Below are 54353 nucleotides of genomic sequence, written 5' to 3' on the forward strand. Positions count from 1 at the left end.
TGGTCAGTCTTGCTGATGGCTTTCCAGTACAGCTGGCCGGTCACTTCATCGAGGAACAGGCCTCGGTCGATGATGTAGTCGGGTCGGAAGCCTTGGGCGCGTTTCAACTCGTGCGGCTGCAGCATGCGCAGGGTAATGTCGATCAGCACGTAGTCGCCGACCATGACGATATCGGCGTGCTCGGTGAAGTGCTGCGGCAGGTATTTGCGGAGGAACTCCGCACACTTGCGGGCACCGGCCAGTTGCTCATCTGTCAGCGTGTGGCTGTGCAACTGGACGACTTCGACCACAGCCATGCGATCCTTCGACGGGATCGTGTGGACCGGCTCACGAAGTGAGATCCCGTCCTTCTCGGCGCCGTAGTACTTCACCATGTAGGCAGTGACCAGGCGCTGGTTTGAGCCTTTGCCCAGGACGGTCGAAAACGGATCGTCAGCTGCGCGGCCGTCGCCCTTATAGAAGCCACCATTGGCCTGCTCCAGGTGGGCGGACGCAATAGCGTGGTGACCGCTGTTCTGCGTTATGCAACTGAGAGGGCCGCTTGCGGCACTACCCACGCAGCCCTTGCGTAACGTCACTAGGGAGGCAGAAACCAGCGCCTGCTCGCCGCGATTCGCGCCTGTCACCGTCATGGCCGGGTCCGTGGCAGGGTAGCCTGATCGATTTCCATGGTGCGTCAGGTGCGTCAGATGTGCGCCGACCAGCGCAAAGTGCCCTCCCTTGACTTGAGCGACTTGGGTTCGTAGTGGCTCAAGAGTGTCAAAGGTGCGCTGGTTCGACCCATTCGCATGCTCAGTAAGGCATCCAGCCATCGCCATCGTCGGCTGTACTAGGGCGTGATGGGTACCGCCACCGCTGATGGTCGAGGCCGGCTCAGCGACGCTGTGGGTGCTGGTGTGCGACTTCGAGGTTCCGCGTAGCGGGACTATGAACGGATCGTTGCAGGCCAGGGTGTGGCGCCACAGGCCTTTGGCGATCCGGTTCATGGTGTTCTCCACCAGAGCATCGTCGCGGAAGATCGTGCGGCCCTGCAGCTCCCAGTCAATGCACTCGGCGGCGGATCGCCAGGCCTGCTGACCCTTGCCGGGGGTCCTGTGATGCGTCGGCGCGGGCCAGACGATTGGCTTGCCGTCGCGCCGGGCGATGCCGTACAAGCGCTTGCGAATCGTAGGCGCGCCTTGGTCGGCTGCGACGCGCACCTGGTGCTCGAAGTTGTAGCGAAGGCCTCGCACCAGTGCTTCCTTGGGTACGTGGTCGCCGATCTCGGCCAAGATCTCAGGCAGGTCTGGGTGATCCTCTGGAATCCCCTTGCCCAGGACGTTCACGAACGCTTGGAATGTCCGGCCCTTTTCGGCTTTGACCGGCTTACCCTCATCGTCGAGCGGCCCCCAGTCGGCAAACTCCTCCACGTTTTCGAGGAAGATCAGTCGCGGGCGCGTCTGGTATGCCCAACGGATGATTACCCATGCCAGGCCGCGAATTTTACGGTCGCGTGGCTTCCCGCCTTTGGCCTTGCTGTGGTGCCGGCAGTCCGGCGATGCCCACAAGATGCCGACCGGCTGACCTTTGGTAGCTAGGACCGGGTCGACTTCGAAAACGTCTGCAACGTAGTGCTCGGTCTGCTGGTGGTTGGCGCGGTGCACAGCCAGGGCGATTGGGTTGTGGTTCACCGCCACATCCGGTTCGCGGTACGCCTCGGCAATGCCGCTGCTGGCGCCGCCGCCGCCGGCGAAGAGATCGACAACCAGCTCCTTTTCGAAGGGCAGGGCGAGGGAGGTCATACAGGTCATGTTGTGGTCCTTGCGTGCAGGCGCCGCCCTCGCCGGGGAGGCGTTTATTAGTGGCAATTTGATGTCGTTTGGTCTATTAGTGTGATTCCAGACCAGCGAGTTGAATCCCCGATGGACCGCGAGCCAACAAACCAGGAAGTCGCAGCAGTTCTCGGAATTGATGAGGATCAGGTTGATAAGTACCGTCGGGAGGCTGTGCTATTGGGCGACGGTTCCTGGCTGATCCACTTCTCATACGACATGCCGCGAGAGCTGCGGCACAGCTTCACTGGTAGCTTCACGGCGATCGTCGAATGCGTGGCATCTTGTGTTGACGCTCGCTCAGTCGACTGAGCCTCGCGGGTAGCGCCGGAGGGTCAGGCAGCTTTCGCTTCGGCCTGCTGAGCGATGATCGCCTTCGCGGCGTGGTTGATCAGGTACAGCCGATTGATCAGGCTGTCACGAGGCTTATCGATGGTGATCTCCCAGTAGTCACAGCCCAGGCCCAGCTCCTCGTGGTGCTCGCTCATGAACATGCTGGCTTGCTCGACGTAGCTGATATCGTCGGCCTCGCTCAGGCGGTCATTCAGCGAGTCCCAGAAGTCGCGGCCATCCCCGCCATATTCAATGGCTGCGAGATGCTCTTTAACCAACTTCCGGAGCTCGTCCCAGCGACCAGCCTCGTGGCATCCGCCGTCGTTGCGCATCCACTCGGGCAGGGCGGCGTACAGCTCGTCGTCATGGGTGTTTTCACAGATCTGGCTGCAGACGCCGGTTACCAGTGCTGCGCGGAAAGCTTCCTCATCGAACTCGCGCTCACGGCAATGCTCTTCGAGCTTCGAATGGATGTAGTAGCCGATGTCGTCCCCGGCCAGGAACTCGATTCCGTATGAGAGACCTACGTTGAAGGTCAGGCCGTCGATGTCGCCGACAGTGGCGATGCCGAAGCGGGTGATCAGGATGTCGAAGGCGTAGCAGGTGGTGCGCGGGGCTTTGCAGCGCCATGCCTTCAGCTGATCGGTGTCAGCCAGGACGGTGTATTCGTGGTCCTTCAAGCACTCGGCGGCACGCTCGCGGCGCTTGGCCTCTTCGGCTTTACGCTGGGCGATCCATTCTTGGTGGCGTTGTTCGTCGTTCATGGCTTTCTCCATGCATGCGCCGCCCTCCGTGGCCGGATGCGGTGCGAGTTGAATAAGAAATGGTGGCCGCGTAATATCGCCGCTAATTACGACATCGCTTTGCAGTGATGCTCAAAGAGCACGGACTAACAGCTCGCATGAAACACAAGCTCTTCAGCGGTTTGTCTGTCGCATCGGGCCTAGTGACATTGGTGGGAACTCCATTACTTGGTGGTGAACCCCTTATCAACCATATTGACCTAGGAGCGGCGTTGATGGTTATGACAGCAGGATTTGGGTGGGGCGGGGCGGCGCTGGGAGCGATCGATATCCAAATTGCGAAGGGTGAGGAGAGTAGTGCAGCTGCCGGACAGTTCCGCAGGGGGTTAAACTCCTCCCGCTCCCACCAATTTCAATCTGGGGCGACAACCTCGTCCCCCGGATCTTGCTGAATCATCAGCATGCTCTTCCGGTTGAACCCAGCGCCACAGGTGTTACTTGCAGGCGGTGGCGCTGGCTCTTGTCACTTAGCGTCGAAGGTACCCAGGGACAGCTTCGCGGCGTTACCGACCTTGGCGTCGAGCACGGCCTTGAAATCTTGGGCGATGGCTTCGCGCTGGGCCTCTTCGCCGATCCAGCGCAGTTTGAGCACTGGTTGCGCGCCGCCGGTGATGACCGAAACGCGCAGGCGGATCACTTGCTCGGCCAAGCCTTCAAACGGAATTACCTTGAAGTCCAGCCAAGCCGGCAGGGTCTCTTTGCTGCTGGCCTCAATCTGGTCCATGGTGCTGCGGCTGGCGCGGGTCTCGCCGACTGCGTGATCGCTTTCCGACGAGGCCTTCACGGTGATAGTGCGAACTGCGGCGATCGCTTTGGCGATGGTCATGGTCTGGCCATTCTCATCGGTCGCCGACAGGTGCTGGTTCCAGTCTTCGATCCAGTCGCTCATGGCCTTCTGCACCAGGCTCTGGCCGCACACCGCCTGAACGGCGGCGAACGCAGCAGAAGCCTTCAGGCGGAGCACGGCGCGGTCATCGGCATGGCCCGGCTCTTCGGCGGTGCCGATGTTGAACAGCACGATGCAGCTCATGTTGTCCTGGTCGATGAAGCCGCGGGCTGCTGGGGCGGAGCGCTCAACAACGTAGGCGCTGTAGTCAGCCAGCGAGTGGGTGGAGTAGGTGCCACGGAAGCGGTTGCGGCCTTCCTGATAACGCTCGAGATCAACCACGTTGAAGTTTTGCGGCACGACGACCACCGGGCCCAAGGCCGGCAGATCGCGGCCTACTGCGGCAATGGTGTTTTCCTGGATCAGTTCGAGAGCTTCTTTGCTGAGGGACATGCGCTATTCCTTGTAGGTGCTGTGAGTTAGGAGCGTGGGTGTACTGGTGCTTCGTCCCGGTTGAAGAGCTGGTCATGCTTTTCGGGGAAAAGGGAGATGTTCCCGCCGGTGCCGACGTACATCGGCGTGTCGAGGCTGGTGTTCTCGCTACGCGTCCCGCGCTTGGTTGGCACTTTGTAGTCGAGCTTGTGCTTGATCTTTACCTGGTGGGAGTCGCCGATCTGGCTGAAGTCCAGGGTGATGGTGAGCTTGCCGGCCTTGCCGTGGTCGACAACCCCCGCGGCTACTTCCGAGAGGGCGTGACCGATTTGGCTGGCGAAGGCGCCGCCGTTGAGTTCCTGCAGAAACTCTGTGGTATCAGTGGGCTTGGACATTGCTGCGTCTCCTGGTGAACGATGCCGCTGGGCGGCAGATTGATGTGCTGCTGGCGCCGGCCGTGGCGGACGCGCGCGGTGATGCGTTTCAAGCGGAAAGCTCCATGTCTCGGTCATGCCAGCCGGCAAGCCACCAGCCGCAGTTCACTGTCATCCAGCCGTATGGCTGGGCATCGCGTGACTGGCTGTTGTCGCGGCAGGCGTGGCCGAGGTAGTACGCGGGTGGATGAACACGCTGCCGGCGCTTCATCTCTACGCACCGGCGAGGTAGTGGAGCGGGGCGAACGGGATGTCGTCGTCAAAGCTGTCGTGATCCGGCGGCGCGGCCTGCTGGTTTTGCTGCTGAGGCGGTGGCCGGCGCTGCTGCGGCTGCCGATCTGGCACTTGCCCGGGCTGCTGACCCTGCGGCCGGCTGCCGAGCAGCTGCATCGTTCCGCGCATGTCGACGTGCACCTCAGTGGTGTAGCGCTTGATGCCGTCCTTCTCCCACTCGCGAGTTTGCAGCTTGCCTTCGATGTAGCACTGCGAGCCCTTGCGCAGGTATTCGCCGGCGATCTCCGCGACCTTGCCGAACAGCACCACGCGGTGCCATTCGGTGCGCTCGACCTTCTGCCCCGACTGCTTGTCAGTCCATTGCTCGCTGGTGGCCAGGCTCAGGTTGGTAACGGCGTTGCCGTTCGGCAGGTAGCGCACTTCCGGGTCCTGGCCACAGGTGCCGACCAGGAACACCTTGTTTACCCCGCGGCTCATGACGAAAACGCTCCGGCCATGACGATCAGCACCAGCGCCCACAAGGCCGCCCAGCGGGTGCGGGCGTCATCAGGCGGGCTGACCTTCAGCACCGGTACCGACTTTGCGTTTACCGCGCGCTCGAGGCTTTCGGCGTATGTCACCGCATCAACGTGCCGACGGCGCAGGCCATACAAGCGGTTGTCGTCGGCGCCCACGATGGCCCAACTGTTGTTCTCGCCCTGCTGGACGAAGAACCGGGAGTTGCTGCGGAACTCGGCGGCTGCGGCTTCGGCCTGCTGCTGCACCTGGGCGTATTGCACACGGCTATTGCGGATGGCTGCGTTCATGGGTTGGTCCTTGTTGGTCAGGCATGGAGTTCCAAGGCTTCGGCCTTGCGAACGATTCGAACTTGGGCGGTGCGGCGCTCCGGCGCGCGTCGGTCGCGGCGCATCGGGTCTCCGTCGTTTATGGCTGCGTGCATGGTCATGAGGCCAACCAGCAAGATGCAGAGGGGGCTGATGATGTTGGCCCTCCATGCTTTGTTCACCGCCTCGATCCGGCGACCGGCTTCGAGCTTGAACAGCACAATCTTGATGCGGTTCGCTGCGGTTCCAGGGCTGACCGCCATCTTTCGGGCGACCTCCTTCGTCGTGAGTCCTTCGGCAACCCACAGCAGGGCTTCCAGCTCACGGGGAGCCAGTGCCTTGCCGAGCTGGCCAATCCATGAGCCGCAAGTGATCGTTTCCATGACTGGTCCTCGGTGGGCTGCATTGGTCGTGACGCTCGCTGCCGCTTACCTCCCGGACCAGAGGAGGGCGAACGTCACGACCAATGCAGTCGTTTTAAGGTTGATGGTGGTGAGTGTTAGGGGCTGTAAAGCGCACGATGGTGAGCCTTAATGGGTGCATGGGTGTGTGATCTGGCCGGTGCTGCTTTCTTCCGGCTTGCCGCATCAAAGGGCAGTGGTAGATGAGTAGCCCTGCGGACTGTCGATGCACGAGCAGCGTGTTAGGCAGGTCGTGCAAAGCCCGTTGGGTCTTTCCTTGCGCATCAGCCTGCGCACTCAGATCACACACCGATGCAACCTGGTGATGGGGACCAGGTAGATCGGGCCGGTTACGTGTCCGGCGTCGTTGCCAACGACCGTCGCTGTGCAGCACTCACGGCTGGCTATCGGGGCTGGTGGCAACCAGCGCGCTCCGGGCGACTATTCTCTCGGCCTGCCAGCGACCGGCTCTGTAGCGTCCGGTTAGGCTGCCATTTCCCATGGCTGGGTTAGGCGTTTCGCTTACTACTTCATGATGGCGTTCCTCCTATGGTTGTTTGGTCCGCGCCATGCTCGTCGCCGGGTTTCCCCACCTCTGCCTGCTGCAGCAACTGGCTACGCATCAGGTGGCTCGCATGGTTTGGCGTCCTCCCATGGGGGAGTCCGGCAGCTATCCAGAGGCTGCGTGGTCGACGACTTAGCTTGTCCCGACCCAGGTGATGGCCTGGGTGCGTCGAGGTGGTCACGTCTGGTTGTGTAAAGAGCGGCGGCCGGTGAGGACCTCTGCAGTCCTTGGTGAGTGACTGCGCGTTGATGCAAATATCACGCAGCGTGTTTTTTATGTCAACACAATATGTGATTTATTTTTCCTGATGGTGTGTTGAGGATTTTTCCTATGAGGCGGGTTCACGTTTCACGAGGTGTGATGTATGCTCATCGAAATAACTGGATGGATATACAGTAAAGGGGATGGCTTATGTCCAAGCAGAAGAAGACGGCACAACAAGGACGCCAAGAGATGACCGGGGTAGAGCGGCTCGGGCTGCGGGTCTCGTCGATGATCAATCACCCGATTGCGCAGTCGCAGCGTTGGGTGACGATTCATCGCCTGGACACGGATGGAGACATGGAGTGGGAGGAGGTGATGGGGCTGCTGGCTGAAACGCCTGAGCTGGACCTGACGTTCAATGACGACGAGAGCGTGACGGTGCGGTGGGAGGCGCAGAGCGCTGAAGATCGGGACGACTTGGTCGTGGAGCGTGATTGGGAGGATGAGAAGGCGGAGGAAGAGGCGCCGTTCTAACTGCGCAGGGCAAGGCGAGCGGGAGGATCCACAAATGATAATGATTTGTATTATCTTGTGTTGTAGAATCCCTCCTTCCACGGAGGAGCAGCTCAATGAATAGCACCCAAACCCGCTCTGCAGCATTTATCACATGGCTGTCCCGGCACATGCGTAGGCCCGTTCTCGATGAAGCTGCGTACGATCGGGCGCCGCTTGAGGCTGCGAACCTGGAGCATCGCCGTCAGGTATCGCACGGCGAGTGGCTCGAGATGGTTCGTACGGCCAACAGGGCTTTGATCCAGTGGTCTGTATAATCCGGCGCGAGCATCAAGCAAAGAGAAGCCCGCACTGCTATGCGGGCTAAACGTAGGGAAGCGGATGAGCCGTCACAATGCAGGGTCGGGCGTGAAAAAAGCGTGAAAGGCCGAACCTCAGCGCTGAGGGTTAGTCGGTGCTGATCTGTGCTCTTGCATACATGAAGATTGAACCGTGATCGGGAATCTTGCAGGTGATCACTCCAGGGGCGCCTGGCACCTTTTCATCATCGAGTGTGATGACGTTCGCAAGATGGAAATACTCTTCGTCTTGAAGATTTTTGGCTGAGGCGGCCGAGAAAACCAGCCGGCCGAGCACGGCGGTAAAAGCCTCGTAGCACTGATCTTCTTCGCTCAGGTTCATCTCGGCCAGCTTGCGCTCATGCATCGCAGCCATTTCCACAACCACAGGCTCGGCCGGCGTTGATATGGGTGACGCTTCGACCTTATCCATCGCATAGCTGATTTTCATCTTGCGCGGCCTAATGTGATAGCGCTGAAACTTGGGGTCTTTCAACGCATAGGCCAAGCCTTTCTCGGGATCCAGGTACAGGGTCACGTCATAGTTGTTCTGGACGCGTTTACCTATTAGGTCCGATCCGGCCTGCGCAACTTGAGGTCCGGCGGCACAAGCGACGGCGACGGCAGCAAGAAGAAACGTATGGATGTTGCGAAGCATGGCGACCTCCCTGTGACTTGAGCTGCCATCCTACCACTCTGGCCATCAGCCATCACGCATGCAAAGAAAAGCCCGCTGGGGAGGGCGGGCTAAGGGAGTCTCACAAGGAGCGCCGTAACTGTGCAGGGTAGGGCGTGAAAAAAGCGTGAAGGCATGAAAAAGCCCGCCAAGACGGTCAGGGCAGAAACAACAATCCTGATGCTGGGTTAAGCACAAGAATCAGTGGGCACCAGCTTGCAGATTGGTGAGCAACTCAACCTTGGACTCCTCTAACACATCGCGCTGACTCTGGAGTGTGTTGAGTAAATAATGATTCGACAAACGAAACTCTTCGACGATGGACTGCCACGTCTTCACATACTTTTTGATTAAACCAGCTCCAACCAGTCCGGGGTCGTTTCTGTCTGCTAGCTGCTCAAGTCTTTCTCCAATGTCGTAATCAACTGCCGAGATTTTACGGCCGAGCAGGATTATTTCGTATCTGGTTTGAATCCCCTGGTAGCTCGGATGCTTAGCCAATATTCCGGCGTAATCATCAATTTGTCGCAGGTGGTTTTTATTGAGCGCAATGCTGGGGCGCTTGATTTCAATGATCACACATTTGAAATAAGGCTGATTGTTTATTGAGTCATGCTGCATGCTGCGCCTAACCAGAAAAAGATCTGTTTGTCGATTTGCTCCGGCTACAGTTGCACCATCTTCAACATCATCTTCGGAGACGTGGTCGATTCCTTTTACTTTATCTCGTAAATTCTGAGCAATTTTAGTAAAGGTAGTCTCTTCTGCGCCAATGGTTTCGTATTGGCTTCCAAAGAGCCACGTGTTCGCCTCAATTACACCCTGTAGGTCAGGGGTTTCAAGAACGTCCTTGTAGTGGTGTAGCATGATTTCAGAAATTCTAGATATAGCGTCTTCACGGCGCTGAAGTTTTTCGATGGTGCTAACGATGTTGTTCAGTTTCGCTGTTCTAATTTGATCAGAGAAAACGCGCATAGAGGAGTCATCCAAATCGAGTACGCTTTCGAGAACCTCGAATATGGCATCATTCTCATTGGAGATGGCGAGCCTGTCCAATAATCTTATTACAAGTTTTCTCTGTTTTTTATTACTGTCTTTAAATACTTTTGGGTCGGATATTAGAATGACTCGAAGTATATTTTTGAGGTGGCCTAATCGCCATTCTGCATATCCTTTGCTTGCACCTTCAAAGCTGGGCAGCTCGCCATCTATCTCGAGTTGTTCTAGCTGCTCGTCGGCTTTGCTAACAAGAAATTTCTTATAGTGTTCTTGACCGAAGTCACTAATTTGCTTTTGCAGGGATTTCCATATCTTGGTCTGTGTCAATGTGTCAAACGACAGGTTTAGGCTATCATTATCGACTTCGGATGCGTCAAACCAAGCTGAGCGTGCTGCGAGAGTTGTGTGATAACCCGGTTTTTGGTTGAGGCTACTGAGGGCGTAGTCTACGACTTTGTCTTTGGAGGAGGTGTAGTAAATGTATGACTTTCCCGAAGTAGGCTTGTCTGCCCAATGAATCAGCTTTACCTCAAAAAGCTGACCATCAATGTTTAGTGAGATTGTTGCTGATCTATGATCTGGAGGTAGGATCTTTTCTCCATTCAAAGTTATGGTTTTGCTAGGGTTAATTGCTAAGTACCAGCCAAATTCAAGAGACAGGCATTTGACAATATTTTCGTGACTAAGGTATGGCTCAGAGAATCTAGTCAGCTCTACGCAAGTTCCCGAGACTAAATTTGAAAGTAATGCATGTTGGCTGCCTGACGGAATTGTGGAGGCTTCAACCTTGTCCAGTGCGGCGCTATGAACAGTAAGTTTTGCATCTATCCCGGAAGATTTTGTGTACCAATCAGCGCGGTTGCATATTTTATGAAAATATAGGCGCCCGATACCTTTTTCACCATGAACGTCATGTGATCTCTTTTTTTTAGAGTCACGGAAGTTAAAGAAGCTAGAGTCGCTACCGTCGACATCAATTCCGTGACCATCATCTAGAACAGTGATGGACTCAACACCGCCAAGATTGTTTGTATCAATGTTGACGGTCACATGTTTAGCTTTCGCATCGAACCCGTTCCAAATTAGCTCAGCCAGGGGCCTCCAAGGGGATACTGACTTGCTAAAGTGATTTCGTATGCCTCTGTCAGTGATTTTGGTTGTACCAGAAAACTCCCTTGGAACAAACCCTGTGGATCCATCCATTGTTATGCGCTCAGTAAAAACTTAATTATTTATTGATTTATGATGTATTCATTGAGGGCGGCATGCCAGTGCCGCCACAATATACACCATGCCCTATCCGCAGCCCCCATAGCTTGCGGGGTCACTTTTCATACACGAAATCCGCCCCACCTTCACCTCTTCCCCATACCCCGCCAAGCGATCCTCGCCAGCCTGCATCACTTGGCAGATTCTGATCACTGCCTGCGCGTCATGCTCGTTTCCGGCCTGGCTCAGTCGTTCGGCAATCCGCATCAGTTCGACCGCTGACCATTTGAGGTCTGAGGCTAGGCCCTGAAGATCGCGCCGTAGGTCTTGATTGGATTTGGTTAGGGTCATGGCTACACCAGATGGGCATTCCAAACCAGCAACACCCGGGCCTGGATATAGGTCTCATCAACCCGAATGTCTTCAGGTGGATGATTCGTGTTGTCAGAGATCATCTTGAAATAGTCGCGCCCTTTCTTCTGCAGGCGCTTGATGTACTGATGACCTTGGTGTGAGAAGTAATAGATCCCGTCGCCCACGAATTCACGGATGCTGATGTCAACGACCAGCGGGTCGCGGCTTTTGATGGTCGGCGCCATGGACTGACCGACACCTGTTATGAGCTTCAGATGGAAATGCTCCTTGAACTCGACCCCCATCTCTCGCAGGTGAGTAGGGCTGACGCGGATGTCCTGCAGCATTTCAGGGAAGTCGTGAGCTACTTCACCATCGCCCATCGCTCCGCGCACGTCGTAGTGAGCAATCCACACCTCATCGCCCACGAGGCCAGGGCGAACAAAGTCAGCCGCGACGACACGGCTGGCGCTCGGCTCTTCAGCCGCAGCAAGGAGGCGCTGACGGGCCTCTTCCGGAATGCCTTTGCCGCTCTTTGCGAGCATCTGCCTGACAAGATCAGTCGTGCTCCGGGCGGGCGCCGATACCTCGGTCACTGCCGCAGAGTTCAGGAGCAGCTCGGATTGGTCGACTCCAAGGGCGGCTGCCATAGCGGCAATATCCGCCAGCGTTGGCTCTCGCGTACCGGCTTCATAGTTTCCGACGCGTGACTGCGATTTCCAGCCGCAAGCATCTGCCAGCTGGGCCTGGGACATTCCCGTCGCTTTTCTCAAGCGCTTAATGCGCTGGCTCAGTGATTCATTCATGCGCGGGATTTCATCACGAAATGAAATACTCGGCTTTCACTTATTGTGATTGATATTAACACGATGCGTGTTTATCCTGAGTGCTAGTCATTGAGGAACCCCGAATGAACAACGTTCGCAAGATCCGGGTAGCGGCGGGGATAAGCCAAGCCCGTCTTTGCCGGGAGCTCAGCTGGAACCAGTCGCGCCTGGCCAATTACGAGGCGGGTCGACGGTGCGTCGGCTTGGATGCGGCTCGAAAGATTGTCGCTGCGCTGAACGGCTTAGGCGCCAAGTGCAGCCTTGACGATGCCTTTCCGCCAGCGGCTCGAAATCCCGAAGCCGCCTGATAGCTGAATCATCCCCTATCTGGCATTGGGCCAGTAGATATCTGAAGTAACTGTGAATCCGTCCAGTACAGGAATCGCAGACGAAAAAAAACCGCCTGGCAGGGCGGCTTTCTCTACAGCATTTCAACGGGTTTAAGCATGACAAACATCGTCCCACTTGACAAGTCCAGGGGGTTCACCCGTATGGACAACCAGCTCATGGATGGCCTGCTGGCTATCGATCTCCCTGCTCGGGAGATGAAGATTGTGCTGTACGTGGCCAAGGCCACCATCAACTTCGGCGCGGGCGCTCAACGCATCCCGGCTACCGACATCGCGAAAGCTATCCACGCTCACCCAGACACCGTGTCCAAGGCGGTTTCCAGCCTGCTGCGTCGTCGCGTCCTATTCCGTGAGGGTGGAGCCCGGGGTGACATCGGCGTGAATGATCCAAAAGACTGGATCTACGTTGATCCGAAACAGACCAAAACAGCCGACTCGGCTGAAGTGGTCCGAATCGGCTCGGAGTCGAAACAGACCAAAACCTCCGACTCCCTTCTTTATTCTAAGAAAGAAACCCCCTATGAAAATCTTCCTTCGGAAGATGTTTCATGCCCCCCCATAGGGGCTGTCGGGGGCGATCTCGATCCTGAGCCAAAACCTGACCGCAAGACGCCATTCGGCCTGACCCAACTGATGGCCGACAACCCGCATCAGATCCCGAGGCAGCTCCTGGTCGACTGGCTTGCTCTGCGCAAAGCCAAGCGCGCCGCTGTCAGCGAAACAGTATGGGCGACCGTGAACGACGAGTTGGGCAAGTGCGCTGAGGCTGGGATCACGGCGGTTACCGCTATCACCGAGGCCCTATCCGCCGGCTGGCAGGGATTCAAGGCCGACTGGGTGATCAACCGTGTGAACGACAACCGCCGCAAGGCTCCCCCTGCCAAATCTAACCACCACGGCTTCGCTGGCCGCGATTACACCGACGGCTTGATCCCTCGTGAGGATGGTTCCTATGCGTTCTGAGAAGGTTGTTCATTTGTCCAGCATGGCTACGCCGCAATCCACTTCGATGGCTATGTGCGAGGATCACGGCGAGTATCTGGCGACCGTTACCCATGTCCTTAGCCGCACATTTCGGTCGCCATGCCCAGAGTGCAAGCGGCTGCAAACGGAGAAGGAAACTGCGCTGGCGGTCGAGCGTGAGCGCCATGAGCTGGCCTGGAAGCTTGGTGACGCCTTGATCCCGAAGCGTTTCAAGGGCAAGACGTTCGCGGCCTACCAGGCCAACAACCCCGGTCAGATCAAGGCCAAGGCCCGCTGCCACCTGTACGCCGAAGAGTTTGAGCAGAACCTGGAGGCTGGGCGATGCATGATCCTGGTCGGCAATCCCGGCACTGGTAAGACTCACCTCGGCGTCTCCATTGCCCAGGCGGTCATGGCTTCAACCGGCCACACAGCGGTGTACCGCACCCTTGGTGGCATCCTGCAGTCCATCCGCGCGACTTTCGACGGAAGCTCCGGCCAATCCGAGGGCAGCATTCTCGATGGTCTGATCAAGCCAACGCTTCTTGTGCTGGACGAGGTTGGGGCGAGCAGAGAGACCCCCAGCGAATTCGAGCTGAGCCGCCTGTTTTCGATCATCAATGGCCGCTACGAGAAGATGCTGCCGACCATCGTGATCTCCAACTTGGGCGTTAAGGAACTGCCCGCGGCGATGGGTGAGCGCTCTGCCGATCGACTCCGCGAGGGTGGGGTGATCGTGTTGCCGTTCACTTGGGAGTCGCAGCGCGGCAAGGAGGATCTGTGAAGATGCGGCAGACCAAATTGACCAAGGCCGCCCGCGGCCGCGAGTGCCAGGTGCGAATTCCGGGCGTGTGCAACGGCAACCCAGAGACCACCGTCTTGGCGCACTACCGCCTGGCGGGCACCTGCGGCTTGGGTATCAAACCGAACGACCTGCAGGCCGCCTGGTCTTGCAGCGCCTGCCATGACGCTGTCGATTCGCGCAGGAAGACCACTTTCAGCCACGAAGAGCTGCGGTTGATGCACCTGGAAGGCGTGGTGCGAATGCTCGACATCCTCGTGAGCGAAGGGAAGGTGGCCGCATGATCAGCCCAGCCATGGTGTTCAGCGGCATTCCGATCTATGTCAGCGAGCACCTGCCCAAGACGAAGACCATTCGCTGGCAGACAGAACGGAAGTGGAGCCACTGGAAGAACGCTCCGGCCCTTCGTTACCGCCAGCGTGCGAAGGAAGTCGCTTGCGACACGATGATCATGCTGGGCGGCCGGGCGTTCGTCTCCCCTGAAGCCCTGGCGAAGATCCAATCCCAGCTTGGGAGGGCTGAACAGTGAAGCCGGCGATCATGAAGCCGGTGAGGGCCAAGAAGCCTCGGTCGAAGCCCGTAGACCGGGAAGGCCCAGAACAGGCCGCGCTGATGGAAGAAATCGCGCTGCGCTACCCGGACGTTTTCGAGTTGATCTACCACGTACCGAACGGCGGCCACCGGTACAAGAAGGTTGCTGAAAAGCTGAAAGACCAGGGCGTTAAGGCCGGTATACCTGATCTGGTCCTGCCGATGGCTCGGGGCGGCTACTTCGGCATGTACATCGAATTCAAGGCGACGGTTGACCCGGCGCCCGTCTCGCCCAGTCAACAGGCGTGTATCCGGCGCCTGAATGATCAGGGCTATCTCGCCATCGTGTGCCGAGGGCACTTCGACGCCATGGAGCAGCTGCGGGCCTACCTGCTTCTGCCAAAAACGGAGGTTGCAGCATGACCAATACCGCCGCTGTGAAAATCAGCGATGCAGAGATCCGCCGGCAGGCCGCCGGCCAGGTGCGTGACCTGCGCGCCTTGGGCAACCACGGCCTGTACTTCCGGTTCCACCGCTCCCGCGAGCGCGGGTCTTGGTACCTGATCCACAAGGGCAAGTGGAACTTGATCGGCTCATACCCGGATCTGAGCGCTGCCAAGGTGGCCGCTGCGCTTCCGGATATCCGCCTGCGCTTGGAGGCCGGGGAGGGTTCGAGCCTGTCGAGCTGGGTGCTGACTGGTGAGCTGCTGGCCTGGTTCGCGGAGCGCATGTCCCGTGACCGCAACCTCTCGGCCAAGCGCAAGAGCACGGCGGCGTCGGCGATCAAACAGCACCTGATGCCGCGCCTGGGCGAAACGCCGCTGGCTCAGATCGACAAGGCGCTGCTCGACCGAGAGTTGATGTGGCCGCTGCAGGAGTCGCTGTCGATCGACTACGTGCGCCTGGTGTATCAGCTCCTGGCTCTGGCTTTCCGCCAGGCCTTCAAGCTCGAAAAGATCAGTACCAACCCTATGGCAGGTATCCGCTTCGGGGACTTCTCCAAGGCCAAGGTCACAGTCAAACCATCCCGACTGCGGGGTGTGCACCTGGAGCAGCTGGTAGCGCGCCTGCTCAGCACGCTAGCCCAAAACCCGCAACATGGCGTGCTGGCGTTGATGATGCTGTTCCATGGAACGCGTCTGGCCGAGACCCGCATGGCTCGATGGAGCCATATCAGCCTGGCTGAGCGGGAGTGGTTCATTCCGGCCGAGCACACCAAAACCCGCGTCCAACATCGCCTGCCACTGACCGCCCCGGTATGCGCCGTGCTTATGGCCTATCGCGAGATTCAGCGCAGCGAGGATTATGACGGCCAGTTCCTGTTCCCGGGCAGGAAGGGCAAGCCGCTGGGAGAGGTTCAAGCGTGGACGGTGTTCGAAGCCATCAGTGAAGGCGAGTGGACCAGCCACGACCTGCGCAAGCTGGCTCGCACTTGCTGGGCTGACCTGGGCGTTGACCACCTGGTGGGCGAACTGCTGGTCAACCATGCCATGGGGCACAACGTGAAGGTGTACATCCAGTCCGACATGATGGCCCGCAAGCGCGAGGCGCTGGAGAAGTGGCATGCACACCTTGATCATAAAGGCTTCACCATGATTCGCGGCTTGACCCACTTTAGATCCGTGTATTCAGGTAACTCCGCCGAGGCCTTGCAGGGCGCGGGCTGCGCCGACATTTCGGAATCAACCATAAGCGAGGATTCGAAATGAGAAATCCGGCACGACAGCCCTACCTCCCAGGCATGGCAACCAAGGAGTTCATCGAGCAGATAAGCGCGGTCTTCATCTTCACTGTGAATTACTCGCCAGTCCTCGAGGTGCGGATGCGCAACGGTGACGTCTTCGAGGAGGCCGGCAGCTGGGATCACGTTTCAACCGTGCACAAGGATCTGCTCAGGTGCTCCAGCTTGGTGCTGATCCTTCCTCGTACACGGCTGGCAGTTAACCCGGCAGACATTGAGTCGCTGACTTTGGAGCTTGCCGGAGGCCTCCCGGTGCTCGTGGTGGCCATGGCTGCCGATGCCCGATACCGGGTACGGGCCGATTACGAGCCGGAAGGGGCAAAAGGCGTTTACCACTCCATGGGCGCACTGCTGGAGGCGCTGCAGTGAGAAATGACCGCGGGCCGTCGTTCAAGCGGCCCGGGTTCGCAGTATCAGGAAGGCAACCGGCCGGCGCCGGGGGCAGCAACTACACCGGGAATTAGGGGGAAGGACATGATCTACAGCAGCGCATCAGGTGCAGTGGTTGCCGCTTTGGCAGCGGGCGAGAAGGGATCAGCGAAGGCCCAGGCCTGGCAGAAGCTGTACAAAGCGGCAGAGGAAGAGGGTGGATGCTTGGCGTCGCTGGCCGTCGGTTCGGGAGGCTTCGACCAAGCCCAGATCGACTTTTGGGTGTCTGCGCGACTTCACCACATGCTCAAGCCGCAGCACTGGGATGCATTGGTGGCGAAGTACAGCACGAACAAGGCGAAAAAGGTCCAGGCCATCACCCTGGTGCGTCCTCGCATTGCCAGCCCCGCATCGCAGTTGTTCATCTACAAGGCGGTCACGGCCTGGGCGATCCCGAAGCTCAAAGGGGCTCGACGCAAGCCGCCGCGGTCCGTGTCGGTTGAGATTCCTTTGGATGCCTCCGCATGGCGTCGTGACGCAACCGTCAATGCTGCGGTTGCAGCAGGACAGGCTGAGAAGAAGCGCATCGAGGCGCTGCTAGAGGGTGTGATCATCCTGCCGGATAGCTTCTACGACATGAACACTTGGGACCTCGACGCCACGCCAGAGTCAACACGCCGCCGTTGGAGGGCTGAAATCAACGAGAAGCTCGACGGCCTGGTCGATGATGCCCTTGCTGACGTGAAGGTGATTCTGGAGGCTGAAGGGTTGCTGATGAAAGAGGCCGCATGATTGCCTGTTGACATCAGTGAGCGACTGAGCGAAATTATCCCCATCCTGTCATTCCTGCGCGTTGCTGAGGAGTGGCACACAAAGCCCGGCCATTGCGCTGGGCTTTTTCGTTTATGCAGATGAATGCCATGGCTGAATGGCAGATTACGGAGCTCGATCCCAATAGGCCCGCTGAAATAGTACGAGAGGGAGTCAGCCGGGTACGCACCGGCCATCTGCACCAACTACAAGGCTCGCCGATCTGGTGGGCCTTTTTCGTTTTCGGCTCCACCACGCCCATCGCTCCGAGCTGGGAGTGCTGTTGGGGCTGATCTATCTGAAGGCTCGCCATGGCGGCGGGCCTTTTTCGTTTCTGGAGCGGCCAGCGTGAACGTCATTCGAGAGTACTACCGGCGCCATGTGTATCTCTCGAACTTGATCGACGAGACGCATTACCTGCTTACCCGTATGGAGCCCCAAGAGGATTCGAAGGTCCGGCCCTCTCGGACCACCCACCTTCGCAAGCTGCTGCGGTACAAGCGCCGCGCCAAGGGCTGCACTAACCAACCCAAATGGAGCAACTGATGGATCCGACCGATCTCGGCCCAGGCACAGCCACCTGGCTGGGCGGTAGTGGCATCGTTGTAACGGGTGCACTGCTTTGGGTGCGCCGCTTCCTGTCCAAAGATGCAGCTGATCGCGCCATGGATACTGCCGACATCGGCACTGTGCGCAGACTGAATGAGCTGCTCGACTCCGAGCGCGAGGCGCGCAAGCTTGCCGAGGCCAGAGCTGATCAGTTCGCCAAGGAGCGAAATGACCTCGCCGCGACCGTCGGACGCCTGGAAGGCAAGATCGAGGCGCTGACCGGCCAGGTCGGCCAACTCACCAAGCAAGTCACCGCGCAAAGCGAAGAGATTGCTCGCTTGCGGGAAGCCCGGAGGTAAATCGTGATGGACACGTGCGCGCTGCAATTCATTGCCCGACGCTGGTGGCGAAGGGCTGAGGTCTGGTTCATCGCTGTGCTTCTGGTTGCTGGTGGAGCAGCACTGGGTTGGCAGTCCGCCTACTGGGCGATGACCACCATCCAGGCCAATCAGGTGAAGCAGATCCGGGATGCCTATGACGCAGCGATGGCTGAGCGCGACAAGCGCTTGGCCGAACTGACAATCAAGGCCGAGAGCGCCGCAACCAAGGCATCCAGGGCGGCAACCACTGCAACCCAGGCGGTAGACAAGGCTGACGAGGCTCTGAGCCGCACCCAATCGGAGGCTTGGCCATGATCCAGCTTACCGGCATCAACCGCAACGCGATTCACTTGGCCCCAGCTGCCATCGCTTCGGTTACTGAAGCGGGGTCCAGCAGCCAATGGCACGGCATCTGCGCAATCGTCCGTACGTTTGACGGCCAGGTGCTTGAGGTGCGTGATCGTGCTGATGACATTGTGCGGCAGATCAAGGAGGCGCGATGAAGAGCGCAGCTCAATCGAAGCTTAAGTACCTGTTGTCGTCCCGGCCCCTGATCGTGAAGCGCGATGGCCCATATCTGTGCCTTCATGACGCCTTCAGTGGTGAGGTTCTAGCAGGCCAGTCAAAGGTTCAGATCATTCAGGAGGCCGGAGAGGTTATTCGGATCCTCGTTGAGTTCAATTGCGACGGTTCCTATGTCCGTCTTGCAGATGAGTAGTGATTCACAAATCGAGAGGAGGGCGCCATGAGCCAACAAAATAACGACCACATTGTTAGCCGCGACTGGCGCGGCCGCGCAGTGGAGTTCAGCGAGGATGCTCGCCGAGCCATGCTGCTGCTGGAGCCACTGCTTAATTCCGGGGATCTTGTTCTTCGGCCGGACCGGTATATGGGCGGCCGGTTGATGTTCCATCCTTCTCGCAAAGCTGCGGAAGTTGATCATCCAGAAGTTGCGCCGGCCGAGTTAGTTTGCTCCGGTCTAAACCCCCTGGAGTCCGCAATTCGGGATGTGGTGGGCCTGCTAAACGACCAGGCGATATTCCTATCTGAGAGCAACTTTACCGACGCTCAGCGTACAGGCCATCGGTTTCTCAGTGAGAAACTAAATAGCCATTTGAATCAGCTGCTTAGCATCCAGCTTGACGCCGTTCGGCCAGGGTGATGGCTAAGGCGCCATACACTCCCTGCAAGCTATACATTGACGGCGCTGATGGCATAGCGGTTGGCGACTTCATCAGCACCGCAGCCGGGTCTGCATACTTGGTGCAGACGCTTCGAGTAAGCCGCGCCAAGCCTGAGCGCAAGCACATGCAGTGCCTGCGCTGGCCTATTGCTGAGGTGCCGCCTGATGCGCGGCGCTACCAGCTGACTTGGTACAAGAGATGAGGAGCACCGGTCATGGACAAGGTGTATGTCACGATCGTCTACCGCCATAGCTGGTGGTTGAAGTACTACATGGCCGGCGTTCTCGTCGTGTCCCGTATCACCGGCCGTGAGCCGGACATGGGTCGCGTCTCTCGATGGATAGAGCGCGGCATTAAGGTCGAGTTGCGCTGATGGGAAGGCTCAAGACTTTGGGGGCGCGCATCAAGGAGAGCGCAAGTTCGCGGGTCAAGGTGGTCACGCCTGGTAGCTGGCGTAGCGGCATGACCAGCTCCCAGCGTGGCTACGACTACCGATGGCAGAAGGCGCGAGAGCATTACCTCAATGAGCACCCGCTCTGCGTGTTTTGCGAGCGGGACGGCCGAACTTCTGCCGCAAAGGTGGTTGACCACATCGTGGCGCACCGCGGTGACATGGTTCTCTTCTGGGATCAGACCAACTGGCAGAGCCTCTGCAAGCTCTGCCACGACTCTGTCAAGCAGTCTGAGGAAGCGGCTGGAATCTTATAGCGCTATAAAAATCTTATTTTTATAAGAAAAATTGGATGAAGAGGGCTGTAGAAATCCGCATTTCGTCCCGGATTGGTGCGACCGGCCCTCGAAAGGGCCGCTGAAGCGTCCGAGTCGCCACTAATGAGACGAATTCTCATCAAAAAGGGGTAGGGGGGTCAAAAGCTAAGGATTCTCATCTAGCTAGACCGCCTCCGACCCCACGTACACATTTTTTCCCGTTTCAGGAAAAGTTAACTATGGCTTTAACCGACAAGAAGCGGCGGTTTGTTGACGCTTTGCTGTCGGGTGCCACAAATCGCGAGGCGGCGATCGCCGCAGGATATTCGGAGAAGACCGCGTCGCAAGCGGGCTCCAAGCTTGCGAAGGACCCCGATGTCCTTGCCGAAGTCGGGCGCCGCTTGAAGCAAAAGCAGGCCTCCAGTTCTGAGGTTAAACCCTCTCGAAAAGTTAAAGCCGAACAACCTCAGGAGCAGCACGCCGATGAGCTGTCGTTAACCGAGACCGACGACCCGCGAGCCTTTCTCACTGAGCTGATGAACGCAGAAGGCGCCGACATGCGCATGCGGCTGGAAGCGGCCAAGACGTTAATGCCTTATGTGCACGGCAAGGTCGCCGACCAGGGCAAGAAAGAGCAGAAGGCCGAGGCCGCCAAGCAGGTCGGTAAAGGCAAGTACTCCCAGGGCAAGCCGCCTCTCTCCGTAGTGAAGAACTGACCTATGCAATGGACAACAGCCTGCCCGGATTGGTGGAGGTGCCTTGCTGCGGGCGAATCAATCATCCCCGAGCCGCTGTTTCCAGACGAGGCTGAAGCCGGCCTTGATGTGTTCAAGGGGCTGAAGATCGTCGATGCCCCGGGCAGCCCCACCATTGAGGCTGCCTGCGCACCCTGGGTCTTGGCGTTCGCCGGGGCCATCTTCGGCAGCTACAACAGCGAGACTGGCGAGCGTCTGATCCGCGAAGTGATGCTCTGCATCCCGAAGAAAAACAGTAAATCTACGATCGCTGCAGGGATCATGCTGACCGCACTGATCCGCAACTGGCGTCTTTCGGCTGAGTTCATCATCCTGGCGCCGACCAAGGAGATTGCCGACAACTCGTTCATCCCGGCCAAAGACATGGTCAACAATGACGACGAGCTGAAAGCGTTGCTGCATGTTCAGCCGCACCTGCGGTTGATCACCCATCGCGAGACCGGTGCCACCTTGAAGGTGGTGGCTGCGGATAGCGATGTGGTGGGCGGCAAGAAAGCCGTCGGTGTCCTCATCGACGAAGCTTGGCTATTCGGCAAAAACCCGAAAGCCGCTGACATGATCCGCGAGGCCACTGGCGGTCTGCTGTCGCGACCCGAAGGCTTCATCATCTGGCTGACGACCCAGTCGAATGAGCCGCCGGCGGGTGTGTTCCGCTCCAAGCTCAACTATGCACGCGGCGTGCGTGATGGCCGGATCGACGACAACCGCTTCCTGCCGATCATCTATGAGTTCTCTCAAGAGATGATCAAGAGCGGCGAGGCGCGGAAGCCTGAGAACTTCCACGTGGTCAATCCGAACATCGACTACTCCGTTGACCGGCCTACGCTTGAGCGGCTGTTTATGCAGGCTGAGCTGGACGGTGAGGCTGAATTACGTGGGTTCCTGGCCAAGCACCTCAACATCGAGATCGGCCTGGCGCTGATGTCCGACGCGTGGGTCGGGGCGGAATTTTGGGAGGCGCAGGCTGCAGCGTGGCTCAGCCTCGAAGAAATCCTCACGCGATGCGAGGTCATTGATGTTGGCGGTGACGGCGGCGGGCTTGATGACTTGCTCGGTCTTGCCGTGATGGGCCGGGAGGCGGGAACTCGCAAGTGGTTCCACTGGGCTCACGCCTGGGCCCACCCTTCGGTTCTGGAGCGCCGCAAGTCAGAAGCACCACGCTTGAGGGACCTAGAAAAGGCTGGCGACATCACCATTGTGGAACGCATCGGTGATGACGTTGAGCAATTTGCGGCCATCGTAGCTCGCGTCAATGGCACCGGACTACTCGACAAAGTTGGCCTCGACCCGGCCGGCATCGGCGCAGTGCTCGACGCGCTTGCGGATGCCGGCGTCGAGGAAGACAAGATCGTGGGCATCTCTCAAGGCTGGAAACTCACCGGCGCAATCAAAACGACGGAACGCAAGCTTGCCGAGGGTTCGCTGCTCCATTGTGGTCAGCCGCTCATGGCCTGGTCCTGCGGAAATGCCAAGGGAGTGCCTTCGGCTAACGCCTTCTTGATAACCAAGCAAGCATCGGGCACCGCAAAGATTGACCCGCTGATGGCTACATTCAACGCCGTTTCGCTGCTGAGCCTTAATCCAGAGGGCAGGGGCGGGATGGACAATTTCATGGCAGGCATTCGGGATCCACTGATCGCATGAACGCATTTCATATTTTCATCGCCTGCGCAGTAGTCGCTTTTTGCTTGGCATGCGGCGGGGTCTGGATGCTGGCTGGTACCGGCTGGGCCTTGCTGGCTGGATCGCTGAGCTTCTTCTGCATCGCCGGCTTCATCCGCAGAGGGCTTGTCAGTGATTAAAACCCTATCCCAGGCATTGGGGGCTGCTGCCACCAAGCCTTCAGCCAGTATGAGTGAATGGCTGGGCAAGACCATCAAGCTGTCGGATGGAGGTTTCTGGAGTGCTTTCAACGGAGCCCAGTCCAGTAGTGGTAAGTCAGTCAGCGTCGATAAGGCCATGCGATTGTCCACCGTGTGGGCATGCGTTCGGATTATCTCGACTTCGGTAGCTGGCTTGCCGTTGAGCATCTACCGGCGGATGCCCGATGGTAGTCGAGAGAGCGCCCGCGATTTCCCGCTGTACGACGTTGTGCACAACAGCCCCAACGAAGACATGGCTGCCTTCCATTTCTGGCAGGCAGTCGTCGCCTCGATGCTGTTGTGGGGCAACGCCTACTGCGAGATCCATCGCTCTGCTGGGCGCGTCATCGCCTTGGACTTCCTGATGCCGTCGAGAGTCGACCTTGAGTTCGATGACGATGGACGGCTCAGGTATTTCTTCAGGCCCCGAAAGGGAGCCCGTCGAGAGATCCAGCGGCAGGACATGCTGCACATCCCAGCCTTCACCCTGGACGGCCGAGTCGGCCTTTCTGCTATTCGGTACGGTGCAGATGTTTTCGGTTCTGCGATGTCTGCTGACGACGCCGCCAACAGCACCTTCCGGAACGGCATGATGCCGACGGTCGCATTTTCGGTAGACAAGACGCTGAATCCAGCCCAGCGCGTCGAGTTTCGTGAGTACGTGAAGACGATCTCCGGGGCGTTGAATGCTGGCAAGAGTCCCGTGCTCGAGCAAGGTGTGAAGCCGGAAATGATCGGCATCAACCCTGCTGATGCGCAGTTGCTGGAGTCGAGAGGACACAGCATCGAGGAAATCTGCCGCTGGTTCGGCGTCCCACCCTGGATGGTGATGAAGACCGACAAGGGCAGCAACTGGGGCACGGGCCTGGAACAGCAGCAGATCGCGTTTCTCACCTACTGCATCATGTCCTTCACGGCGCCTATCGAGCAGTGCGTAAACAAGTGGTGCATGACGGCTGTTGACCGGATCAAGTTCTACGCAGAGTACTCACTTGAAGCGTTCCTGCGTGCGGACAGCGCTGGTCGCGCGGCCTATCTCAGCACGATGGGGCAGAACGGCTACATGACCCGAAACGAGGGCCGGCGGAAAGAAAACCTTCCGAGCATGCCGGGTGGCGATCTACTGACCGTGCAATCCAACCTGGTGCCACTTGACCAGCTGGGCAAGCAAAACGATAGCCAGGCCGCAAGGGCCGCATTGATGAACTGGCTCCAACAGCCGGAAAAGTAAATCACGGGAGCAATCCATGAAGCACAAGATCCAGTCTCGCGGCCTGCGCAGCGAGATGAGCCCGCGCGCGCTCGAAAAATGGAATCCCGCGATCCAGGCGGCCGTCGAGAACACCTCGGACACCATCACTGTTTACGGAGTGATCGGCGAAGACTGGTATGGCGAAGGCGTCACACTGAAGCGAATCGATGCCGCTCTGCGGGCCATCGGCGAGCGAGATGTCACCGTCTACATCAACTCGCCAGGCGGCGACATGTTCGAAGGCATCGCCATTTACAACCGTCTGCAAGAGCACAGCCATGAGGTCACCACCAAGGTGCTCGGCATGGCCGCCAGCGCTGCTTCGATTGTCTTTCTGGCTGGCAAGAAGCGTGAGGTGGCCAGCAGCGCCTTCCTCATGATCCACAACTGCTGGACCTGGCTCGCTGGCAATCGCAATTACCTGCGTGATATCGCCGACGACATGCAGGAGTTCGACGCCGCGATGGCCGACCTCTATGCCGAGACCAGTGGGCAGTCGGCAGAGGACATGGCTGAGCTGATGGACGACGAGACCTACATCCGTGGCAAGCGCGCCGTGGAGCTGGGCCTGGCCACCGGGCTGTTGTCGTCGACAGAGGTCACCGAGCGCGAAACCGAAGACGCCGCCCAGGCCAATGCACTCAAGGCCATGGATGTAGCCCTGGCCAAGGGCGGCATGCCTCGTTCCGAGCGCCGTGAACTATTCGCCAGTTTCAAGTCCGGCATGCCTCGCGCTGCCGGCGGGGGTACGCATAACGCTGCCCTGCCCGATAAGCCTCGCGCTGTCGCGCCAGACCTCTCCGCCTCTCTGAGCGCGGCAACCAACCTCCTCAATTCTCTGAAAGGAAAGTGACCATGGACTTTGAAGCCCAAGTCAAGGAACTCAACGCCAGCCTCAAGGGTATTGGCGATCAGATCAAAAGCCAGGCCGAGGCGACCGAGAAGCAGATCAAGGCCTCCGGCGAAATGAATACCGAAACCCGCGCCAAGGTTGATGAACTGCTGACCAAGCAGGGCGAGCTTCAGGCGCGATTGGGCGAGGCCGAGCAAAAGCTCGTGAACGCAAGCCGGGATCGCAACCATCAGGAGGAGCCGCAGAAATCTGTAGGCGCCCTCGTGATCGAAAGCGAAGAAATGAAGGACATGAACTCATCCTTCCGCGGCTCTCGTCGTGTCTCCGTGCCGCGTGCAGCCATCACCACCGCAACCGGCGGTGACCTGGTGCAGACTCAGCGCCTGCCGGGGATTATTGCCCCAGCTCAACGCCGACTGACCGTTCGCGACCTGGTCGCGCCGGGTACCACCGAATCGAACTCGATCGAGTACGTCCGTGAGACAGGCTTCACCAACAACGCCCGCACCGTGGCGGAGACCACTGCCAAGCCATACTCCGATCTCACTTTCGGCCTGACCACTGCGAATGTGCGAACCATCGCCCATTTGTTCAAAGCCAGCCGCCAGATGCTGGACGATGCCAAGGCCCTGCAGAGCTACATCGACGGTCGTGCACGCTACGGCCTGAATATGGCTGAAGAGGCTCAGCTGCTTTACGGCAACGGTACCGGTGTGAACCTGCAGGGCCTCATGACCGTTGCTCAACTGTACGCCGCCCCGGCTGGCGTTGCAGTAGTGGGCGAGCAGCGCATTGACCGCCTGCGCCTGGCACTGCTGCAGGCCGAACTGGCCGAGTTTCCATCGGACGGCATCGTGCTCAACCCGATCGACTGGGCGGCCATTGAGCTGACCAAGGACGGGGAAGGCCGCTACATCATCGGTCAACCGCAAGAAGGCACCAACGCGAAGCTGTGGAATCGTCCGGTGGTTTCCACCCAGGCCATGACCCAGAACGACTTCCTGGTTGGTGCCTTCAAGCTCGGCGCTCAGATCTTCGACCGCATGGAAATCGAAGTGTTGATCTCGACCGAGAACAGTGATGACTTCGAGAAAAACATGGCAACGATTCGTGCTGAAGAGCGCCTGGCCTTTGCCATCTATCGCGACGAAGCGTTCGTTACTGGCCCGCTGGTCACTCCTTAAACCTTCCGCAACGTGGCGCCAGAAATGGCGCCCCAATGGAGTAATCCAATGGCACGTAAACAGGAAACACCAGCATCCACGGCTGATGTGAAGGATCCGGCCTCTACCGTTGACTCCAGCGGCGGCTCTTCTGAAACAGCCGGCTCGCCTCTTTCGCCTGGCGCCGCGCCCCTTCCAGCGAGCGTTGACCCTGGCGGGTCGGGCGATTCGGGGGCTCCTGCAACTGCTCCAGGGTCAGCGGAAAGCTCGGGAGTGGTTTCGGCAGAAGGACAGGCAGTTGCCGGCACTGGCTCGGATGTCGTCACGGGCGATCAGGGTGCTAGCTCCGGCATCGCCGCTACTGACGCTGCGTTATCCGAAGACGCCAGTCAGGCCGCTTCAACCTTGGCTGATAGCAGCACCAGCGCTGATCAGTTGGCACAAGAGGGCCAGGCCAACCCTAACCCTGCGACTCTTCAGATTTATCCGCTGCGCTCTTACATGGATGAAGGCGAGCTTCGTCGTCGTGGCGGGCCTGCTTATACGGTCCCGCGCCGGCATGCGGATGAACTGGTGCAGCGGAATCTGGCATCGCTCGAACCGCTGAAGGAGTGAGGGTATGTCGGTCATCAGCTTGACCATTGCCCGGCATCATCTCCGAGATCCCGACGATGATGACGAATACCTGGAGCTCCTGATCGAGGCGGCAGAAGGGCAGGCTATGGACTATCTGAACCGTCGCTTCTACGCAGATCAGCAAGCGCTGGACGAAGCTGTCGCTGCCGACGATGCCGGCGAGTCCCCCATGGTCTGCAATAAGCAGATCAAGGCTGCCTGCTTGCTGATTCTCGGCCAGCTATACGCCAACCGCGAGGACGTTGTGATTGGGACCATCGCCACCGAACTGCCGCAAGGTTCGAAGGCGCTCCTGACGCCGCATCGTATCGGGTGGGGCATATGAGGGCTGGGCCGCTGCGTCATCGGCTGCAGGTGGCTCATCGACACGAGGAGAGGAATAAATCCGGGGGCGCCACAGTGACGTGGCTGCCAGCTGCTCGCCCTGAAATGTGGGGTGAGATTCGTACCCCAAGCGGTCGGGTCATTGCGGTTGCTGAAAAGCTGAGTGCTGTTGTAACCGCCGAAATCATCGGCAGGCCGCGCCCAGATATCGTCGCAGGATCGCGCCTGACACGCCGGGGGATCACCTACCAGGTTGAGGCCGTTTTGCCGGACAACGAAAACTCCTTGATGAGGCTTCTCTGCTCATCGGTACCTAACCCATGAGGTGAATGATGAAAATTCGAGCACTAGGCCCGCTGACGGGCGCATCTGGTGAGCGTGAGAAGGGCGAAGAGTTCGAGGTCGACAAGGCCTATGGCGAAGGCCTGATTGCCCGGGGGTACGCCGAAGCGGTCACCGACAAGGCCGCGAAGCCCGCAAAGGCTGATCCGGCCAAGGAGTAGGGTATGGCGCGCCGGTCGAGCCTTCGCGGTGACATCCGGCTACGCCGGACGCTGCGCAACATCCACAAGACGATGGACAACGAGTTGCAGCCTGCCATGGCCAAAGCAGCCGCGCGGGTACTCGAAACCCAGCGACAGCTGATCCCCAAGGATACCGGCGCTGCTGCAGCCGCCCTGCGTGTCTACGTCACCCCCAGCGGGCTGGATGCTCAGGTGGGCATACGGGGCAAGCGAGACAATCGCCGATTCTTTTACCTGCGGTTCCTTGAGTACGGCACCAAGGGCTATTCCGGCAGCATGTACCAGCGAGCTGACCGGAGCGCGATCGGCGGCGTGCACACCAACAACCGCGACAAGTCGCAACTGAAAGGGCGGCGCAACTCGATACGCCAGCGCGACACGAAGAACAAGTCCGATGGGCAGCACTTCTTCGGCAAGTACCCGGACATACCAGCGAGGCCGGCGCACCCATGGTTGCGGCCGTCTTTGGATGTAAACCGCGAGTTTGTGATGGCCGATTTGCAGGAAGCAGTCCGCCGAACGCTGCGTAAAGCAAGCCAGGGGGTAGGCAATGGCTGATCCATCTGTGGCACTGCAGGAGGCCATCTTCGCCAGGCTTCAGGCCGAGGTCAGCTGCCCGATATACGACGGCGCGCCCTTGAATGCTGAAATGCCCTACGTATCCATCGACCGGGAGGTATCGGTCAACAGCAGCCCAATCGCTGGCCGCAAGCGCGAAACGCGCCTGTTGTACCTGTCCGTCTGGTCCGATGCCGTGGGTCAGGCCGAGGTTAAGCGCATCAACGGCGAAGTCATCGCCGCTTTGGACGAGCGTCGCCTCCCATTGGAGGTGGGTCGCGCGGTATCCATCCGGGTCGAGCAGGTCGACGCTCAGCGCGACGCCGACGGCATTACTTACCAGGGCTCGATCACCGTCCGCGTGATCACTACCCACTGAACTACCCATCTGCCGCGCCGCGGCTTTTATCCAATGTGCCTTTGGAGGAACCCTCATGGCCGACGACAACCTCAACACAGCCGCGGGCTGCCGCCTTGCCATCGGCGGAAAGACCGGTGCCGATAGCGAAACCAAGTACAAGGCCGACACGTACGTACAGGTGGGCGAGATCGAAGACCTGGGCGAATTTGGCGACACCTTCAGTGCCGTAAACTTCACTTCCCTGAGCGATGGCCGCGTGCGCAAGTACAAGGGCACCGCCGACGCGGGGAACATGACCATGACCGTGGGTCTGGACAGTGGCGATGCTGGTCAAAAAGCCGTGTCGGCGGCGCACAAGGACCGCTCCAAGGGCAACTACAACGTCAAGGTCACGCTCAACGACGGTGACCCAGATGCAAGCCCTGTCATCCTGCCCACCACCTTCTACTTCGGGGTGAAGGTGATGAACAACACCGTGGCTCCAGGTGCGGCCGATAACGTGGTGCGTCGCAATATGACGTTCGCGATCAACACCGACATCATTGAAATCCCTGCCGGCCCGGCAGTCCCTTGACCGAAGGGGCTGAGCCCCTTCCTTCGTTGCGAGAACCCCAATGAGCGAAGCCTTGCATGGCACCGTCACGCTGGTGATCGGTGCGCGCAGTTACACCCTCAAGCCTACGTTGGATGCGGCCCTGCGCATTGAGGCCCGCTTTGGCGGGTTGCGCGCAGCCCTGGAGTCCATGCGCCTGATGAGCATTGCTGCTTGCGCAGACATCGTCATCGCCGGCGCCGACCTAAAGCCCGATCAGCACCCGGCCATCGCCGGTGAAGTATTCCACTCCGGTGTAGCCAAAGTGTCCGGTCAGCTGACCGAGTTCATCACTGTCCTACTCAACCCTGTGCCGCCGAGCGTTGCCGCCCGGGGAAAGGACGAGGCGGCCAGCACAGCGCAGTGAAGAACGGCAGCTACGTCGATTACCTATTCGGCGTAGCCACCGGCTGGCTTGGCTGGCCGCCTGACACCGCGTGGCAGACCCCCATCCCGCAGATCATGCTTGCGCTCGATGCCCACCTCGACTGGACAGGGCGCGGGCAGGCTGACCAAGGAAAAGCCCAAGCTGCGCCCCAGAAGCGGGAGAGCGTCGCCGAAAAGCTCAAAAACTTCCTGCGGGGGAGGCCTAAACAGTAGATAGCGTGCCGCCTCCGGGCGGTTTTTTTGTGCTTGGAGATTTGCATGGCCGACCAACAAGTCCAGGGGATGCTGGTCCAGATCGAGGCCACAACGGCTCAGCTGCGCCGGGAGCTGGCCAGTGCTGACCAGGTGGTGGCCCGCACCACTGATTCGATCGACCGCAATCTGGCCCAAGTCGACTCCGCGTTTGATAGCGCAGGTGGCGCGGCCCAGCAGGCTGGCGTGCTCATCCGCGGCGCCTTTGCCGCCGTGGCCGGTGCTGGCATCATCGGCAGCATCATCAAGCAGGTCGACGCCTACGGGCAGATGTCGGATCGGATGAAGGCTGCCGCCGGCAGTGCTGGCGAATACCAGATGGTGCAGGAACACCTGCTGCGCACGGCCCAGGAAACCTACCGCCCCCTGGCCGAGGCCCAAGAGCTGTACATTCGCACTGCCGATGTCATGCGCAGCCTGGGCTTCAACACCCAGCAGACGCTCGACATCACCGACAGCTTCAGCTTCCTGCTGGTGACCAACGCCGCCGCCGCCGACAAGGCAGGCTCAGCGCTGGATGCTTACTCGAAAGCGCTGCAAACCGGCAAAGTCGAGGCCGACGGCTGGGTGTCCATTCAGGAGGCCATGCCGACGATCGTCACGGCTATCGCCAACGCCACCGGCAAGAGCGCTGAAGAGATCCGCAAGCTGGGGGTGCAGGGCAAGCTATCGCTTGACGACATCAATACCGGGCTGCTGCGCACCGTTGAGGCCAACCGTAAGGCTGCGGCTGATATGTCCACTAGCGTACAGGACGCCTTGGTGAACATCGGCAACGCCGTGCAGACCTTCCTCGGAGGGATGGAAGAGCAGACCGGCGCCGTAGCAGGCCTGTCGAATGTGCTGATTGCGCTGGCCGACAACGTCGACCTGGTGGCCGTGGCCATGGGGGGAGCTGGCGTCGCCGCGTTGACCAACTACGTCGCTAAGTCTGGATTGGCCGTAAAAGCGGCGCTGGCCGACCGCGCCGCGCGTATCGCTCAGGCCGAAGCGGTGTTGCAGGCTGCCTTAGCCGATCAGCGCAAAGCCGAAACCGCTACCATCCTGGCAGCTCGCGAAGCAGTGGCGGCGCGTGGCACTGCTGTACAGACCCAAATGTCCATCCAACTGGCGCAGGCGCGGCAGCGCGAAGCAGCTGCTACCACCGCGGTAGCAACTGCCCAGGCCGGCCTTCGGACAGTCAGTGCAGGCCTGCTCAGCGTTCTGGGCGGCCCGATGGGGCTTGCCCTGTTGGCCGGCACGGCGGCTGCCAGCTTCCTGCTACTGAGCAACAACGTCGATCAGGCAGGCGTTAGCCTGGAGGATCTGGGCAAGCCGGTCGCCCAGCTTCGGGAGGAATTCGCAAAGCTCAACAAGGACCAGCGCGAAGCATCGCTGGTCAAGTGGCAGCAGGAACAGATCTCCTCGGCGGACAAGGTCAAGGATGCGTATGGCGACCTGGCCCAGTCCATCCGCTCTGCCGTGGTCACTGCGCCGGCGCGTGACTCCGGTGGTCAGTACAACCGGCAGTTGGCTGAGTACCAAGGCCTGGTTGATCGGCTCAACGAAGCGCGCACGGCGGGCCAAGGGCTTTCGCCGATCCTGCAAGAGGTCGGCAACCGTCTTCAGCTGCCGTCCAGCACGGTGCAGCAGTGGATTACCCAGGCCGGTGCGGTCAGCGACGCCGACCAACGCTCGAACCTGATCGCCGAAACGCTGCGGGTGCTCACCGGCCTCACCCAAGAAAACACCTCGGCCACCCAGGCGAACAACGCCGCGAAGGTTGGCATGAGCTCGGCGGGGCAGACCTACCTGGAGACGCTGCAGAAGCAGCTAGCCGGCCTCCAGGACAACGGCGATGCGACGAAAATCGCCAACCGCTACATCGCGGAAAACGCTGACCTCACCGAAACAGATCGCCAGGCGATTCTTTCGGCGGCCAGCGCGATCGAGTCGCAGAAGAAGGCCAACAAGGATGCTACTGAGGGCAGCAAGGGCCGCACGAAGGCGCTGAAGGATGAGATCAAGGCCCTCGACGCGATCATCGACCGCGCGTTGCCGGAGAAAAAGCGGCTGGAGGATCTGGCGGAGGGTGTGCAGGGGCTGCGCAAGGCGCAAGCTGCGGGCAAGATCACCGCCGCCGAGATGGAACTTGGCATCAAGAATCTGAACACGGCCTACGCCGACCCGGTTTTGCAGAAGCGTGCCGAGGAGGAGAAGAAGCTTGCAGAGATCCGCCGCAACAGCGCTGAGGCCTATCGCAAGGCTATGGAAGTGGTGCTGCAGACCCGGCAAGACGCCATCGACGCAGACGTGTCCGGCGTCGGCATGGGCGACGACCAGCGCGAGGAGGCCGATCGGCTGAACGCGGTCCGGCAAAAGTATGCCGAGTCACGCCGCCAGTTGGAGGAACAGCAGGAGGATGTCTCGCGTCGGCTCAGCCAGGACGCCTATCAGCAGCGGCTGGCCGACCTCGCCGACTACCAGGCACGGGAACTGCAAATGGAGGTCGACGGCTTCGAGGCCCGCCTTGAAGCTCAGCGCGACTATCGCAACGGCGCCAAACGCGCCTGGGCGAACATCCAGTCGGACGCCGCGAACGTGGCGGGGGCAACCGACGACATGCTTACCACCGGCTTCAACTCGGCTCGCGATGCTGTGGCCGAGTTCGCCATGACGGGTAAGGCCAACTTCAAGAGCTTCGCCGTAAGTGTGATCTCTGACATGGCCAGGATTGCAAGCCAGCAGGCAGCTAGCTCGCTGCTAAGTGGGTTGGTCGGGCTGGGCGTATCTGCGGTGGGGAGCTACTTCGGCGGTGGTGGGGGTAACGGCATGGCTCCCGGGTCTGCAGGCGCCGTCTCGTCGAATCTTGGTGCGTCACAAGCTGGCTATGGCAGTGCGTATTTTCCGCAGGCATTGGGCGGCGCTTGGTCTGGCGGTGTGCAGCTTTTCGCCAAGGGCGCAGGGTTCGCTACCAATTCCGTCCTGAACACCCCGACGATGTTCGGCATGGGCAACGGTGGACTTGGCGTCGCTGGTGAAGATGGGCCCGAGGCAATCATGCCACTGGCGCGGGGTCCCGATGGGTCTCTTGGTGTGCAGATGGTCGGCGGCGCCAGCGGTGGTTCGACAGTGCTTCAACTCAGTATTCCGGTTGCCGTGACTTTGGAAGATCGGAGCGGGGATGGCATGGAGTTGGACAGCGCCGCGCTGCAGCAGAACATGGAACGGCAAATGAGAGGAGTAGCGGAACGGGCTATTTCTGATTCCTGGCGAGCCGGGGGTTTGAGCCATCGAAACAGTAATGGGAGGCACTGATGGCGATCGAAACTTTCACCTGGACACCTGACGATGAGGCCGGTGGCGACAGCACCCTCCGGACCCGGAAGTCGCAGTTTGGCGACAACTATGCACAGGTGTCCACCGATGGCCTGAACGCCGAATCAGATAGCTGGTCGCTGTCGTTCGGCGGCTTGGCTGACGAGATCGCGCCCATCCTGGCTTTCATCCGTCGCCATCGCGGTGCCAAGTCATTCTTATGGACCAATCCCGAAGGCGTGCTCGGTTTGTACCGGTGCGAATCCTTCCGTCAGCAGCGTAAGCCGGGCGCCGTGATCCTGCTCACCGCAACCTTTGGAAGGGCGTATCACCCATGAGCTTGATCACACAGCTGCAGAAGCTTGAACCGGGCGCTGAGATCCTGCTGTTCGAGCTGGATGGCTCGGATTTTGGCGCCGATATGTTGCGGTTCCATGGGCATGCAATACCGCACAGCGCACAGGAACTGGCCGCCGCTGGCGCGAACGCCGACCAGCTGCCGGCCAAGTCGATCTGGTGGCAGGGCAACGAATATGGTGCCTGGCCCATGCAGATCGACGGCATCGAGGCGAACTCGGACGGCACCGCCGTTCGGCCCACGCTGACTGTTGGTAACGTCAACGGCAGGATCACTGCCCTGTGTCTCGCATACGAAGACCTGCTCGAGTTCAAGCTGACGATTCGCCATACCTTGGGTGAGTATTTGGATGCAGCGAATTTCCCGGCCGGCAACCCGACTGCGGACCCGGCCGAGGAAGCCATCGAAGTCTGGTATATCGACCAGAAGGTTTTGGAGAGCGGCACCACTGTTGGTTGGGAGCTGGCCAGTCCTGGCGATGTCGGTGGGGAAACGATTGGCCGGCAGATGACCCAGTTGTGCCACTGGGCAATGACCGCCGGCTACCGTGGCCCGAACTGCGGCTACACCGGTCCCTACTTCGACCTTGACGGCAATCCCACCGACGACCCGGTCAAGGACCAGTGCAATGGCTGCCTCGACACGGGGTGCACCGTTCGCCACGGGCAGGGCAACCAACTGCCGTTTGGCGGCTTCCCGGCTGTATCCTTGATCGCACGGAGTTGATCATGCGCAAACACATCCTCGCCGCCGTGCAAGCGCACGCTGCGGCAGAATACCCACGCGAGTGCTGCGGGCTGATCATCGCCGTTGGCCGCTCCCACCGCTACATCCCATGCGATAACACCGCGACCGATCCCGCCGAGGAGTTCCGTATCTCGCCGGAAGACTACGCGGCGGCCGAGGACAAGGGCGAGGTGATCGGCATCGTGCACTCACATCCGGACGCCACCAGCAGACCGTCGCCGCGGGATCTGGCCATGTGTGAGGCCACCGGTTTGCCCTGGCACATCCTGTCGTGGCCTGAAGGTGATCTGCGCACTATCACGCCAACCGGTCACACGCCGCTGCTGGGCCGTCCTTTCGTGCACGGCGCCTGGGATTGCTGGCAGGTCTGCGCGGACTGGTACAACCGCGAGTGGGGGCTGGAATTCCCAGCCTATGCCCGGGAAGAAGGGTGGTGGGAACAGACGGACGGCCCGAGCCTCTATGAGCAGGCATACGGAGCGGCCGGCTTTTACCAGGTGAGCCGGCCGCAGCGAGGCGACATGGTCGTCATGGCTGTGGGGCGCACCGCCCATCCCAATCACGCCGGTATTTATCTGGGCGCGCATGCGCAACTGCCTGAGGAACATGCCCAGGTCTTCGGTCATGGGCCTTTCATGCTGCACCACCTGCTGGGGCGGCCATCAGAAATCATCGTGTTCGGCGGCCCTTGGCTAGACCGGGCTCGCCTTGTGCTGCGTCACCGAGACGCCAAGTGATACATTCAGCGCTTTTCAGGGAGGGATCACATGCGAATTCTGATCGGTACGGTGGCGCTTGCGCTGCTGGCAGGGTGCGTGACAACCGCAGATTTGGAAGGCAACGAGCCTTCGATTAGCGCTGAGACGCACAAAGACCCAAAGCAATATGCCCTATGCGTATTTCCGAAATGGCAGGCTGCCAGAACTGAGTCCTCCATGGTGGAGACCGAAAATGGCTACCGACTCTGGGTAGCGAATAGCAGCATGGCAGATGAGTTGCTTGATATCACGAGATTACCGACCGGTAGTTCAATAGCCCTTCGGCAGCGCATGCCTTGGTCAGCGATGCCTGGTCGCTCTGCGGTGGAGCGCGCCGTTAGGTCATGTCTTTAATCGCTCATCACAAACCGCCTTAGTGCGGTTTTTTTATGACTGGAGGAACCATGGCAGCCACAGCGGCTTACTATCAGCCGATGACTATTATCAAACTATCGGGATCCTTGGCTCGAAAGTTTGGGCGAACGCATCGTCGTCAGCTTGAGAGCGGCGCTACTTGGGAAGCTTTCAAAGCTCTCCAATCCACCCTGCAAGGTTTCGAAGAGGAAATTCGGCGACTCGATGGGCTGGGATTGCGCTTTGCCATCTTTCGTAATCGAAAGAACATTGGCCCGGACCAAATGAGCCTTCGAGGCACACAGGAAGTTCGAATCGTGCCGGTTGTTCATGGCAGCAAACGCGGTGGGATTCTTCAAACCATCATTGGCATAGCCTTGATGGTGTCCTCCATATGGCTAGGCCCGTCTGCATTTTATGCTGGCCTTTCTATGACGCTGGGCGGAGTTGTGCAGATGCTCAGCCCCCAGGCCAAGGGACTATCCCAGAGCGCCGCCCCTGAAAACCTGCCGTCGTACGCCTTCGGCAGCGCCAAGAACACCACAGCCAGCGGTAACCCCGTCCCGATTTGCATCGGCGAACGCCGCTGGGGTGGGGCAATCATCTCTGCCTCGATCGAGGCGCAAGACAAGGCCTAGGGCCGATTCAGCAAGCAGACCGCCTCCGGGCGGTTTTTTATTGCCCGGAGGAAAGCATGGGCCCAGCAGATCACGTGGATATCACTGGCGCCAAGGGCGGCAGCAGCAAGCCGAAATCGCCTGTAGAGGCGCCCGATAGCCTGCAGTCGACCAACATCGGCAAGATTCTGATTGCGGTGGGGGAGGGTGAGTTCGACGGTGAGCCGACGGATCGTGACATCTACCTTGATAACACCCCGATCATGGATGCCAGCGGCAGCGTGAATTTCCCTGGGGTGCAGTGGGAGTGGCGCTCGGGCGCGGTCGAGCAGGACTACATCCAGGGGATCCCTGCGATCGAGAACGAGACCACCGTTAATGTGGAGCTGCGCAGCGACAATCCATTTGCCCGTGCTCTAAGCAACACCCAGCTCTCGGCTGTGCGCGTGCGAATGGTCTGGCCGCGCCTGGCGCAGCAGGACAGCAGTGGCAATACCAATGGCTACCGCATTGAATACGCCATCGATATCGCTACCGATGGTGGCGCCTATGTCGAGGCGCACCTGGGGGCAGTGGACGGCAAGACCACCAACGGCTACCAGCGCTCGGTACGCGTCAACCTACCCAAGGCAACCTCCGGCTGGATGCTGCGCGTGCGCCGTATCACTCCGAACGCCAACAGCGGAACCGTGGCCGATACGATGACCATCGCTGGCTACACCGAGATCATCGACCAGAAGCTGCGTTACCCGAACACCGCGCTGCTGTACATCGAGTTCGACGCCCAGCAGTTCCAGAACATCCCTGCGGTAACCGTGAAGTGCAAGGCCAAGCGCTGGCCGGTGCCGACCAACTACGATCCCGTTGCGCGCACCTATGCCGGCGTATGGGACGGCACCTTCAAGCAGGCGTGGACCAACAACCCGGCGTTTGTGACCTACGGTCTGTGCGTCGAGGACCGTTTTGGCTTGGGCAAACGCATCAAGTCGTGGATGGTCGATAAGTGGGAGATGTACCGCATCGCCCAGTACTGCGACCAGCAGGTGCCGAATGGGCAGGGCGGTCAGGAGGCGCGTTTCCTGTGCGACATGAACCTTCAGGGCCGCGCCGAAGCCTGGACCTTGCTGCGCGACCTCTCCGCGATTTACCGGGGCATGGTGTACTGGGCCCATGGATCGCTGTTCATGCAGGCAGACATGCCGCGCGCCCAGGATATCGACTACGTGTTCACCCGGGCCAACGTCATCGACGGTGAGTTCGTATACGGCGGTGCCGAGCGTAACACGCACTACAGCCGGGCTCTGGTCAGCTACGACAACCCGGCCAACAACTACGACACAGATGTCATCCCGGTCACCGACAACGCTCTCCAGCGCCGGTACCGAGACCGTCCGGTGGAGATTTCGGCCATCGGCTGCACCCGTGCATCCGAGGCACAGCGCCGTGGCAAGTGGGCGCTGCTGAGTAACAGCCAGGACCGCACCGTCACTTTCAAAACCGGCATGGAAGGGCGCATTCCGCTGCCTGGCTACGTCATTCCCGTCGCAGACGAGCTGGTTGCGGGCCGTCCAAACGGCGGCCGGATCTCGGCGGCTGCCGGCCGCATTGTGACCTTGGACCGTGACACGCCGATCAAGTCTGGCGACCGGCTGATCTTGAACCTGCCGAACGGCACCGCCCAGGCACGCACGGTGCAGTCGGTGGCCGGCCGCGCGGTGACGGTAACGACCGCGTATGGCGTGCAGCCCGAGCCGGAACTGCAGTGGGCAATCGATTACCATGACCTGGCGGTACAGCTGTTCCGGGTGCTGAAGACAACCCGCACCCAAGAGGGGGAGTACGAGATCACCGCGCTCGAGTTCAACCCGAGCAAGTTCGCTGCGATCGACACCGGCGCCAAGTTGGACGAGCGCCCGATCAGCGTTATCCCGGTGACCACTGTGCAGCCCCCCGCGAGCGTGACCTTGTCTTCCGCCCACATGATCGACCAGGGTATCGCGGTCAGCACGATGACCATCGCCTGGCCGGCGGTGGAGGGCGCTGTCGCCTATGACGTGGAGTGGCGCAAGGACAACGGCAACTGGGTTCGCCTGCAGCGCACCGGCGCAACATCGGCAGACGTGGTCGGCATTTACGCGGGTTCCTACCTTGCACGCGTACGCGCTGTGAGCTCCTTCGACATTACGTCGATCTGGAAAAGCTCGACCCTCACTCAGCTGAATGGCAAGGAAGGCCTGCCGCCGGCTGTTTCCTTCCTGGATACGGAAAGCCTGCTGTTCGGCATCGGCATCAAGTGGGGCTTTCCTGCTGGCTCCAGCGACACCCAGCGTACCGAGTTGTGGTACAGCGAAGGTACAGACTTGGGCAATGCCACCAAGCTGGCAGACCTGGCCTACCCGCAGAACGAGTACGTGATGCAGGGCTTGCGCGCGGGCCAACAGTTCTACTTCTGGGCTCGCCTGGTCGATCGTTCCAGTAACCTTGGCCCATTCTTCCCTGTAGCCCCGGCAGTGGTTGCCGGAATGGCCAGCGCAGATGCTGGCGCGATCCTCGAGCAGATCAAGGATCAGATCACCGAAAGCGAACTGGGGAAGGAACTGCTCAGCCGTATTGATCTGATCGATAAGAATGGCCCCGGGTCGGTGAACGAGCGTGTGGACGAGGCGCGTAATCAGCTGAGTGAGCAGGTTTCCGAGGTCAATAACGCGGTCGAGACGGTCAAATCGTCGGTATTGACGGCTCGTGATGAATTGCAACAGCAGCTTGCGGCAGTTGATCAGGAAGTCGATGCGGCCCGGTCCGAGCTGCAGCAGCAGATCAATACCGTGTCCGCGTTGGCCGGCTCGTTGCCTTACAACAAGGACAAGGCCTATACGCTCAATCAGGGCGTACTGGGCGCCGATGGCAAGCTGTATCAGGCGCTAAAAGCGGTACCGAAGAACAACCCGCCGCCGAACGCGACCTACTGGACCGATGTTGGGCAGGCCATCGTGACGGCGGCCGGCACCGCCACGCGCGTGGGCAAGGTCGAAACGGACGTTTCTACCCTCAACGGTACGAGCACGGCGCAAGCCTCCAAGATTGAGGGCCTGCAGTCTGGCTTGACCACCACCAATGGCAACGTAACGGCCGCCCAGCAGGCCGCGCAGGCGGCCGCCACGGCAGCCGGCGCCAAGGGTGAGGTGATCTATGGCGCCACGGCGCCGGCGGCCGACAAGCGCTTGGCGCAAAACCTGTGGATCGACACCACCGGCAATGCGAATACGCCGAAGCGCTGGAACGGCAACACCTGGGTGGCGGTTACGGACAAGGTGGCCACCGACGCCGCTGCGGCCGCCGCCAATGCCCTGGCTGTGGCACAGACCAAGGCGGATGCCCAGGCCGTTCAGAGCGTGACCACCCGGGTAACCGATGTGGAAGGCGCTGTGAGTGCGCAGGGGCAGGCCATGACCGGCCTGCAGTCGAGCCTCACAACCACCAAGCAGGATGTGACGGCCGCTCAGCAAGCCGCGCAGGCAGCCGCCACGGCGGCCGGCGCCAAAGGGGAAGTGATCTATGGCGCTACGGCGCCGGCCGCTGACAAGCGCCTGACGCAAAACTTGTGGATCGACACCACGGGCAATGCCAACACGCCGAAGCGCTGGAACGGCAGCACCTGGGTGGCGGTGAGCGACAAGGTGGCCACCGATGCCGCCGCCGCTGCCGCCGCCGCCAATGCGCTGGCCGCGACCAAAGCCGACGCGTCGGCGGTCAATCTGCTGACCAACCGCGTCAGCAATGCCGAGGGTGTGCTGACCAGCTACAGCAGCGACATCACCCAGCTCAAGAACAGCCTGAGTGCCGCGCAGTCGTTCGTGGCCGGCAAGGCTTGGGAGTTCACCGGTTCGACGCGGGGTTGGTTCGGTACCCTCAGCGGTTCGACCTTTGTTGCCGGCCCACTGTTCGCCACGTCTGGCAACTGCCCTAACCTGCAGTGCAACTTCACCCCGACGTTCCCGGGCGCCGAGAACCCTTTCCTGCGCATCCGGCTGCGTCGGCGTAACACGGCCCGCGCCGGCGCGCAGATGTACTGGGCGAACGAAGATGGCGGGCTGGCCGAAGCCCGGCGCATGCCCTGGACGATCAATACCACCACGACCGACTGGCAGGATATTGAGATTGACTTGTCTGGCCACGCAGGCTGGAACGGCAAGAACATTCTGGCGATTCGTCTGGACATGATGAGTGCGTCGGATACCACCGGCGAAATCGACATTGCCTATATCGCGGTGGGACGCCGTTCGATTGCGGCCTCGGCGGAAGCCGTATCCAACCTGAGCAGTGCTGTCAGTGACGCCGATGGCAAGCTGGTCACGCAGGGCCAGTCGATCGTCAGCTTGCAGAACGGTCTGACCACGACCAATCAGGGCGTGACTGCTGCCCAGCAAGCCGCGCAGGCGGCAGCGACAGCCGCAGGTGCCAAAGGCGAGGTGATCTATGGATCGTCCGCGCCTGCAGCGGATAAGCGTTTGGCGCAAAACCTGTGGATCGACACCACCGGCAACGCCAATACGCCGAAACGCTGGAGCGGTAGCGCCTGGGTCGCAGTGAGCGACAAGGTTGCCACCGATGCAGCTGCAGCAGCCCAATCGGCGCTGGCCGAGGTGGCAAAGAAGGCCGATGCGTCGACGGTGCAAAACCTGTCCAACACGGTCGCCCAGCATGGCCAGGACATTACCGCCCAAGGTCAGGCGATGACGGCGATTGACGCCGCGATCGCCGAGGTGGGCGGGGAGAACCTGCTGTACAACCCCACGTTCAATCGTGCCAGCGCGGCCGATGCCAACGTGCCAGATGGTTGGGTGCTGGAGGGTAGTGCACCCCGAAACCCAAGCATGGTGCCGTCCTGGTTGAACGCGGGAGAGCGGGCGTTTCGGGTCGCGGTCACCGGCGTCACGAACGCGAGTCCTTATTTTTCGCTGGTCACCCAGTCGACCCAGCGGCCAAGGGTAGCGGGCGGGCAGAGCGTCACCACATCGGTCAACGCCCGCCGCATGGCGGAGGCGGGCTTGCTGGCCCTGCGCATCATCTACCAGTGGATAAACGAAGCCGGCACGGTAATCTCGGCGCCGGCCAACGGGTTCATGCCGATCACGGTTGAAGGTAGCCGGCACTCGTTCACGGCGGTGGCCCCTGAGGGGGCTGTTCGATTCAACGTCTATTTCCGTGTTCACAGCCAGACGGCAGCGGCTGTAAACGGCACTTTGGAGCTGGCCAGGCCGCAGGCTGAGTACGGTTCCCGCGCAACGGGATGGCGTGACAATGGGCAGGTTGCGGCAGGTGAAATCGCCGCGAACGTCTCGGCCACCAACCTGCTGACCGGCCGAGTTGGCCAGACCGAGCAGGGACTGGTGTCGCAAGGGCAGTCGATCGTCTCGCTTGAAGGTGGGTTGACCACCACCAAGCAAGGCGTGACCGCCGCCCAGCAGGCCGCGCAGGAAGCCGCTACGGCGGCCGGCGCCAAGGGTGAGGTCATCTATGGACCGACCGCACCTGCAGCGGATAAGCGCCTGGCGCAGAACTTGTGGATCGATACCACCGGTAATGCCAACACGCCGAAACGCTGGAACGGCAGCGCGTGGGTTACGGTAACGGACAAGATCGCCACGGACGCGGCGGCCGCTGCGGCCAATGCCTTGACGGTTGCCCAAAGCAAAGCCGATGCCTCGGTGGTGCAGACCCTGAGCAGCAAGGTCAGCGATAACGAAGGCAAGCTGACCACGCAGGGCCAGTCGATTACGGGCCTGCAGGGCAGTCTTGCCACGACCAACCAGAACGTCACCGCTGCCCAGCAGGCCGCGCAGGCGGCCGCCACGGCAGCCGGCGCCAAAGGTGAAGTGATCTACGGGGCGACCGCGCCGGCGGCTGACAAGCGGCTGGCACAGAACCTGTGGATCGACACCACCGGCAACGCCAACACGCCCAAGCGCTGGAGCGGCAGCGCCTGGGTGGCTGTGACCGACAAGGTGGCCACCGATGCGGCTGCAGCAGCGCAGTCGGCCTTGACGGAAGTGGCCAAGAAAGCCGATGCCTCGACCGTTCAGAGCCTGACCAACACGGTAACCCAGCAGGGTCAGGACCTGATCGCCAAAGGCCAGGCGCTCACGGCAATAGATGCTTCTATTGGTGATGCAGGCGGGGAAAACCTGCTCTACAACCCGGCTTTCACCAAGGTCAACGCTGTCGATCCGAATGTGCCTGACGGTTGGACCAGAGATGGTGCAGCGCAGAACAATTCCAGCATGGTCGAGTCCTGGCTGAATGCTGGAGAGCGCGCTTTCAGGTCGGCCCTGACGGGGGTTACCAGTGGCTCGCCGTACCTGTCGCTTATCCCTGCTACGACGCGAAGGGTAAAGGTCGGTGGTTCACAGTCCGTTACGTCGTCGATTTACGCCCGGCGCGCAGCCACCTCTGGCCTGCTTTCCCTGCGTCTGTACATCCAGTGGTTGAATGCTTCGGGAGGGGTGATTTCAGCCCCGTTCTCGACGCTCAACCCAGTCAGCGTTGACGGTAGTCGCCACACCCTGACTGCGGCCGCACCCGCCGATGCAGTTGCCGCCGTTGTGTATTACCGGGTGCATGGGGCGACCTCGACCGCAACCAACGGTACGGTTGAGCTGGCCCGACCGCAGGTCGAGTACGGTTCTCGTGCATCTGGCTGGCGGGACAGTGGCCAGGTGAACGCGGCGGACAACGCGGCCACCTCGGCCGCCGTCGATAATCTGACCTCGACGGTGAACCAGCAAGGCAGCAACCTGAGCAGTGTGGCCGGGAGGACCACAAGCCTGGAGAACAGCCTTGCCACCACCAATGGCAACGTGACCACGGCCCAGCAGGCCGCGCAGGCGGCCGCGACAGCGGCGGGCGCCAAGGGGGAGGTGATCTATGGCAGCACCGCGCCGGCCGCTGACAAGCGCCTGACGCAAAACTTGTGGATCGATACCACCGGCAACGCTAACACGCCCAAGCGCTGGAACGGCAGCGCCTGGGTGGCGGTGAGCGACAAGGTAGCCACGGACGCGGCCGCCGCAGCCGCCAGTGCGCTCAGTCAGGTCGCCACCAAGGCCGAGGCATCGGCCGTGAACTCGCTGACCAACCGGGTGAACAGCGCCGAAGGTACGCTCAGCAGCAACAGCAGCGATATCACCCAGCTGAAAAACAGCATCGGCACGGCCCAGCCCTTCGTGGCAGGCAAGTCCTGGGAGTTCATCGGTTCTACCTTGGGATGGGCAAGCACCACCGCCGGTTCGACCTTCACCGCTGGCCCGCTGTTCGCCACGATAAGCAAGTGGACGAACCTGCAGTGCAACTTCACCCCGGCGATTGCCGGCGCTGAGAACCCTTACCTGCGTATCCGGCTGCGTCGACGCAACACCACCCGCGCGGGCGCCCAGATGTATTGGGCAAACGAGGACGGTGGCCTGGCCGAGGCCCGCCGCATGGCGTGGACCATCAGTCTGACCACCAACGATTGGCAAGATATTGAGTTTGATCTGTCTGGCCACGCCGGGTGGAACGGGAAAAACATCATCGCCATTCGCCTGGACATGATGAACTCGGTGGACTCGTCGGGCGAAATCGACATTGCCTACATCGCGGTTGGCCGTCGCTCGGCGGCTGCTTCGGCGCAGGCGGTGGCTAGCTTGGAGAGCAACGTTACCGAGCAGGGCGGCAAGCTCACCGCCGAGGGGCAGCGGATCGATGGGTTGTACACCGCCGTAGGCGATGCCAACGCGGCGATTCAGAATGAAGCCAAGGCCCGGGCCGATGGAGAGGGCGCGCTAAGCAAGCAGATCCAGAACACCCAAGCATCGCTGGGCACGACCAATGCGTCGGTGCAGCAGGTGGCGACCGCCCAGGCCGACATGAAAACGATGCTGAATGCCCAATACACCCTGCGGGTGCAGGTCAACAACCAATATGGCGCGCACGTCTTCGCCGGATTCGGTATTGGCATCAACTCGCAGAACGGCATTGTCCAGTCTGCGTTTGTGATCAATGCGGACAAGTTTGTCTTGCTGAATTCGAGTAGCGGGCTTTCGTCGCCATTCTCCATCGTAGGCGGTCAGACCTTTGTCGATGACGCGTACATTCGGGCTGCGAGTATCAGTAACGCGAAGATCGCAGACGGGGCGATCAGTAACGCCAAGATCGCGAACGGTGCCATAACGGCCGCCAAGATCGGCGTGGCCGAAATCGACACGCTGCGTATCCGTGGCAACGCCGTCACGGTCCCGGTATCGGCGAGCAACCCCGCAAACTTGCTTGGGGCCGGTGTAGGGCAATGGCAAAACCTGATCGCCGTCGGTGTGCAAATGGACGAGGGCGGTTTCATCACGGCCCAGTACAGCTGCTACCAAGGGTTTGGCAGTGGTATCCGTAAGTACCAGTTCCAGATGGATATCAACGGCCTGGTGATCGCGGAAGGTGGTGGCGACTGGGCGGATAGCTTCCCCAACCTGATGGGATCAATCGGCGTAGCGCCTGGTTACTTCGTTATCACAGTGAAGTGGTGGGGGGAGAACTCGGGTGTTGGCGTTAAAAACCACACCCTCTATGCAATGGGAACCAAACGATGAGCAAAATTGGGCACTTTGCCGCCCATGAGACTGACGGCCGGATCGTGTTTGTCGTCAGCTGCCCGCCAGAACACGGGAAGAAGATCATCAGGCTCAACACCGACCGGCCTTTCATCCAGGTGGCCACACCGGCACGGCCGGCCGAACACTTCGTCATTGGCCAGATGCTCAAGGAGCGCCCCCAGATGGGGGCGGTTCTCCAAGGGCACTGGTTGAAGGGGGTCCACGAAGGTGCCACCGTCAACATCGAGAGCGAAACCTACACCGCTGACGGCAGTGACATCGAGCTGGAATTCTCGGCGCCGGGCACCTACCACGTCACGGTCAGCCTTTGGCCCTACCGCGATCAGGAGTTCACCTTTGAAAATTCAGCATAAGTGCGACCACTCCAAGCGTCGTGCGGCCGAGTATCCGCCGGTGGAGGAACAACTGGACATGCTGTGGCATGCCATGAATCAAGGGCATATGCCCAAGGCAGAGCCGTTTTTCTCGACCCTGCAGCAGATCAAGCAGCAATACCCCAAGGCTTGAACCCAAGCCAACTACCCAATGCCCGCCATCGAGCGGGCTTCTTTTTGGTGCGCCCGGCAGGGCGCGCTCACTCAGGGGTGGAAGTCCCCCGCACACCCGGCAAGGGGAAGTGCTAGCTAGAGGCAAGGGTTTCGCGGGCGACTGCGAGTCTGAAGGAAGCCCGAGGCAAATCGCTGGCCTGACGAACAGGAAGCGGATACGAGGCGGCATGGCGGGGTAAGCAGTCCGAAATCTGCGAAACCCAATACTTGCACAGAACGCCATGACGTAGATCCGACAGGCATAAGCGTGAAAGTGGGTGCGCAATACCCGGGGAGATCTGCACGGTTGCCCGTCAGGGCTACCGGCACCGCGAGGTGCTGGAATGACTGTGCAGAAGTCAGCAGAGGGCATAGTAGGTCGCGAGACTGAAGGCCTGAACGATTAATACCGAGAGTAGAACAGCTGATCTCGACAACCCACGATGACGCAGAAGCTCCCGACACGGGAGGCCTGCCTGCCATGGCCGGACGGAATCCGGAAAGAAGCCCGCAAGGTGCTGAGGGGGTTGCGGCGACGGCTGGGCGAACGAAATCGGAGGACTACCGGCTCATGGAGCAGGTGGTCGAACCCAGCAACATGCGACGAGCGTACAAGCGCGTCCTGAAGAACCGAGGCGCGCCAGGCGTTGATCGCTTGACGGTTGAGGAACTGAAGGACTGGCTGTTGGTGCACTGGCCAAGTGTGAAGGCGGCACTGCTGGAGGATCGGTACCTGCCACGGGCGGTGCGCCGAGTGGACATTCCCAAGCCTAATGGCGGGGTTAGAACACTCGGCGTACCCACGGTGGTGGATCGGCTTATCCAGCAGGCGCTCCATCAAGTACTGCAACCGATCTTCGAGCCAACCTTCTCCGATGGCAGCTACGGCTTTCGTCCGCAGAGAAGTGCGCTCGATGCGGTCGTCAAGGCGAAAGAGTATGTGGCCGAAGGAAAGCACTGGGTAGTGGACATCGACCTGGAGAAATTCTTCGACCGGGTCAACCACGACGTGTTGATGGCTCGACTCGCCTATCGAGTGAGGGATGGTCGCGTACTCAAGCTGATCCGGCGCTTCTTAGAGGCGGGGATGATGGCTAATGGCGTGATTCAACCCCGCAGCGAGGGTACGCCTCAGGGTGGGCCGCTGTCCCCATTACTGTCGAATATCCTGCTGACCGATCTTGATCGAGAGCTGGAAAGGCGGCAGTTGAAGTTCTGCCGATATGCTGACGACTGCAATATCTACATCGGCAGTGAAGGCGCAGGGCAACGGGCGATGGCGAACATCAGAGCCTTCCTGGAGGGTCATCTGAAGCTACGTATCAACGAGCAGAAAAGCGCAGTAGCACGGCCTTGGAAGCGAAAGTTTCTGGGCTACGCGATTACGATCTATCGCCAAGAGACACGGGTGCGACCTGCCCCCGAAAGCCTGCGAAGACTGATGGATCGAGTTCGTGAGTTGCTGCGCAAGGGGCGAGGACGGTCCTTGTCTCACACTATAGAGATGCTAAATCCCGTGTTGCGGGGTTGGGCAAACTACTTTCGGCTTACCGCGAACATGCGGATGCTGGAGGAACTCGATTGGTGGCTGCGTCGAAAACTACGTTGCCTGCTCTGGCGACAGTGGAAAACCCCGAAGACCCGCGAACGACGACTCATCTTGCTTGGGCTTAGGCCTGAGCGGGCGTGGAAGTCGAGTGTAAACGGGCGAGGGCCTTGGTGGAACTCGGCATCCAAACACATGAATCAGGCAGTACCGACGTTGTACTTCGCCAAAATGGGGCTGGTCTCGCTGCGCAGCACTGTGCAGGGACTCCAGCGTATTAGTTGAACCGCCGTATGCGGAACCGCACGTACGGTGGTGTGAGAGGGCTGAGGGAAAAAAAATCCCTCACCCTACTCGATTCTGGAGAAAACCCAAATGCGAACATCGCAACGCGGCTTGAGCCTCATCAAGTCGTTCGAGGGACTGCGCCTGCAGGCCTATCAGGATTCAGTCGGCGTCTGGACCATTGGCTACGGTGCTACCCGCGGCGTGAAGGCCGGCATGAAGATCAGCAAGGAGCAGGCCGAGCGCATGCTGCTGAACGACGTACAGCGGTTCGAGCCAGAAGTGCAGCGCTTGATCACTGTTCCGCTGAGCCAAAACCAGTGGGACGCCCTGATGAGCTTCACCTACAACCTGGGTGCTGCGAATCTCGAATCGTCCACGCTCCGCCGGTTGCTGAATGCTGGCAACTACGCATCTGCTGCAGAGCAGTTCCCGCGCTGGAACAAGGCTGGCGGGCAGGTGCTGGCCGGCCTGGTCCGCCGGCGGGCCGCTGAGCGAGATCTGTTCCTGGGGGCAGCGTGAACGGCTGGGTGCTGTCTGGAGTGTTGGCGCTGTTGCTGGTGACCCACTGGGCGGCGTACGAACACGGTCGATCGGTTGAACTTGCCCAGGCTGGCCAGAAATCAGCGAAACGGGATAGCGGCGACCGACTCGCCGAAGTGATTGGCGAGCGTGCGGCGCGTCTGGAAGAACACCGCAGCACAGATGCGCAACAAGAGGCGAGGGTAAAAGGCTATGAAGAAAGAAAGGTTGCTGATGCTGGCGCTGCTGGCGCCGATGCTGCTGGCCAGCGGTTGCGCCACGAAGCCGGAAAGCTCGCTTCCGCCGTCAGTTGCTCCGGCACGGATACCGCCGCTATCGCCCGAGGCCAGGCAGCCATCCGCGCCGCCATGGTGCTCTCCGAGCTGCTCTCACGGGCTGATGAACGAGCGGGAGAGTTGGCGCGGGCTTTTGACCGGGCACGAATAGCCGGTCATCAGTGCGAAGCGTCCTATGACGCACTCGCGCGAAGATAGCCATCTCAGACTTCAGCCTCTCAAGACATTGAGAAATGCCACGTACCTAGCGATAATGGCGAATTAATCTCACAAATTTGCAATGGACTGTACGCGTGGAAAAATTCTACGGAATACAATACTTGAGAGGCATCGCAGCTGGCCTAGTTATCATCTACCACTCCATGGTGATGATTGCTGTAGCGCCATACTTCGATAATCCGGTGGGTGATTTTGGTGTAGATATATTCTTTGTAATATCCGGGTTCGTAATGTGGGTCACCACAGAGGGTAAGAATAAAAGTATAAGAGAGTTCTGGGCCTCACGGATATTGAGAGTGGCGCCTTTATACTGGTTGTTCACCTTTGTGCTTGTCGCTGCTGCGTTATTAATGCCAAGCTTGTTTTTCAACTCCCGCGGACTCGATCCAGTATTCCTTCTTAAGTCGCTGTTTTTTATTCCCGCCCAAAACCCAGATGTTGGTGATATCACGCCTGTATACACCATTGGGTGGACCCTCACATATGAGATGTTCTTTTACGCGATATTCGGTCTCTCCTTGGCATTGCAAAACCTAAGAATGAGGCTTATGTTCATAGCTGCAGTTATAGTTACGCTTGCTATTGTTGGGTCTGCTTTGGCTCCAGAAGGTCCACTGGGCAAAACCTACACAAGCCCGATCATCATTGAATTTCTGCTTGGCGTCTTGCTAGGGGTCACCAGGCAGCGCTGGGTGAGTATCGGGTTGTTGCCGACAAGCATAATGGTTGGCGCCAGCAGTGTGGCGCTGGTATTGGCTGATTTCACTATATTCACTCGGTCTTTAGTATATGGCGTCCCGGCATTTTTCTTAGTCGCAGGATTCATTTCGATTGAGAAGTACATTCGGTCAAATGCTAATAGAGTCGCTCTGTTATTTGGTGAGGCATCTTATTCACTGTATTTGTCGCATCCAATTTCTCAACGAATCTGGTATGTGTTATTTGTAACGGCTTTTGGGCAGATATCCAGCCTAGTGATGGCAGTGTGGTACGCGGTAGGCGCCGTGACTGCTGGGTTGCTAGGTGGAATTGTATGCTACCTTCTTGTGGAGAAATATCTGCTGAAGCTTGCAAAAAAAATTTCACGCTCATCCCTTAAGGCCGGCACAGCTATTGAAGTGCAGCGCTAGAGTGATCACGCAATAGGCTGCTTGCTGGTTTTTTCTTTGAAGCAGCCTAATCTTAGCTCTGGAGGTTTCACATTTGAATGGGGCTTCAACGTGGGCTACTTACCAAACCCTGCAATATCCTGCTAGGAGCTTAGGAATGGATGAGCGGACTTTCATCGGGATGGTTGAGGCCGGCGAGCCGCTGATTCAGCAGGCGATCGACGCCATGCGCCTTTATCACCAAGCGCAGGATAATGGCGCGCCTACGGAGGAAATCGAGCGCCTGCGCTTGCTAGCCGAGTCGCTTTTCCAAGCGGTCTCCGACTACCAGCTTCGCGCTGTTGCCAAGGCTCGAGGCAAGGAGCTGCCGCCTCTTCACTGATCCGCTGATCGGCAATTGCCCACGATCAGGTCCGCCTATACGATACTGTTTTTTTATACAGTATCGGTGCCCCTATGTATTTCCTTCTCGTTCGACGCCGCGAGCATGGTGCAGCCATACCCTCTGATCATCTCCGCAAAATTCAGCCCCTCCGCGCAGATGTGCACATCGGTGACCACCACAGTGAGCCGTTGGGCCGGGTATCGACACAGGCCTGGGTGTTTAACCCCACGCCAGGGCCTGATGTGATCCCCCGGCTGCATGACGCGAAGGTCAATGGGATGGCCCAGCTAGGCATCAACATAAACGGGGTGGAAGAGGTCGACGGCGTGCTGTATGCGCAGTCCTGGTGGTGCAGGGCAGAATGATGGCCGGGATACCGCAGGCTTGGCTGTATGAACTGAATGACCATTTTGCCTTGGTCACCGATCCCGAAGGCCGCTCCGCGGTGCTGGATGAGATGGCGTATGCCGCCCATCGCAGGGGCGAGGTCAGTGCAGAGCACCTGGTCGACATGTTGGAGCTGTCCGAGGCCGCAAAGGGTTGGGCCTTGGTGGAGGTCGATGAGGCGTATCACATCGGCCTGTTCAGTTATGAGATTTCAGGTAAATGGGATGGCGACGAGCCAGGACGGATCATCGTAGGCAGAACGCCGGGGTGGGGGTGCTGAGACTGTCTAAAACTGCTCGAAAGCTTCTCGGTTTTACTGGGCGAAAGTCGCTGAAACTGGCCAAACCGTATTAGACAGTTGCGATTCGCAGGCCGCTAGCGGCGCGGCCTGAGGTTCGATTCTCACGCTACTGCTGCATTACTGGAAGATTCCGCGTCGGCTACGCGAGCTGACGCGGACAACGGTTACGAGTTCCAGTTATCCTGGAGCCATTTCAGAATCTCAGCACGGCCTTGGACACTGCCAGGAAGCTTCATTTTGATGAGCCGTTCGGCTTTAAGAGCCTGGTCCTTTTCTTTGCAGACGGAATTTAGGAAGTACAGTACCTCGTAGCCCTCATCCCGATCGACCTTGTCTCGGTCCAGCTTTCCTACGTATTGGGGGTTGTCGCCTTTGTCGGCGCTCCAACGGTATTGATACTTCAAGTCACCCCGGGTGATCACTGCCATTTCCATCTCCATTGGTAAAGCAATTGGGCACGATGCCACTACAGAGCGTGCCCCGGATCGGCATGACCCGCAACAGGCAAATCATTTCAATTTTCGATTCCAAAACTGAAAGGACGACCCTTGCAGTATGCGGCCTGTAGCCGTGCCGTTTCGTCTTTGTTTTGGAATCGATTTCGCCGCTGACGCTGCATGGATCGGGCGCTTATACCACGGTCTTGAAAACCGTCGATGGGCAACTATCCTAGAGTTCGAATCTCTACGCTTCCGCCATATTCAAAGCCCTGATTATTCAGGGCTTTTTGCGTTTTTGGGGCCTGTAAAACGGGCTTCTGAAGCGGGTTCATTCAAAGGAGTGAGTGAATGCCCAGTGTGCCTTTTGCACGTCTGGTTGCAGCGCGTGGCGTTGCCGTGAGCGTTACAGCCATTGCCGAAGACAGGGTGCCTGAACCCAACGAAGCGAATTGCTCGGGTGAAACCTATGAGCAAATCCTGGCGAGCCTCTCCAAGGAGTGGGACCGCAATGAGTTCATCGCCAACTGCAAGAGCTTCCATGCTGCCAAAAAGATGACCAAGTGGAAGTTCGAAAAGAGCCCACCTGACAGCTTCTGAGCCCAGCCCAAGCCCCGGCAGTGATGCTGGGTTTTTTTTTGCATTAGATCGGGGCATTCGCGCTGCCTCGATGGCATACGAGGCCAGTGTCGATGACACCTCGATTGGCATAGGGGGCTGTGCGTTCCTCGGAGCACACGGAAGATGGTTTCAACCGCATTTACTTCGAAAAATCCCTCACATAACTGAGCGCGGTTCGCCTCAGGCCGGCCTTGCAGGCAATTTTGCGTGATGTGGGTTGGTGAGACGCACTGGACGGTATCTGCCGATAGTTGGAGGAGAGCTAGCGCCGCTCCCCCCGTGTAGGCTCAGTCTTGAACAAAGACGCTGATCAGCGCTTTGCCGCAGATACCAATCACTCCTTCACGTCAGTGCTGTGATTGCGGTTGCAGGCTGTAAGTTGGAGCTGAAGTGGCAAGGCTGGCAGGCCTTGACGACAAGGCTGCGATCGCCGCTATCAAGGCGAGGCCGCCAATGAAGCATGCGACCGGAATCCAATCGCTGCCGTTGGACATCAGCGCGTAGCACAGACTTGGCGAGAAGCCGGCAACGATGAAGTGCGGATTCCACGCCATTCGGACACTCAGCCCACGCTGATCCGGACACCTGTTCCACGCTCATTCGGACAGGCAGTCGGAGCGCAGCGACGCAGGGGTGGCATTGTTAGTCCGGGTTGGCTGGCGTCGTCAATTTCTGCGTCCGTTTGCGCATTGATTCACCCTTCAGATTGATCCGATAAGCGTTGTGCACCAGGCGGTCGAGGATGGCATCGGCCAGGGTCGGATCGCCGATCAGTTCGTGCCAGTTGTCCACCGGCATCTGGCTGGTGACGATGGTCGAGCGCTGGCCGTAACGGTCGTCCAGTAGCTCCAGCATGTCGCGCCGTTGCTCGCCGGTGAACGGGGCCAGGCCCCAGTCGTCGAGGATCAGCAGGTCGGTCTTGGCGTAGCTGCTCATCAGCTTGGCGAAGCGGCCGTCGCCATGGGCCAGACCCAGTTCTTCCAGCAAACGTGGCAGGCGCAGGTAGCGCACGCTGTAGCCCTCCCGGCAGGCCTGGTGGGCCAGGGCGCAGGCCAGCCAGGTTTTACCGACACCGGTGGGGCCGCCGATGATCAGGTTGAGGCCGTCGCGCAGCCACTGACCACTGCTCAGTTGCAGGATCAGCGCCTTATCCAGTCCGCGCGGGCTGCGGTAGTCGATGTCTTCGAGGCAGGCGTTGTGCTTGAGCCGGGCCTGGCGCAGGCGGCTGCTCAGGCGCTTGTCATCGCGTTCGGTCAGCTCGCGGTCGACCAGCAGGCCGAGGCGTTCTTCGAAGCTCAGGCTGTCGATGTCCGGGGTTTTCAGTTGTTCATTCAGCGCCTTGAGCATGCCGTGCAGGCGCAGGGTTTGCAGCTTGTCCAGGGTCGGATGGGGCAGCATGGTGGGATTCCTTGGGGTCAGTGGTAGTAGGCGGATCCGCGCAGGTTGGCGTGGTCGTCCGGTAGTAGCGGCAGGTTGGTTTGAGCTAGCGGCAGGTTTTCCAGCCCCTGGCGCAGGATCGATTCGAGGCTCTTGTAGCTGCACGTGCCGAGGCTGATGGCGCGACGGCAGGCCAACTCCAGACGCGCCTCACCGTGGGTTTTACCCAGGCGCAGGATGCCCAGGCAGGCCCGGTAGCCCTGCTGCGGATGGATGCGCCGTTCGAGGATGTGCCGGATCACGCCGGCGGTGTTCGGCCCGGTCTGCTCGGCCCAGCGGATCAGCCGTTGCGGCGTCCACTCGGCATGCTCGCGATGGCTCTTGGGCATGTGCTCGGCCTGCGTGCTGTGCCTGCCCTTGTGCATTGAGCGCAGGTGGCTGGCCACTCGCTGGTTGGCGTGGAAAAACTCGACGGTGCGCGCCGTCAGGCGCACCTCCAGCTGCTTCTTCACCAGTTGATACGGCACCGAGTAGTAATGCCCATCGACCTCGACGTGGTAGTCGATGTGCACCCGCGCCTTCTTCCACTCGGCGTAGACGTAGGGTTGCTCCGGCAGGGGGCGCAGCGCCGGACGATCCAGGCTGTCGAAGGCCGACTGCCGGGAGCCCGGCAGCTTCTTGAACGGGCGTTGGTTGAGCCGCTCCAGCAGCCCGGCGATGGCCGTGTTGAGTTCATCCAGGGAGAAGAACTGCCGATTCCTCAGTGCGGCGAGGATCCAACGCTCGACCACCTGCACGCCGACTTCGGCCTTGGCCTTGTCGCGCGGTTTGCGTGCCCGCGCCGGCACCACCGCCACGCCATAGTGCTCGGCCAGATCGCGGTAGCTCGGGTTGATGTCCGGCTCGTAGCGGTGACTCTTGCTCACCGCGCTGCGCAGGTTGTCCGGCACCACGATCTCCGGCACGCCGCCGAGGAAGGCGAAGCAGCGGGCATGGGAGCCTAGCCAGTCCGGCAGCTGCTGCGACCAGGTGGCTTCGGCGAAGGTGTAGCTGGACGCGCCGAGCACCGCGACGAACACCTGCGCCTGGCGGATCTCGCCGCTGTGGCGATCGATAACCGGCACCGTCTGGCCGGCATAGTCGACGAACAGCTTCTCGCCGACGCGGTGCTCCTGACGCATCACCACGTCCAACTTGCCCTGCCAGGCTCGGTAGTGCTCACAGAACCAGCTGTACTGAAAGCCCTGAGGCTGGCTCAGGCGGTACTCCTGCCAGAGCAGCGCCAGGGTCACCCCGGGGCGGCGCAGTTCGGCATGCACCCATGCCCAATCGGGTAAAGGCCGCTTCTCACTGGCAACCGCCGGGGCCGGCGGGAACAGTTGCTGCTCCAACTCGGCATCGGACAACGAACAGGGCCAGGTGAGGCCGCTGGCGGCAAAACGGCAGAGGTAATCACCGGCACTGCTGTGGCCAATGCCCAGGCTGCGGGCGATCTTGCGCACGGACAGGCCGCAGTCGAACTTGAGGCGTAACACCTCTCGGATTTTACGCATGGATAAACGCTCCACAACGACCTCTCTGCTTCGAAAAAGAGATCGATGGTAGTGAATAAATCCTGCGTGGCTGCCTGCCAGAAAAGTGTCCGGATGACCGTGGAGTCGGTGTCCGGATGCTCGTGGAATGAGTGTCCGGATCAGCGTGGAATCACTGTCCGGATGCGCGTGGAATGGGTGTCCGAGTCAGCGTGGAATCCGCAGATGAAGCTCAGCTGAGTCGCCAGACCGACACCGGTGTAGCGCACGCGGATGCTGAACATCTCGGCGTAGAACGATGGCCACAGCGCATTGGGGGCGCTGTAAAGCACAGATTTGAGTACAAC

General features: G+C 59.9%; 67 protein-coding genes (2 of these 67 running past the window's edge). 50 read left to right on the plus strand and 17 right to left on the minus strand.

Features of this window, described 5'->3' with window-relative positions; translation table 11 throughout:
* From J3A71_RS11140 to J3A71_RS11175, 8 genes are all read right to left on the minus strand, one after another.
* Window positions 1-1790, minus strand: partial view of a DNA cytosine methyltransferase gene (locus tag J3A71_RS11140; RefSeq protein WP_096426503.1) — the 5' portion only. It extends 103 nt beyond the left edge of the window; only the first 1790 of its 1893 coding nucleotides appear in the window; its start codon is at window positions 1788-1790; its stop codon lies beyond the left edge, outside the window.
* A 356-nt stretch (window positions 1791-2146) separates the two neighbouring features.
* Window positions 2147-2908, minus strand: coding sequence for a hypothetical protein (locus J3A71_RS11145; protein ID WP_096426501.1), 762 nt, complete (start codon window positions 2906-2908; stop codon window positions 2147-2149).
* Between the two features lie 502 nt (window positions 2909-3410).
* Window positions 3411-4226 carry a DUF2303 family protein gene (locus J3A71_RS11150; RefSeq protein ID WP_096426500.1) on the minus strand — a complete coding sequence of 272 codons (816 nt, stop codon included), beginning with the start codon at window positions 4224-4226 and terminating at the stop codon, window positions 3411-3413.
* 26 nt (window positions 4227-4252) lie between these two features.
* A complete protein-coding gene (locus J3A71_RS11155; RefSeq protein WP_096426499.1) occupies window positions 4253-4600 on the minus strand; it encodes a hypothetical protein in 348 nt (115 codons plus the stop codon).
* An 88-nt stretch (window positions 4601-4688) separates the two neighbouring features.
* Window positions 4689-4850: a hypothetical protein gene (locus tag J3A71_RS11160; RefSeq protein ID WP_172901749.1), complete on the minus strand. Its 162-nt coding sequence runs from the start codon at window positions 4848-4850 to the stop codon at window positions 4689-4691.
* A 2-nt stretch (window positions 4851-4852) separates the two neighbouring features.
* Complete coding sequence (locus J3A71_RS11165) at window positions 4853-5350, minus strand: single-stranded DNA-binding protein (RefSeq protein ID WP_096426498.1); 498 nt, start codon at window positions 5348-5350, stop codon at window positions 4853-4855.
* Window positions 5347-5679 carry a hypothetical protein gene (locus J3A71_RS11170; RefSeq protein ID WP_096426497.1) on the minus strand — a complete coding sequence of 111 codons (333 nt, stop codon included), beginning with the start codon at window positions 5677-5679 and terminating at the stop codon, window positions 5347-5349. Before J3A71_RS11170 ends, J3A71_RS11165 begins: the two co-directional genes overlap by 4 nt.
* 17 nt (window positions 5680-5696) lie before the next feature.
* Window positions 5697-6080 (minus strand): helix-turn-helix transcriptional regulator, encoded by a 384-nt coding sequence (locus J3A71_RS11175; RefSeq protein ID WP_096426496.1) that lies wholly within the window; start codon window positions 6078-6080, stop codon window positions 5697-5699.
* Window positions 6081-7074: 994 nt separating this feature from the next.
* Between J3A71_RS11175 and J3A71_RS11180 the strand changes: the two genes are divergently transcribed.
* Window positions 7075-7401, plus strand: a complete 327-nt coding sequence (locus J3A71_RS11180; RefSeq protein ID WP_096426495.1) for a DUF1654 domain-containing protein — start codon at window positions 7075-7077, stop codon at window positions 7399-7401.
* A gap of 426 nt (window positions 7402-7827) precedes the next feature.
* Here the strand turns inward: J3A71_RS11180 and J3A71_RS11185 are convergent, their stop codons facing one another.
* From J3A71_RS11185 to J3A71_RS11195, 4 genes are all read right to left on the minus strand, one after another.
* Window positions 7828-8376 carry a hypothetical protein gene (locus tag J3A71_RS11185; RefSeq protein ID WP_102667662.1) on the minus strand — a complete coding sequence of 183 codons (549 nt, stop codon included), beginning with the start codon at window positions 8374-8376 and terminating at the stop codon, window positions 7828-7830.
* Window positions 8377-8595: 219 nt separating this feature from the next.
* Window positions 8596-10596: an ATP-binding protein gene (locus J3A71_RS11190; protein ID WP_096426492.1), complete on the minus strand. Its 2001-nt coding sequence runs from the start codon at window positions 10594-10596 to the stop codon at window positions 8596-8598.
* A gap of 93 nt (window positions 10597-10689) precedes the next feature.
* Window positions 10690-10953 (minus strand): hypothetical protein, encoded by a 264-nt coding sequence (locus tag J3A71_RS31365; protein WP_096426491.1) that lies wholly within the window; start codon window positions 10951-10953, stop codon window positions 10690-10692.
* Between the two features lie 2 nt (window positions 10954-10955).
* Window positions 10956-11762: a S24 family peptidase gene (locus tag J3A71_RS11195; RefSeq protein WP_096426490.1), complete on the minus strand. Its 807-nt coding sequence runs from the start codon at window positions 11760-11762 to the stop codon at window positions 10956-10958.
* Window positions 11763-11866: 104 nt separating this feature from the next.
* Between J3A71_RS11195 and J3A71_RS11200 the strand changes: the two genes are divergently transcribed.
* The 48 genes from J3A71_RS11200 (at window position 11867) to J3A71_RS11425 (ending at window position 50018) form a co-directional block, all read left to right on the plus strand.
* Window positions 11867-12091 carry a helix-turn-helix transcriptional regulator gene (locus tag J3A71_RS11200; RefSeq protein WP_096426489.1) on the plus strand — a complete coding sequence of 75 codons (225 nt, stop codon included), beginning with the start codon at window positions 11867-11869 and terminating at the stop codon, window positions 12089-12091.
* Between the two features lie 138 nt (window positions 12092-12229).
* Window positions 12230-13096, plus strand: a complete 867-nt coding sequence (locus J3A71_RS11205; RefSeq protein WP_096426488.1) for a replication protein — start codon at window positions 12230-12232, stop codon at window positions 13094-13096.
* Window positions 13086-13880: an ATP-binding protein gene (locus J3A71_RS11210; protein WP_096426487.1), complete on the plus strand. Its 795-nt coding sequence runs from the start codon at window positions 13086-13088 to the stop codon at window positions 13878-13880. The genes J3A71_RS11205 and J3A71_RS11210 overlap by 11 nt, the downstream gene beginning before the upstream one ends.
* 2 nt (window positions 13881-13882) lie before the next feature.
* Entirely contained in the window at window positions 13883-14182 is a 300-nt protein-coding gene (locus J3A71_RS11215) for a DUF1364 domain-containing protein (RefSeq protein WP_096426486.1), read from the plus strand.
* On the plus strand, window positions 14179-14427 hold the full coding sequence (locus J3A71_RS11220; protein WP_096426485.1) for a hypothetical protein: 249 nt from the start codon (window positions 14179-14181) through the stop codon (window positions 14425-14427). The genes J3A71_RS11215 and J3A71_RS11220 overlap by 4 nt, the downstream gene beginning before the upstream one ends.
* Window positions 14424-14852, plus strand: a complete 429-nt coding sequence (locus tag J3A71_RS11225; protein ID WP_096426484.1) for a VRR-NUC domain-containing protein — start codon at window positions 14424-14426, stop codon at window positions 14850-14852. The genes J3A71_RS11220 and J3A71_RS11225 overlap by 4 nt, the downstream gene beginning before the upstream one ends.
* On the plus strand, window positions 14849-16138 hold the full coding sequence (locus J3A71_RS11230) for a site-specific integrase (RefSeq protein ID WP_096426483.1): 1290 nt from the start codon (window positions 14849-14851) through the stop codon (window positions 16136-16138). Before J3A71_RS11225 ends, J3A71_RS11230 begins: the two co-directional genes overlap by 4 nt.
* Complete coding sequence (locus J3A71_RS11235) at window positions 16135-16539, plus strand: hypothetical protein (RefSeq protein WP_157754417.1); 405 nt, start codon at window positions 16135-16137, stop codon at window positions 16537-16539. Before J3A71_RS11230 ends, J3A71_RS11235 begins: the two co-directional genes overlap by 4 nt.
* A 105-nt stretch (window positions 16540-16644) precedes the next feature.
* Window positions 16645-17331: a hypothetical protein gene (locus tag J3A71_RS11240; protein WP_096426481.1), complete on the plus strand. Its 687-nt coding sequence runs from the start codon at window positions 16645-16647 to the stop codon at window positions 17329-17331.
* A gap of 366 nt (window positions 17332-17697) precedes the next feature.
* A complete protein-coding gene (locus tag J3A71_RS11245) occupies window positions 17698-17895 on the plus strand; it encodes a hypothetical protein (RefSeq protein WP_096426480.1) in 198 nt (65 codons plus the stop codon).
* The gene (locus J3A71_RS11250) at window positions 17895-18257 is read left to right on the plus strand and encodes a hypothetical protein (protein WP_054912146.1); all 363 of its coding nucleotides are present in this window, start codon (window positions 17895-17897) and stop codon (window positions 18255-18257) included. Before J3A71_RS11245 ends, J3A71_RS11250 begins: the two co-directional genes overlap by 1 nt.
* A 6-nt stretch (window positions 18258-18263) precedes the next feature.
* Window positions 18264-18593 (plus strand): hypothetical protein, encoded by a 330-nt coding sequence (locus tag J3A71_RS11255; protein WP_096426479.1) that lies wholly within the window; start codon window positions 18264-18266, stop codon window positions 18591-18593.
* On the plus strand, window positions 18590-18781 hold the full coding sequence (locus J3A71_RS11260; RefSeq protein WP_096426478.1) for a hypothetical protein: 192 nt from the start codon (window positions 18590-18592) through the stop codon (window positions 18779-18781). Before J3A71_RS11255 ends, J3A71_RS11260 begins: the two co-directional genes overlap by 4 nt.
* Window positions 18778-18996, plus strand: coding sequence for a hypothetical protein (locus tag J3A71_RS11265; protein ID WP_096426477.1), 219 nt, complete (start codon window positions 18778-18780; stop codon window positions 18994-18996). The genes J3A71_RS11260 and J3A71_RS11265 overlap by 4 nt, the downstream gene beginning before the upstream one ends.
* A 27-nt stretch (window positions 18997-19023) precedes the next feature.
* Window positions 19024-19440 carry a hypothetical protein gene (locus tag J3A71_RS11270; RefSeq protein ID WP_096426476.1) on the plus strand — a complete coding sequence of 139 codons (417 nt, stop codon included), beginning with the start codon at window positions 19024-19026 and terminating at the stop codon, window positions 19438-19440.
* Entirely contained in the window at window positions 19440-19664 is a 225-nt protein-coding gene (locus J3A71_RS31370) for a hypothetical protein (protein WP_096426475.1), read from the plus strand. Before J3A71_RS11270 ends, J3A71_RS31370 begins: the two co-directional genes overlap by 1 nt.
* 12 nt (window positions 19665-19676) lie before the next feature.
* The gene (locus J3A71_RS11275; RefSeq protein ID WP_172901748.1) at window positions 19677-19835 is read left to right on the plus strand and encodes a hypothetical protein; all 159 of its coding nucleotides are present in this window, start codon (window positions 19677-19679) and stop codon (window positions 19833-19835) included.
* Window positions 19835-20170, plus strand: coding sequence for an HNH endonuclease signature motif containing protein (locus tag J3A71_RS11280; protein ID WP_096426474.1), 336 nt, complete (start codon window positions 19835-19837; stop codon window positions 20168-20170). The genes J3A71_RS11275 and J3A71_RS11280 overlap by 1 nt, the downstream gene beginning before the upstream one ends.
* 239 nt (window positions 20171-20409) lie before the next feature.
* Window positions 20410-20886, plus strand: coding sequence for a terminase small subunit (locus J3A71_RS11285; RefSeq protein ID WP_027609640.1), 477 nt, complete (start codon window positions 20410-20412; stop codon window positions 20884-20886).
* Between the two features lie 3 nt (window positions 20887-20889).
* A complete protein-coding gene (locus J3A71_RS11290; protein ID WP_209952851.1) occupies window positions 20890-22569 on the plus strand; it encodes a terminase large subunit in 1680 nt (559 codons plus the stop codon).
* Between the two features lie 150 nt (window positions 22570-22719).
* Window positions 22720-24018: a phage portal protein gene (locus tag J3A71_RS11295; RefSeq protein WP_096426471.1), complete on the plus strand. Its 1299-nt coding sequence runs from the start codon at window positions 22720-22722 to the stop codon at window positions 24016-24018.
* Between the two features lie 16 nt (window positions 24019-24034).
* Entirely contained in the window at window positions 24035-24892 is an 858-nt protein-coding gene (locus J3A71_RS11300; RefSeq protein WP_096426470.1) for a head maturation protease, ClpP-related, read from the plus strand.
* 2 nt (window positions 24893-24894) lie between these two features.
* On the plus strand, window positions 24895-26076 hold the full coding sequence (locus J3A71_RS11305) for a phage major capsid protein (RefSeq protein ID WP_016485706.1): 1182 nt from the start codon (window positions 24895-24897) through the stop codon (window positions 26074-26076).
* Between the two features lie 48 nt (window positions 26077-26124).
* Window positions 26125-26670 (plus strand): hypothetical protein, encoded by a 546-nt coding sequence (locus tag J3A71_RS11310; protein WP_157754415.1) that lies wholly within the window; start codon window positions 26125-26127, stop codon window positions 26668-26670.
* 4 nt (window positions 26671-26674) lie between these two features.
* The gene (locus tag J3A71_RS11315; RefSeq protein WP_096426469.1) at window positions 26675-27016 is read left to right on the plus strand and encodes a head-tail connector protein; all 342 of its coding nucleotides are present in this window, start codon (window positions 26675-26677) and stop codon (window positions 27014-27016) included.
* On the plus strand, window positions 27013-27339 hold the full coding sequence (locus tag J3A71_RS11320; protein WP_080574875.1) for a head-tail adaptor protein: 327 nt from the start codon (window positions 27013-27015) through the stop codon (window positions 27337-27339). Before J3A71_RS11315 ends, J3A71_RS11320 begins: the two co-directional genes overlap by 4 nt.
* An 8-nt stretch (window positions 27340-27347) precedes the next feature.
* Window positions 27348-27518 carry a hypothetical protein gene (locus J3A71_RS11325; RefSeq protein WP_020190149.1) on the plus strand — a complete coding sequence of 57 codons (171 nt, stop codon included), beginning with the start codon at window positions 27348-27350 and terminating at the stop codon, window positions 27516-27518.
* 3 nt (window positions 27519-27521) lie between these two features.
* Entirely contained in the window at window positions 27522-28097 is a 576-nt protein-coding gene (locus J3A71_RS11330) for an HK97-gp10 family putative phage morphogenesis protein (protein WP_086975827.1), read from the plus strand.
* A complete protein-coding gene (locus tag J3A71_RS11335; protein ID WP_086975829.1) occupies window positions 28090-28476 on the plus strand; it encodes a DUF3168 domain-containing protein in 387 nt (128 codons plus the stop codon). Before J3A71_RS11330 ends, J3A71_RS11335 begins: the two co-directional genes overlap by 8 nt.
* 55 nt (window positions 28477-28531) lie before the next feature.
* Complete coding sequence (locus J3A71_RS11340) at window positions 28532-29032, plus strand: hypothetical protein (RefSeq protein WP_096426468.1); 501 nt, start codon at window positions 28532-28534, stop codon at window positions 29030-29032.
* Window positions 29033-29072: 40 nt separating this feature from the next.
* The gene (locus J3A71_RS11345) at window positions 29073-29417 is read left to right on the plus strand and encodes a hypothetical protein (RefSeq protein WP_020190152.1); all 345 of its coding nucleotides are present in this window, start codon (window positions 29073-29075) and stop codon (window positions 29415-29417) included.
* Complete coding sequence (locus J3A71_RS11350; RefSeq protein ID WP_070086811.1) at window positions 29414-29650, plus strand: hypothetical protein; 237 nt, start codon at window positions 29414-29416, stop codon at window positions 29648-29650. The genes J3A71_RS11345 and J3A71_RS11350 overlap by 4 nt, the downstream gene beginning before the upstream one ends.
* A 45-nt stretch (window positions 29651-29695) precedes the next feature.
* A complete protein-coding gene (locus J3A71_RS11355) occupies window positions 29696-32986 on the plus strand; it encodes a phage tail tape measure protein (protein WP_096426467.1) in 3291 nt (1096 codons plus the stop codon).
* Window positions 32986-33324, plus strand: coding sequence for a phage tail protein (locus J3A71_RS11360; RefSeq protein ID WP_096426466.1), 339 nt, complete (start codon window positions 32986-32988; stop codon window positions 33322-33324). Before J3A71_RS11355 ends, J3A71_RS11360 begins: the two co-directional genes overlap by 1 nt.
* The gene (locus tag J3A71_RS11365; protein WP_096426465.1) at window positions 33321-34070 is read left to right on the plus strand and encodes a phage minor tail protein L; all 750 of its coding nucleotides are present in this window, start codon (window positions 33321-33323) and stop codon (window positions 34068-34070) included. Before J3A71_RS11360 ends, J3A71_RS11365 begins: the two co-directional genes overlap by 4 nt.
* Window positions 34071-34072: 2 nt before the next feature.
* On the plus strand, window positions 34073-34828 hold the full coding sequence (locus tag J3A71_RS11370) for a C40 family peptidase (RefSeq protein ID WP_096426464.1): 756 nt from the start codon (window positions 34073-34075) through the stop codon (window positions 34826-34828).
* 30 nt (window positions 34829-34858) lie between these two features.
* On the plus strand, window positions 34859-35203 hold the full coding sequence (locus tag J3A71_RS11375; protein ID WP_096426463.1) for a hypothetical protein: 345 nt from the start codon (window positions 34859-34861) through the stop codon (window positions 35201-35203).
* A 50-nt stretch (window positions 35204-35253) separates the two neighbouring features.
* Window positions 35254-35841, plus strand: coding sequence for a tail assembly protein (locus J3A71_RS11380; protein WP_096426462.1), 588 nt, complete (start codon window positions 35254-35256; stop codon window positions 35839-35841).
* 56 nt (window positions 35842-35897) lie between these two features.
* A complete protein-coding gene (locus J3A71_RS11385; protein ID WP_096426461.1) occupies window positions 35898-44438 on the plus strand; it encodes a DUF1983 domain-containing protein in 8541 nt (2846 codons plus the stop codon).
* Window positions 44435-44815 carry a hypothetical protein gene (locus J3A71_RS11390; protein WP_096426460.1) on the plus strand — a complete coding sequence of 127 codons (381 nt, stop codon included), beginning with the start codon at window positions 44435-44437 and terminating at the stop codon, window positions 44813-44815. Before J3A71_RS11385 ends, J3A71_RS11390 begins: the two co-directional genes overlap by 4 nt.
* Window positions 44799-44969 (plus strand): hypothetical protein, encoded by a 171-nt coding sequence (locus J3A71_RS11395; protein WP_172901747.1) that lies wholly within the window; start codon window positions 44799-44801, stop codon window positions 44967-44969. Before J3A71_RS11390 ends, J3A71_RS11395 begins: the two co-directional genes overlap by 17 nt.
* 591 nt (window positions 44970-45560) lie before the next feature.
* On the plus strand, window positions 45561-46820 hold the full coding sequence (gene ltrA, locus J3A71_RS11400) for a group II intron reverse transcriptase/maturase (RefSeq protein WP_020190400.1): 1260 nt from the start codon (window positions 45561-45563) through the stop codon (window positions 46818-46820).
* A 90-nt stretch (window positions 46821-46910) separates the two neighbouring features.
* Window positions 46911-47342 (plus strand): lysozyme, encoded by a 432-nt coding sequence (locus tag J3A71_RS11405; RefSeq protein WP_096426459.1) that lies wholly within the window; start codon window positions 46911-46913, stop codon window positions 47340-47342.
* Window positions 47339-47836, plus strand: a complete 498-nt coding sequence (locus J3A71_RS11410) for a DUF2514 domain-containing protein (protein WP_096426458.1) — start codon at window positions 47339-47341, stop codon at window positions 47834-47836. Before J3A71_RS11405 ends, J3A71_RS11410 begins: the two co-directional genes overlap by 4 nt.
* Window positions 47837-47931: 95 nt before the next feature.
* Window positions 47932-48987, plus strand: coding sequence for an acyltransferase (locus J3A71_RS11415; protein ID WP_209952854.1), 1056 nt, complete (start codon window positions 47932-47934; stop codon window positions 48985-48987).
* Window positions 48988-49123: 136 nt separating this feature from the next.
* Window positions 49124-49348: a hypothetical protein gene (locus tag J3A71_RS11420; protein ID WP_096426456.1), complete on the plus strand. Its 225-nt coding sequence runs from the start codon at window positions 49124-49126 to the stop codon at window positions 49346-49348.
* Between the two features lie 74 nt (window positions 49349-49422).
* A complete protein-coding gene (locus J3A71_RS31375) occupies window positions 49423-49716 on the plus strand; it encodes a hypothetical protein (RefSeq protein ID WP_096426455.1) in 294 nt (97 codons plus the stop codon).
* On the plus strand, window positions 49713-50018 hold the full coding sequence (locus J3A71_RS11425) for a hypothetical protein (protein WP_096426454.1): 306 nt from the start codon (window positions 49713-49715) through the stop codon (window positions 50016-50018). The genes J3A71_RS31375 and J3A71_RS11425 overlap by 4 nt, the downstream gene beginning before the upstream one ends.
* Window positions 50019-50203: 185 nt before the next feature.
* On the opposite strand, the gene J3A71_RS11430 is transcribed toward J3A71_RS11425, so the two are convergent.
* A complete protein-coding gene (locus J3A71_RS11430; protein WP_096426453.1) occupies window positions 50204-50467 on the minus strand; it encodes a hypothetical protein in 264 nt (87 codons plus the stop codon).
* Window positions 50468-50827: 360 nt separating this feature from the next.
* On the opposite strand from J3A71_RS11430, the gene trbK reads away from it, so the two are divergent.
* Entirely contained in the window at window positions 50828-51076 is a 249-nt protein-coding gene (gene trbK, locus J3A71_RS11435; protein WP_016488012.1) for an entry exclusion lipoprotein TrbK, read from the plus strand.
* Window positions 51077-51444: 368 nt separating this feature from the next.
* Here trbK and J3A71_RS11440 read toward each other — a convergent pair whose 3' ends face one another.
* From J3A71_RS11440 to J3A71_RS11455, 4 genes are all read right to left on the minus strand, one after another.
* Window positions 51445-51651 carry a hypothetical protein gene (locus J3A71_RS11440; protein ID WP_245353462.1) on the minus strand — a complete coding sequence of 69 codons (207 nt, stop codon included), beginning with the start codon at window positions 51649-51651 and terminating at the stop codon, window positions 51445-51447.
* Window positions 51652-51739: 88 nt separating this feature from the next.
* Window positions 51740-52495 (minus strand): IS21-like element ISPpu7 family helper ATPase IstB, encoded by a 756-nt coding sequence (istB, locus tag J3A71_RS11445; protein WP_019437637.1) that lies wholly within the window; start codon window positions 52493-52495, stop codon window positions 51740-51742.
* 17 nt (window positions 52496-52512) lie between these two features.
* Window positions 52513-54027: an IS21-like element ISPpu7 family transposase gene (istA, locus tag J3A71_RS11450; protein ID WP_019437638.1), complete on the minus strand. Its 1515-nt coding sequence runs from the start codon at window positions 54025-54027 to the stop codon at window positions 52513-52515.
* Window positions 54028-54167: 140 nt separating this feature from the next.
* Window positions 54168-54353 carry the 3' end of an MFS transporter gene (locus tag J3A71_RS11455; protein ID WP_245353461.1) on the minus strand. Its footprint extends 1005 nt past the window's final position, so the window shows 186 of its 1191 coding nt (coding positions 1006-1191); the start codon falls outside the window, past its right edge; the stop codon is at window positions 54168-54170.

Source organism: Pseudomonas sp. PvP089 (assembly GCF_017875165.1).
In the GTDB taxonomy this organism is placed as follows: Bacteria; Pseudomonadota; Gammaproteobacteria; order Pseudomonadales; family Pseudomonadaceae; genus Aquipseudomonas; species Aquipseudomonas fortuita.

What these genes read in the sequence shown, in the direction of transcription:
- J3A71_RS11145 (WP_096426501.1), bottom strand. Translation starts at nt 2,908, where the DNA reads ATGAACGACGAACAACGCCACCAAGAATGGATCGCCCAGCGTAAAGCC.
- J3A71_RS11150 (WP_096426500.1), bottom strand. Translation starts at nt 4,226, where the DNA reads ATGTCCCTCAGCAAAGAAGCTCTCGAACTGATCCAGGAAAACACCATT.
- J3A71_RS11155 (WP_096426499.1), bottom strand. Translation starts at nt 4,600, where the DNA reads ATGTCCAAGCCCACTGATACCACAGAGTTTCTGCAGGAACTCAACGGC.
- J3A71_RS11160 (WP_172901749.1), bottom strand. Translation starts at nt 4,850, where the DNA reads ATGAAGCGCCGGCAGCGTGTTCATCCACCCGCGTACTACCTCGGCCAC.
- J3A71_RS11165 (WP_096426498.1), bottom strand. Translation starts at nt 5,350, where the DNA reads ATGAGCCGCGGGGTAAACAAGGTGTTCCTGGTCGGCACCTGTGGCCAG.
- J3A71_RS11170 (WP_096426497.1), bottom strand. Translation starts at nt 5,679, where the DNA reads ATGAACGCAGCCATCCGCAATAGCCGTGTGCAATACGCCCAGGTGCAG.
- J3A71_RS11175 (WP_096426496.1), bottom strand. Translation starts at nt 6,080, where the DNA reads ATGGAAACGATCACTTGCGGCTCATGGATTGGCCAGCTCGGCAAGGCA.
- J3A71_RS11180 (WP_096426495.1), top strand. Translation starts at nt 7,075, where the DNA reads ATGTCCAAGCAGAAGAAGACGGCACAACAAGGACGCCAAGAGATGACC.
- J3A71_RS11185 (WP_102667662.1), bottom strand. Translation starts at nt 8,376, where the DNA reads ATGCTTCGCAACATCCATACGTTTCTTCTTGCTGCCGTCGCCGTCGCT.
- J3A71_RS11190 (WP_096426492.1), bottom strand. Translation starts at nt 10,596, where the DNA reads ATGGATGGATCCACAGGGTTTGTTCCAAGGGAGTTTTCTGGTACAACC.
- J3A71_RS31365 (WP_096426491.1), bottom strand. Translation starts at nt 10,953, where the DNA reads ATGACCCTAACCAAATCCAATCAAGACCTACGGCGCGATCTTCAGGGC.
- J3A71_RS11195 (WP_096426490.1), bottom strand. Translation starts at nt 11,762, where the DNA reads ATGAATGAATCACTGAGCCAGCGCATTAAGCGCTTGAGAAAAGCGACG.
- J3A71_RS11200 (WP_096426489.1), top strand. Translation starts at nt 11,867, where the DNA reads ATGAACAACGTTCGCAAGATCCGGGTAGCGGCGGGGATAAGCCAAGCC.
- J3A71_RS11205 (WP_096426488.1), top strand. Translation starts at nt 12,230, where the DNA reads ATGACAAACATCGTCCCACTTGACAAGTCCAGGGGGTTCACCCGTATG.
- J3A71_RS11210 (WP_096426487.1), top strand. Translation starts at nt 13,086, where the DNA reads ATGCGTTCTGAGAAGGTTGTTCATTTGTCCAGCATGGCTACGCCGCAA.
- J3A71_RS11215 (WP_096426486.1), top strand. Translation starts at nt 13,883, where the DNA reads ATGCGGCAGACCAAATTGACCAAGGCCGCCCGCGGCCGCGAGTGCCAG.
- J3A71_RS11220 (WP_096426485.1), top strand. Translation starts at nt 14,179, where the DNA reads ATGATCAGCCCAGCCATGGTGTTCAGCGGCATTCCGATCTATGTCAGC.
- J3A71_RS11230 (WP_096426483.1), top strand. Translation starts at nt 14,849, where the DNA reads ATGACCAATACCGCCGCTGTGAAAATCAGCGATGCAGAGATCCGCCGG.
- J3A71_RS11235 (WP_157754417.1), top strand. Translation starts at nt 16,135, where the DNA reads ATGAGAAATCCGGCACGACAGCCCTACCTCCCAGGCATGGCAACCAAG.
- J3A71_RS11240 (WP_096426481.1), top strand. Translation starts at nt 16,645, where the DNA reads ATGATCTACAGCAGCGCATCAGGTGCAGTGGTTGCCGCTTTGGCAGCG.
- J3A71_RS11250 (WP_054912146.1), top strand. Translation starts at nt 17,895, where the DNA reads ATGGATCCGACCGATCTCGGCCCAGGCACAGCCACCTGGCTGGGCGGT.
- J3A71_RS11255 (WP_096426479.1), top strand. Translation starts at nt 18,264, where the DNA reads ATGGACACGTGCGCGCTGCAATTCATTGCCCGACGCTGGTGGCGAAGG.
- J3A71_RS11260 (WP_096426478.1), top strand. Translation starts at nt 18,590, where the DNA reads ATGATCCAGCTTACCGGCATCAACCGCAACGCGATTCACTTGGCCCCA.
- J3A71_RS11265 (WP_096426477.1), top strand. Translation starts at nt 18,778, where the DNA reads ATGAAGAGCGCAGCTCAATCGAAGCTTAAGTACCTGTTGTCGTCCCGG.
- J3A71_RS11270 (WP_096426476.1), top strand. Translation starts at nt 19,024, where the DNA reads ATGAGCCAACAAAATAACGACCACATTGTTAGCCGCGACTGGCGCGGC.
- J3A71_RS31370 (WP_096426475.1), top strand. Translation starts at nt 19,440, where the DNA reads ATGGCTAAGGCGCCATACACTCCCTGCAAGCTATACATTGACGGCGCT.
- J3A71_RS11275 (WP_172901748.1), top strand. Translation starts at nt 19,677, where the DNA reads ATGGACAAGGTGTATGTCACGATCGTCTACCGCCATAGCTGGTGGTTG.
- J3A71_RS11280 (WP_096426474.1), top strand. Translation starts at nt 19,835, where the DNA reads ATGGGAAGGCTCAAGACTTTGGGGGCGCGCATCAAGGAGAGCGCAAGT.
- J3A71_RS11285 (WP_027609640.1), top strand. Translation starts at nt 20,410, where the DNA reads ATGGCTTTAACCGACAAGAAGCGGCGGTTTGTTGACGCTTTGCTGTCG.
- J3A71_RS11290 (WP_209952851.1), top strand. Translation starts at nt 20,890, where the DNA reads ATGCAATGGACAACAGCCTGCCCGGATTGGTGGAGGTGCCTTGCTGCG.
- J3A71_RS11300 (WP_096426470.1), top strand. Translation starts at nt 24,035, where the DNA reads ATGAAGCACAAGATCCAGTCTCGCGGCCTGCGCAGCGAGATGAGCCCG.
- J3A71_RS11305 (WP_016485706.1), top strand. Translation starts at nt 24,895, where the DNA reads ATGGACTTTGAAGCCCAAGTCAAGGAACTCAACGCCAGCCTCAAGGGT.
- J3A71_RS11310 (WP_157754415.1), top strand. Translation starts at nt 26,125, where the DNA reads ATGGCACGTAAACAGGAAACACCAGCATCCACGGCTGATGTGAAGGAT.
- J3A71_RS11315 (WP_096426469.1), top strand. Translation starts at nt 26,675, where the DNA reads ATGTCGGTCATCAGCTTGACCATTGCCCGGCATCATCTCCGAGATCCC.
- J3A71_RS11320 (WP_080574875.1), top strand. Translation starts at nt 27,013, where the DNA reads ATGAGGGCTGGGCCGCTGCGTCATCGGCTGCAGGTGGCTCATCGACAC.
- J3A71_RS11325 (WP_020190149.1), top strand. Translation starts at nt 27,348, where the DNA reads ATGAAAATTCGAGCACTAGGCCCGCTGACGGGCGCATCTGGTGAGCGT.
- J3A71_RS11330 (WP_086975827.1), top strand. Translation starts at nt 27,522, where the DNA reads ATGGCGCGCCGGTCGAGCCTTCGCGGTGACATCCGGCTACGCCGGACG.
- J3A71_RS11335 (WP_086975829.1), top strand. Translation starts at nt 28,090, where the DNA reads ATGGCTGATCCATCTGTGGCACTGCAGGAGGCCATCTTCGCCAGGCTT.
- J3A71_RS11340 (WP_096426468.1), top strand. Translation starts at nt 28,532, where the DNA reads ATGGCCGACGACAACCTCAACACAGCCGCGGGCTGCCGCCTTGCCATC.
- J3A71_RS11345 (WP_020190152.1), top strand. Translation starts at nt 29,073, where the DNA reads ATGAGCGAAGCCTTGCATGGCACCGTCACGCTGGTGATCGGTGCGCGC.
- J3A71_RS11355 (WP_096426467.1), top strand. Translation starts at nt 29,696, where the DNA reads ATGGCCGACCAACAAGTCCAGGGGATGCTGGTCCAGATCGAGGCCACA.
- J3A71_RS11360 (WP_096426466.1), top strand. Translation starts at nt 32,986, where the DNA reads ATGGCGATCGAAACTTTCACCTGGACACCTGACGATGAGGCCGGTGGC.
- J3A71_RS11365 (WP_096426465.1), top strand. Translation starts at nt 33,321, where the DNA reads ATGAGCTTGATCACACAGCTGCAGAAGCTTGAACCGGGCGCTGAGATC.
- J3A71_RS11370 (WP_096426464.1), top strand. Translation starts at nt 34,073, where the DNA reads ATGCGCAAACACATCCTCGCCGCCGTGCAAGCGCACGCTGCGGCAGAA.
- J3A71_RS11375 (WP_096426463.1), top strand. Translation starts at nt 34,859, where the DNA reads ATGCGAATTCTGATCGGTACGGTGGCGCTTGCGCTGCTGGCAGGGTGC.
- J3A71_RS11380 (WP_096426462.1), top strand. Translation starts at nt 35,254, where the DNA reads ATGGCAGCCACAGCGGCTTACTATCAGCCGATGACTATTATCAAACTA.
- J3A71_RS11385 (WP_096426461.1), top strand. Translation starts at nt 35,898, where the DNA reads ATGGGCCCAGCAGATCACGTGGATATCACTGGCGCCAAGGGCGGCAGC.
- J3A71_RS11390 (WP_096426460.1), top strand. Translation starts at nt 44,435, where the DNA reads ATGAGCAAAATTGGGCACTTTGCCGCCCATGAGACTGACGGCCGGATC.
- ltrA (WP_020190400.1), top strand. Translation starts at nt 45,561, where the DNA reads ATGGAGCAGGTGGTCGAACCCAGCAACATGCGACGAGCGTACAAGCGC.
- J3A71_RS11405 (WP_096426459.1), top strand. Translation starts at nt 46,911, where the DNA reads ATGCGAACATCGCAACGCGGCTTGAGCCTCATCAAGTCGTTCGAGGGA.
- J3A71_RS11420 (WP_096426456.1), top strand. Translation starts at nt 49,124, where the DNA reads ATGGATGAGCGGACTTTCATCGGGATGGTTGAGGCCGGCGAGCCGCTG.
- J3A71_RS31375 (WP_096426455.1), top strand. Translation starts at nt 49,423, where the DNA reads ATGTATTTCCTTCTCGTTCGACGCCGCGAGCATGGTGCAGCCATACCC.
- J3A71_RS11425 (WP_096426454.1), top strand. Translation starts at nt 49,713, where the DNA reads ATGATGGCCGGGATACCGCAGGCTTGGCTGTATGAACTGAATGACCAT.
- J3A71_RS11430 (WP_096426453.1), bottom strand. Translation starts at nt 50,467, where the DNA reads ATGGCAGTGATCACCCGGGGTGACTTGAAGTATCAATACCGTTGGAGC.
- trbK (WP_016488012.1), top strand. Translation starts at nt 50,828, where the DNA reads ATGCCCAGTGTGCCTTTTGCACGTCTGGTTGCAGCGCGTGGCGTTGCC.
- J3A71_RS11440 (WP_245353462.1), bottom strand. Translation starts at nt 51,651, where the DNA reads ATGGCGTGGAATCCGCACTTCATCGTTGCCGGCTTCTCGCCAAGTCTG.
- istB (WP_019437637.1), bottom strand. Translation starts at nt 52,495, where the DNA reads ATGCTGCCCCATCCGACCCTGGACAAGCTGCAAACCCTGCGCCTGCAC.
- istA (WP_019437638.1), bottom strand. Translation starts at nt 54,027, where the DNA reads ATGCGTAAAATCCGAGAGGTGTTACGCCTCAAGTTCGACTGCGGCCTG.